The organism is Sphingobium cyanobacteriorum, assembly GCF_030580935.1.
In the GTDB taxonomy this organism is placed as follows: Bacteria; Pseudomonadota; Alphaproteobacteria; order Sphingomonadales; family Sphingomonadaceae; genus Sphingobium; species Sphingobium cyanobacteriorum.
This window is the reverse complement of the sequence record NZ_JAUQOM010000001.1, coordinates 904,239-960,152: the sequence shown is the minus strand read 5'-3', so window position 1 is coordinate 960,152 and position 55,914 is coordinate 904,239. Positions and strand designations below refer to the sequence as shown.

The window sequence follows — 55,914 nt, the reverse complement described above, 5'->3', positions numbered from 1 at the left end:
GAGAAGAACCTCGCCGAGGGGGCATTGCTCGTGATTGTGGTCCTGTTCCTGCTGCTCGGCAATTTCCGGGCGGCTCTGATCACGGCTGCGGTGATCCCGATCGCCATGCTCATGACGCTGACCGGCATGCTGGCGACCCGAACCTCTGCGAACCTGATGAGCCTGGGTGCGCTCGATTTCGGCCTGATCGTCGACGGAGCGGTCATCATCGTCGAGAACTGCCTGCGACGATTGGGCGAAGCCCAGCATCGAATGGGCCGCTTGCTCGATCGCGACGAGCGGTTTGGCCTCGTGGCCAAGGCGAGCGCCGAAGTCATCCGCCCCTCGATCTTCGGCATCGTCATCATTACCGCGGTGTATCTGCCGATTTTCGCGCTTGAAGGCATTGAGGGCAAAACCTTCCATCCCATGGCGACCACCGTCGTGCTGGCCTTGACGGCGGCGCTGATCCTCTCGCTGACGCTTGTGCCCGCTGCCGTTGCCCTCTTCGTCACCGGCAAGGTGGAGGAAAAGGAAAACCGCGTCATGCGCTGGATGAGCGAGCGGTACGCGCCGCTCCTCGACAAGGCCTTGGCTCGGCCGAAGCTCGCTGTTGCCTTTGCCGTCCTGCTTGTCACCCTCAGCGCTGCGGGAGCAACACGGTTAGGGTCGGAGTTCATCCCCAACCTCGATGAAGGCGACATCGCGATGCACGCGCTGCGTATTCCGGGCACCAGTCTTGGCCAGGCAGTGCAGATGCAGGAGTCACTGGAGAAACGTATCCGGCAGTTCCCGGAGGTGGAGCGCGTCTTTGCGAAGATCGGTACGGCCGATGTCGCGACCGACCCCATGCCACCATCGGTCGCGGACAATTTCATCATGCTCAAGGACAGGAGCGAATGGCCCGACCCGCGCAAGCCGCGTGACCAGCTTGTGGCCGAACTGAACAAGGCGGTGTCGGAGATTCCCGGGAACAACTACGAGTTCACCCAGCCGGTGCAGATGCGCATGAACGAGTTGATCGCGGGCGTGCGCGCCGATGTGGCGATCAAGCTGTTCGGCGACGACCTCGAGCAGCTGCTAAAGAGCGGCGATGCCATCAACGACGTGGCGGCGTCTATCCCCGGGGCTGAGGATGTGAAGCTCGAGCAGGTCACGGGCCTGCCGATGCTCTCGGTCACACCGCGCCGTGACATGCTCGCACGCTATGGCATCAGCATGGCCGAGGTTCAGGATGCCGTGGCCACGGCAACTGGCGGCCGCAAGGCGGGCGAGGTGTTCGAGGGCGACCGGCGCTTTGCCGTCGTCGTGCGCCTGCCCGAAGCGCTGCGGACGGACTTACCGGCACTCGGCAATCTGCCCGTTCGGCTTGCAGCCGGCGGGACACTACCGCTGTCACAACTGGCTGACATCTCACTCTCGGCCGGACCCAATCAGATCAGCCGTGAGAACGGCAAGCGCCGCGCCGTGATCACCGCCAACGTGCGCGGCCGGGATCTGGGATCCTTCATCACCGAACTGCGGGAGAAGGTCGGCGCCGAAGTCGAACTGCCGACCGGCTACTACGTTGAATACGGCGGCACGTTCGAACAGCTCCAGTCGGCCAAGACCCGGCTGCAGGTGGTCGTGCCGCTTGTGCTGCTGTTGATCTTCGGGCTGCTGTTCACGCTGTTCGGATCGACGAAGGATGCGGCTATCGTCTTCTCGGGCGTGCCGCTCGCATTGACTGGCGGGGTGGCGGCCCTGGCATTGCGCGGGATCCCGATGTCGATCTCCGCCGGGATCGGGTTCATCGCCTTGTCGGGTGTTGCGGTGCTCAACGGTGTCGTCATGCTGTCCTTCATACGCGACCTGCGCGAACGCGGCCTGGGAGCACTAGAGGCGGTGCGCGAGGGCGCGCTGACACGCCTGCGCCCGGTGATGATGACGGCTCTCGTGGCATCGCTCGGCTTCGTACCGATGGCGCTGAACGTCGGTGCCGGTTCCGAAGTGCAGCGGCCGCTCGCGACTGTCGTGATCGGCGGGATCATTTCCTCGACGATACTCACATTGCTCGTTCTTCCAGCGCTCTATGCTCTGGTTCATCGGAAAAAGGACGAAGAAAATCTCACGGACGTGGGACCAATGGAGCCTCAACCGGCCAGCGGGGGATGACGCACGGCATCAAGGTGCTGACGATGAACAACGCAGACGACTGCATTCGGGTGCAGTTTGACAGCAGTTCTTGTTGGCACCTTGAAGCTGTGAAGCGCACACTCGATGGAACGCCAATCAGTCACTGCGCGTGCGGTGGTTTGATTGCCGCAAACAGCTGGCGAGTCGGCGTGATAGGCTGATTTGGCCGAACTGCTGAATTTGAGAGGATCAAAGATGACGTACTATATGGCCGCCAAGCTTCAGGGTCCGTTCGATGATGCCATTGCGCGCACCGAAGCTGCCCTTAAAACCGAAGGGTTTGGTGTCATCAGCCGGATCGATATCCAGCAGACACTCAAGTCGAAGATCGACGTCGATTTCCGGCCTTACACAATTCTTGGGGCGTGCAATCCAGGCCTGGCCCATGAGGCGTTGCAGGTGGAAGACAAGGTCGGGCTGATGCTGCCCTGTAATGTCATTGTCCAACAGTACGGCTCCGGCGAGGTCGAAGTTGCCGCGATTGATCCGGTGGCCTCAATGCAGGCAATCGATAATCCAGAATTGACGAAGGCTGCGCAGGTAGTTCGTGACAAGCTCTCGCGGGTTATCGAACTTTTGCGTCAAGGCGCATCTGAATAATGTCTCGGTCCCATGCCAGAGACGGTGCCGCTGGCAGCGCCAGCTTCTCGCATACGGACGCCGCATTTAGCACCATATTCTATGCAGGAAGGGCCTGCCGCACCCAGGTGACAATGGCAGTAGCTGACATCGCGCCAGATTGGCGGGCAACCTCACGCCCCTTTGAAAATAGGATCAGGGTCGGGATCGAGCGGATTCCATAGCGGGCAGCAACGGCCTGATCGGCTTCCGTGTCCAGCATTCCTAGACGCACTCTGGGTTCGAGTTGGCCGGCGGCCGCAGTGAAGGCGGGAGCCATCTGCTGGCAAGGACCGCACCAGGTTGCCCAGAAATCAACGAGCAGCGGAATGTCGCTTTTGGTAGCGTGTGCACCAAAGTTGGCTGCGGTGAGAACCAAGGGCTGCTTTAGGAATAGCAGCGATCCGCATCGGCCGCACTTGCCTCCCGCGAGAAGCTTATCCTTCGGCACCCGATTTGCAGTCGAGCACGACGGGCAGATCACGATCATCGCACCCGAATTTGTCATTTGGTCACCTCGTACCGCAGGGATGGGATCGCGGAACTCAAATATAAGCCGCAGGCCTGACGACTTTGAGAATGCCGATTCGTGCCAGCCTTGGAAAGCGAGCTTGATCTGGGCCGGAAAACAACCAGCGTTACGGCTCTCTTGCACTTTCGCTCAGAAAATCTGTTTCCAGGAGCGCGCTACCTAGAGAGCTACCTAGCCACTCAAGAGGATGGAATTCCCAATCCCGGAGATAGTCTAACTATCTGTAAGTATTTGGAAATTTGGTGGACGCACTAGGGCTCGAACCTAGGACCCGCTGATTAAGAGTCAGCTGCTCTACCAACTGAGCTATGCGTCCACACTGGCCTGTTTCCGATCCGTAAAGGATCGTCTGCATCGGCCCGATGCAGTGGTGGACAGGGCTGGATTCGAACCAGCGTACGGGAAACCCGGGCAGATTTACAGTCTGCTGCCTTTAACCACTCGGCCACCTGTCCAGTGCCCTGACACGGCAGAAAATCATCTCTTGCCGCGCTGGAGGCGGCTCAATGGCGAAAGGAGGCTTGCCTGTCAATGGGTGGATGTGAAAAGAGCGCAAACATGAAAAAAGGTCATCGCTCCGCCAAGCCCAAGGGCGCATTCCCCCGCTTCTACGGTCGTCACGCCGTCATAGCGGCGCTCGCCAATCCCAACCGCATCGTGCGCAAGATCTGGGGCACGCGCGAAGCGCTGGGCCAGTTGGAACTGCCGCCGGTATTGCCCATCGTCTATGCCGACGTGGCCGACATGGGCCGGATGGTGCCATCCGACGCGCCGCACCAGGGCATCGTCGCCGAGGTCGAGCCGCTGGACGATGTCTGGCTGGGCGACGTGCTGGAAGAAGGCCAGGATGACCGGCGGCCAATCCTGGTGCTGGATCAGGTGACGGACCCGCACAATGTCGGCGCGATCCTGCGTTCCGCTGCCGCATTCGACGCGCTGTGCATTGTGACGCAGGACCGGCACGCCCCGCCCGAATCGGGCGTGCTGGCGCGCGCGGCGTCGGGCGCGCTGGAGATCGTGCCCTGGGTGCGGGTAGTGAACCTGTCCCGCGCGCTGGATGAGATCGCCGAAGCGGGCTATTGGCGCATCGGCCTGGACGGTGACGCCAGCACCACGCTGGGCGAGGCGATCGGCGAATCGCGCGTCGCGCTGGTGCTGGGGGCCGAGGGTGAAGGGCTGCGTCACAATAGCATGGCGCATTGCGACATTATCGCTAAACTGCCTATCAGCCCGCGGATGGAGAGTCTGAACGTCTCCAATGCGGCAGCCATCGCCCTGTATGCGGCGGCGGCGCGATAGCGACCGGCGGGGCGGTCGCCTTGATGGGGGAAACGCCGATGACACGCCTGTTTCGCAGCCTGGCCGCATTGGCGTGTCTCATGGCGCTCTCCGCCTGTCTGGTGACGCCGGGCACATTTGAATCGCATCTGGACATTCGCGCCGATCGCAGCTTCGCCTTCGCCTATAAGGGCGAGATATTGGCGTCGGACATGGGCAAGGATGCCCTGTCCGGTACGACCCCCTCCGCCGGCAGCGACGACGCGCAGGAGGGGGAGGCCGAAGCCGGACCGACGATGATGCAGATCGCGGCGAAGGATGAGGATTTTAGCACGCCCGACAACAGGGGCGATGCGGCGCAGATGCAGGCGATTGCTGCCGCGCTGAGCAAGGAAAAGGGATTCCGCGCCGCCCGCTATGTCGGCAACCACAGGTTCGAGATCGACTATGCGATCAGCGGCACGCTGACCCACGCCTTTCTCTTTCCCTTCAACATCGATGCGCAGATTGTGCTGCCGTTCGTCGCGGTGGAATTGCGGGGGGCGGACCGGCTGCGGGTGAAGGCGCCGGGCTTTGCGAACGGGTTCGGCAAGAATCCGTCGACAGCGGGCATGGGCGGCAGCAATGACGAGGCGGCCAAGGCGCTGAAGGGCACCTTCACATTGACCACCGATGCGGAAATCGTCAGCCAGAATCAGGAAGATGGCGCGCAAGGCACGCCGCAGGGCAAGCGGATCGTCTGGACCATATCGTCAATGACGGCCGAAGCCCCGGTGGCCACGCTGCGCGTTCGGCCATGACAGCATAGCGCCATGGTCCCGCCTGCACGGAACCATGGCCACTTATGCGGCGGATCGTTCGATCAGTCTTCCGGCGCGATGGTGACGCGCAGGCCGTCGAGCGCGTCGGACATCACCAACTGGCACGACAGGCGGCTGGTTTCGGTGCGATGCTCGCTGCTATCGAGCAGGTCGTTTTCATCTTCGCTCAACGTCGGCAGGATATCGGCAAAGGCCGGATCGACATAGACATGGCAGGTGGCGCAGGAGCAGCAGCCCCCGCACAGCGCCAGCAGTTCGTCAAAACCGCTGTCGCGAATGACTTCCATCACCGACAGGCCATTGTCGCCATCGACAGCCTGTTCCTCACCCGCACGGTTGACCACGATCAGTTTCGGCATCTATCCCATTCCCTTGAAATTTTCCCCGCCGCTCTGGCTGACAGGCGCCGGGAAATCAAGGGCCGAACGGAAAGACGATGGTAACGACCGCCGATCAGATACGGGCCGGGCTGGACGCCATCGCCGCGCTGGAGCCGGCTTTCCAGGCCGCGATCGGCCGGGTCGGCTATCCGCCGCCGCGCGTGCGGGAACCTGGCTATGAAACTTTGCTGCGCACCATCGTGGGCCAGCAGGTCAGCGTGGCCGCCGCTGCCGCGGTGTGGCGCAAGCTGGAGGCGGCGCTGGGCGCGGGCTGCACGCCGCAGGCGTTGCTGGCACGCGACTTCGATTCGTTGCGGGCCTGTGGCCTGTCCCGCCAGAAGCAGGGCTATGCCCGTAGTCTTGCCGAACTGGTGCTGTCGGGCGCGCTCGATCTGCATGCGTTGCCGCAGGACGATGAGGATGCGATCGCCCAACTGGTGCGGATCAAGGGGATCGGCCGCTGGTCGGCGGAAATCTACCTGCTGTTCGCCGAAGGACGCCCCGACATCTGGCCCGCTGGCGACCTGGCCGTGCAGATCGAGATTGGCCGCATCCTGGGCCTGCCTGAACGGCCGGACGAAAAACAGACCCGTGCGCTCGCGCAAGCCTGGCGTCCCCATCGCGGCGCTGCCGCGATCATGGCCTGGCATCATTATAATAGTGGCACAGACATGCTAAAGACTTGATATATCATGATTGCATATCAATCAGCCAATCCGTCTCCCCCTGCATTCCCTGCCGCAGCACGGCTGCGTTGCACGGCCTGACAGGGCGATGCTTTCCAAAATCCTCCCTGTTCCACGCCCCGTCATGATGCCGCCGGCTCTCTCCTGCCGTCCGTTCATCTTGCCACGCGCGGCCTTTTAAAACGCCGCCAAGCCGCCTTTGCGCCCCCGCGCACCCATGCTAAGGGCGCGCCCATGCTGAATCTCAATGCTATCACCGTGCGCCTTGGCGGCCGCACCATTCTCGATCGTGCCACCGCCGCCCTGCCGCCGCGCAGCCGCGTGGGCCTCATCGGCCGCAATGGCGCGGGCAAGTCCACGCTGATGAAGGTGATGATCGGCCAGCTCGATCCCGACGAAGGATCGTGCGACATGCCCCGCGACACCCGGCTGGGCTATATCGCGCAGGAAGCCCCGTCGGGCACCGCGACCCCGTTCGATACCGTGCTCGAAGCCGACAAGGAACGCGCCGCCCTGATGGCGGAGGCGGAGCATACCCAAGACCCCGATCGCCTGGGTCATATCTATGAGCGGCTGACCGCGATCGACGCCTATACCGCGCCCGCCCGCGCCGCCCGCATCCTGGTGGGCCTGGGCTTCGACGAGGAAATGCAGGGGCGCCCGCTCGACAGCTATTCGGGCGGATGGAAGATGCGCGTGGCGCTCGCCTCCCTGCTCTTTTCCAACCCCGACCTTTTGCTGCTCGATGAACCGTCGAACCATCTCGACCTCGAAGCGACGCTGTGGCTGGAAAATTTCCTGAAGGCCTATCGCGGCACCGTGGTGGTCATCAGCCACGAACGCGACCTGCTCAACAATGTGGTCGATTATATCCTGCATCTGGAAGGCGGGAAGGTCACGCTCTATCCCGGCGGTTATGATGCGTTCGAGCGGCAGCGCGCCGAACGGCTGGCCCAGCTCGAATCCGCCCGCGCCAAGCAGCAGGCGGAGCGCGACAAGTTGCAGGATTATGTCGCCCGCAACTCGGCCCGCGCCTCGACCGCCAAACAGGCCCAGTCCCGTGCCAAGGCGCTGGCGCGGATGCAACCGATCGCCGCCGCGATCGAGGACCCGACCCTGCATTTCGGCTTCCCCAGTCCGGCCGAACTCAGGCCCCCGCTCATCACCATGGACATGGCCTCGGTCGGCTATACCGACATACCGATCTTGAAGCGCATCAACCTGCGCATCGACCCGGACGACCGGCTGGCGCTGCTGGGCCGCAACGGCAATGGCAAGACGACGCTGGCCCGCCTGATCGCCGCGCAACTGGCCCCGATGGAGGGGACGATGCAAAGCTCGGCCAAGATGAATGTCGGCTATTTCACCCAATATCAGGTGGAGGAACTCGACGTTACCGACACGCCGCTGGAACATATGACCCGCGTGATGAAGGGCGCGACGCCGGGCGCGGTGCGTGCCCAGCTTGGCCGCTTCGGCTTTTCCGGCGAGCGCGCGACGCAGAAGGTCGGCTCCATGTCCGGCGGCGAACGGGCGCGCTTGGCGCTCGCCCTCATCACCCGCGACGCGCCGCACCTGCTGATCCTCGACGAACCGACCAACCATCTGGATGTCGACAGTCGCGAGGCGCTGGTGCAGGCCCTGAACGATTATAGCGGCGCGGTGGTGATCGTCAGCCATGACCGCCACATGATCGAACTGGTGGCCGACCGGCTGGTGCTGGTCGACAATGGCACCGCCCAGCCGTTCGACGGCAGCCTTGACGATTATACCGACATCATCCTGCGCAAGGCGGACGGCAATGGCGGCGGCGGCGATGCGCCGAAGATTGATCGCAAGGCCGACAAGAAGGCTGCGGCCGAATGGCGCGAAAAGCAGAAGCTGCTCAAGAACGCGGTCAACAAGGCGGAGCGCGAAATGGCGACCCTCATCGCCGAGCGCAAGCGCATCGACGCGGTGCTGTTCGACCCCAAGAGCGCGAGCGGGCCGGAAGCGAAGCTGACCACCAGCGAACTGATGGTGAAGCGTGCCGCGGTCGAAAAGAAGCTGGAAGCGGCCGAGGAAATCTGGATGGAGGCCGGTGCGGCTCTCGAAGCGGGCTAAAAGGCCCGCTCCAGCAGCACCACGCCCGGTTCATCCTCGATCGGGCGGGCGGTAAAGCCCATTTCCTGCTCCAGGCTGATGGCGGCGCGATTGTCCCGGCTCTCGATCGACTGGAGTTTGGTGACGCCCCATTGCCGCGCCTCCTGCGCGACATGATCCAGCAGCGTCCAGCCGATTCCCTTGCCCTTATGGTCGGGCAGGATGGAAATGGCGACTTCGCCGGTCGCGCCCGCCTCATCCACCGCCAGCGTGGCCGCGGCGATGATGGCTTGCCCGCCCGGCGTGAAGGCCAGGAATGTTTCATGCCGGTGATAGGCGAAGTCGGTCATGGCGTGGAGATGTCCCGGACTGACCTGACGCACCGCCGACAGGAAGCGGAAGCGGCGGTCCTCATCCGTGACCTGGGCGAAAAAATCCGCCAGTGCCGGTTCATCCTCATGTGTCGCCAGGCGCATGGCAAACCGAAAGCCGTGGCGGGTTTCAAGCGCGATCATCGGAAAATTCCTCTGGTGGACAATGTCGCAGCGACCTATCCGCCTTCCGCATCGGGGAACCTATAGGGACTTGTCCCTATCAATGCCCCATCAGGATGAAGGGCGCCCAGATATAGGGCTGGGCCGCGCCATCCTGCCGCGACCGGATCAGCTTGAGCATCGCCCGCTGCAACGCGACCGCGCGCGGCAGGCCCCGGTTCGCGCCCTTGACCGTCTCCAGCGTCACGAACGCGCTGGCGTCGTCCCGCACCGGCCAGTGCGACACCAGCAGCGACCCCGCGCCAGCATAGCGGAACGCCTGCGCCAGCCCGGAATAGGCCGCCGCCTGCCCATTTTCGCCCGCCGCTGTGTTGCAGGCGGACAGGATCACCCAGTCCGCCGCGATCCGCATCGCGGCGACCTCCGACGCGGTCAGCAGCCCGTCCTCGCCGGGGGTCGCGGCGGCGGGCGGAGACAGCACCAGCGCCGGTTCGGTCACGCCCTCCATCTCGCCGCTGACCAGCCCGTGGGTGGCGAACAGGATCACGCCATAGGGCGACAGGTCACGGCTGCGCAGGGCGCCCTCATTGGCCGCCGCGCCGACCAGCAGGGTGGCATGATCCGGGCCGAAGCGCTGTGCCACCGCTTCCAGCTCGGTCAGCGATCCGGGCAGCGGCGGCAGTTCGGACAGGGCATGAATGTCCGCGCCGCCATTGCGGAAATAGTGATTGGCCGCCAGCATCGCGCCGCCCCGCTGGCCTGACCCGGACCCGCTGGCGAAACTCTGGGGCGCGCCGATGCCCAGGAAGCGCTGGTCCCGCGCGGCGATCCGGCTGCGTGCGCTGGCCCCGGTCGCAAAGCCCGGCTGCACCTCGATCGCGAAGCGGCGGATCAGCCAGGGCGTGTCGCGATCGACCCGCGCCACTGGCCGCTGCGGCAGCATGGCGAAGGGCAGGGAGGCGAACGCCCCTGTCGGCACGATCCGCAGCGTGCGCGCCTTGCCCAGCGTCGCCAGAATGCCCGGCGTGAAGATCTGAGCGTAGATGTCCTGCGCCGCGGCCCGGTCGAACCCCGCCGGCGTCAGCGATCCGCGCAGCCGGTTGACCAGCGCCACCAGGGCGGCGCGCCCCATTGTCGCCCGTTCCACCCGCGCCCCGTCCGCACCGACTGCCAGCAGATAGACGCCATCGAAGGCCGGCATCACCGCCAGCATTGCCTCGTCCCTGGCCAATCCCGTGCGCAGCGCGCCGAGATCGGGCCGTTCGCCGCCGCGTGCCTCGACCCAGCGGGGATAGTCACGGGCAAGCGCGCTGCGCGCCGCCTCGACATCGGCGGCCACGATCGCGCGCGCCGCGCGCGCCGCCGCCACGTCCCGGTCGGTGGCCAGCGCCCTGAGCAACCGGCTGTCCGCCGCCTCCAGCGCCTTGATCCGGTCCTGCACCTCCCGCACCCGCGCGGCCAGCGCCGGATCGGCCACCAGCCGCTGGGCCACCAGCCGATTGGCCTGCGCGATGCGCGATCCCGCCAGCACCGCCATCGCGTCGAGCGCCAGCGCGCCATCCTGCGTCTGCGCCGCGACCGCCAGCAGGGTGTCGAGGCCCGCGCGCTGATCCTCGGTCAGTTCGCCATTGTCGTTCAGTGTCGCGCCATCGCGCAGAACGCCCGCCAGCCGCCGTGCGCTCTCGCGCAACCCGGCGCGATCCGGGGCGGTCCAGGCCGCCAGCATCGCCGCCTGCGCCAGCGGGAAGGCGGGGGCATTGTCCAGTTGCCGGGTTTCGGCGGCGAAGGTGGCGGCGGCGGCGTGCGCTTCCTCGGCGCGGCCGGCGGCGATCAGCGCGGGGATCAGATAGGGATAGACGCGCTGGCCGATGTCACGGTCCTTGTCCGACCCCGCGCGCACTCGCGCCAGGGCAGCCTTCAATTGCTCGATCGCTTCGTCGCGCCGCCCTTCGGCGATGCCGGCCGACGCGCCGAAGGCCAGGGCGCGCGCCGATTGCGGGCTGTTCTCGCCCTCGATCCTGCGAAAGCCGCTTTCCGCCTCCATGAACAATGGTGCGGCGTCGGCATAGCGTTCCAGCGGCAGCAGCACCGTGCCCAGATTTTGCAACCCGAACTGGAAATACAGGCTGTCGGTCCCCACCGTCTCGCGCTTGATCGCGATCGCGCGTTGCAGATAGTCCAGACTCTCGGCCCGCCGCCCCGTACGCGACAGCAGCAGCCCCAGCGCCTCCAGCGCGCGGGCGTAGCTGGGATGCTTGCGGTCGACATGGTCGGTCGCCTTGTCGACGGCCAGCCGGGCATAGCTTTCCGCCTCCGCGTCGCGGTCGGCGCGGGCCAGCATCTGGGCATAGGTGTAGTAGGAACCGATCGTGTCGGCGCTGTCCGGGCCGGCGGCGGCGATCCGCGCCTCCATGCTGGCCTTCTGCGCCTCGACGGCTTCGGCGTTGCGGCCCAGCCGGGTCAGCGCCTGCGCATGGGAAAAGGCGATGTTGGAGCGCAGCATATGCGCGTCCTTGTCCAGCTTGTCCGCTGGCGTGCGGGCGATATAGCCGTCCATATAGTGGCTCGCCTGCGCCAGGATATCCGCCCCGCCGGCGACATCGCCCAGCGCGACCTGGACAAAGCCCCTGATCGACAGGCCCTGCATCCAGGCGATCGGATAAGCGTCGGCAAAGGGGGCGAGCAGCGCGAGCCCTTCGGTCGACCGGGCGAGCGCATCGGGATTCCTGCCGTCGATCTGGTCCATGGATGACAGGTTGATGAGCGCGACGCCGGCCAGCGGATGCGGCTTGCCGCCGACTTTCGTTTTCATCGCCGCAGCGTGCAGTCGCTTCCAGGCGTCGCGGGTCTTTTGCGACATGGACAGTGCATAATCGTCGCTGTTGAACAGGGCGAATGCCCGACTTTCAAGCTGGCGCAGACGGCTATGATGGGGGTCGGTAACAGAAAAGCTGGGTGGCGTCAGGGCCAGAGCGGACGGCGCGGGCAGGACCAGTCCCAACAGAATAACCGAACAGCGCGTGGAAAAACGCATTTTGCCCCCGCAAGTTTCGATCCAACCATCTCATGGGTCGAGTCGGGGCGGAGGTCAAGGCGCGCGACGGTCAGCCCAGCGTCAGCCGCCAGTCCCAACGCAACGGATCGCCATCCATCACCTCCACCCCGCGCGCGATCAGCGCGTCGCGAATCTCGTCCGACAGGGCGAAATTCTTCTCCGCCCGCGCGGCGGTGCGGCGTTCCAGTTCGGCCTCGATCTCCTCCGGCGTGATCTGCGCGTCCTTCGGCTGCACCCGCAGGTCGGCGCGGGTCAGCGTCATCAGGTTGAGGCCCAGCGCCTGGTCGAAGGCGGCGATCAGGCAGAGTTTTTCGTCCACCGGCACCTTCTTCATGGCCGTCGCCTCTTCCAGCAGGGGCAGGGCGCGCGGGGTCATCAGGTCGTCGGCGATCGCGGCGTCGAACTGTTCCAGCAGCGGCGCCAGTTTAGGGTGCATGTTGGCGCGCAGATAGTCGATTCGCGGCGATTGCCAGGTGACGCCCTCGGCCCGTGCCTTCAGCCCCTCGACGCTCATGACCAGCCGCTTCAGCCGGGTCAGCGCGGCCGCCAGATTGTCCGCGCTGAACTCCAGCTCGCTGCGGTAATGGGCGCCCAGGCACAGCAGGCGGTAGGCGAGGGGATGCACGCCCGCATCGACCAGCGAGAAGAGGGTGGTGAAACCGCCCCTGGACTTGCTCATCTTGCCCTGGCGATCGACCAGGAAATTATTGTGCATCCACCAGCGCGCGCCGGTGAAGCCCGCCGTCGCCGCTCCCACGCCCTGACCGCAGCAGGCATGGAACGCCTGATTTTGGGCGATTTCATTGGGATGATGAATCTCGCGATGGTCGATGCCGCCGGTATGAATGTCGAACGGCTGGCCGAGGCGGGCCTGGCTCATGACCGAACATTCCAGATGCCAGCCCGGCGCGCCCTTGCCCCAGGGGCTGTCCCATTCCATCTGGCGCTGCTCGCCCGGCGGCGATTTGCGCCAGATCGCGAAGTCGGACGGGTTGCGCTTGCCCGCCACCGGATCAATACGCGCCATTTCTGTTTTGTGGGGTGCCGCGTCGTCCCGGCCGCCCGCCAGCGCGCCATAATCGGGCACGCTGCTGCTGTCGAAATAAAGGCCGCTGTCCAGTTCATAACAATGATCCGGCGCGATTTTTTCCGCAAAGGCGATCATCTGCGGCACATAGTCGGTGGCGACCGTCCATTCGCTGGGCGACAGGATGTTGAGCGCGGCGATGTTCGATTTGAACGCCTGGGTATAGTGCGCGGCGATATCCCAGATGCTTTTCGCGCTGGCCCGCGCCGCCGCCTCCATCTTGTCGTCGCCCGCGTCGGCGTCGCTGGTCAGATGGCCGACATCGGTGATGTTGATGATGTGGGTGACATTCAGCCCCTTCCACAACAAGGTCCGGCGCAGCGTGTCGGTAAAGACATAGGCGCGCAGGTTTCCGATATGGGCGTAATTATAGACGGTCGGGCCGCAGCTATAGACGCGCGCATGGTTCGGTTCGATCGGGGCGAAAGGCTCGATCGTGCGGGTCAGGCTGTTGAACAGGCGCAGCGGCGCGGGAATATGCTGGTCGTCGGACATGGTGGCAAGCCATGTCGCGAGACGGCGCGGGGGTCAATCCTTCCCGGACAGCGCGCTATTTGTAATAAAATATTGCCCATGCGCCCCGCCCTTGCACGGGGGCGTTTCCCTCCCAATATAGTCGATGCGGGCCGGGCCCCTCTGGCGACATGGATTTCCCCCCTGATCCTGTCGCGATGTCGGACCGCATCGGGTGTGCCCGGTGCAGGTTTTGCGGCGATTTGCCCCCTCTCGTCGTCGCAGGAGACCGCACCGGGCCACTCGAACCACATTAGGATGGAGTGCGTGTTTCCCATGAATAATCCCGTTCGCACACCGGGCTTTGGCGCCAGCCGGTCGGTCGACACCGATGCCGGTCTGCGCGCGCACATGCTCGGCGTTTTCCGCAATATGGGGCTGGGCCTGGTCATCACCGGCCTCGTCGCCTTCGCGATCGCCAGCACCCCGCCGCTGGCGGCCGCGATCTTTGGTACGCCCTTGAAATGGGTCGCGATCTTCGCGCCGCTGGCGTTCATCTTCTTCTTCAGCTTCCGCATCGACAAGATGACGACTGCCGGCGCGCGCATGGCCTTCTGGGCCTTTTCCGCCGTGATGGGCGTGTCGATGGCCAGCATCTTCCTGGTCTTTACCGGCGGCAGCATCGCGCAGGCCTTCTTCTCGGCCGCTGTCATGTTCCTCGCCATGGCGCTGTGGGGCTATACCACGCAGCGCGACCTGACGAAGATGGGCAGCTTCCTGATCATGGGCCTGATCGGCATCCTGGTCGCCAGCCTGATCAACATCTTCATCGGATCGTCGATGATGGCGATGGTGGTGTCGATCCTGGCGGTGGTGATCTTTACCGGCCTGACCGCCTGGGACGTGCAGCGCATCAAGTCGGACTATTTCGCCTTCGCCGGGCATGAGGTCGCGGAAAAGATGCAGGTCATGGGCGCGCTTTCGCTCTACCTGAACTTCGTCAACCTGTTCCAGGCGCTGCTGAACCTGACCGGAGAGCGTGAATAATGCGGGATCAGGCGGCCGTGTCGGCCATGCTCTGCCCGGTCTGTCATGTCGGCCTCGCCATGACGGACCGGCAGGGGGTAGAGATCGACTATTGCCCGCAATGCCGGGGCGTGTGGCTGGACCGGGGCGAACTGGACAAGATCATCGAGCGATCCGGGCAGGCAAGCGCGACGCCGCCCCAGCCCGCGCCCTTCGCCCAACCCAGCTACCGCCCGGACCGCGACTATCGCAACGACGGGCAGGGCTATCCCAGGAAGCGCAAGAAGAGCTTTCTGGAGGAGCTGTTCGATTGATGGAAGGCCGGTCCGGTTTGGGCCGGCCTTTTTTCTGTTGCTGGCAGCTTGGAAGAGAAAGCGCGATGCCAGCTTTCGCTGGCATGACGAACAAAATTGCTCCTTTCCGTCCGCCATCCCGGCGAACGCCGGCATCTCACATATTCTTCGATTTCAGGCCATCAATGCGCCGCGCCCCAACTCGGCCCCGTGCCGATTTCCACGCCCAAGGGCACGCTCAGTTTCACGATCGGCTCCGCCGCCGTTTCCATGACGCGGCGGATCACGGCGCTGGCCGCCTCCACGTCGCCCTCCGGCAACTCGAACACCAGTTCGTCATGCACCTGCAACAGCATCTTCACGCCCGGCAGCCCCGCCGCTTCCAGTGCCGGGCCCATGCGCGCCATCGCCCGTTTGATGATGTCAGCGCTGGTGCCCTGGATCGGGGCGTTTATCGCGGCGCGCTCCGCGCCCTGCCGTTCATGCTGGACCGCCGCCCTGATGCGGGGGAACCATGTTTTCCGCCCGAACAGCGTCTCGGTATAGCCGCGCTCTCGCGCCTTTTCGATCGTCTCGTTGATATAGATGCTGATGCCCGGAAAGCGCTCATAATAGCGGCTGATCATGTCCTGCGCCTCGTCCGCGCTGATTTCCAGCCGGCCCGCCAGCCCCCAGCGTGAAATGCCGTAGAGGATGGCGAAGTTGATCGTCTTGGCCCGCCCGCGCGTGTCGCGATTGACCTCCCCGAACAATTGCATCGCGGTCGCGGCATGAATGTCCTCCCCGGCCGCGAACGCCTCTTTCAGCGCCGGCACGTCGGCCATATGCGCCGCCAGCCGCAGTTCGATCTGGCTATAGTCCGCCGCCAGGATGACATTGCCGGGTTCCGCGATGAAGGCATGGCGGATCTGCCGGCCGACTTCGGTGCGGATCGGGATATTCTGGAGATTGGGATCGGTCGAGGACAGCCGCCCGGTCTGCGCCCCGGTCAGCGAATAGCTGGTATGGACGCGGCCCGTATCCTTGTTGATCTGCGCCTGGAGCGCGTCGGTATAGGTTGATTTCAGTTTCGATAATTGCCGCCATTCCAGCACCTTGCTGGCGATCGGCGCGCCCTGCGCCGCCAGTTGCTCCAGGATGGTGACGTCGGTGGAATAGGCGCCCGACTTGCCCTTCTTGCCGCCCTTGTAGCCCAGCTTGTCGAACAGGATCGCGCCCAGTTGCTGGGTCGATCCGATCGCGAAAGGCTGGCCGGCGATGGCGTGGATTTCGGTTTCCAGCGCGGCGATGCCAGCGGTGAATTCGGCCGACAGGCGCGACAGATGCTCGCGGTCGACCTTGATCCCGCGATGCTCCATCTGCGCGATCACGCCGACCAGCGGCCTGTCCACCAGTTCATAGACGCGGTTCGCGCCTTCATTGGCGATGCGCGTCTTGAACCGCTTCCACAGGCGCAGCGTCACATCGGCATCCTCGGCCGCATATTCGGTCGCGCGGGGCAGCGGCACTTCGGCAAAGCTGATCTGGCTCTTGCCGGTGCCGACCACTTCCTTGAAGCTGATGCACTGATGATCGAGATGGACCCGCGCCGCTTCGTCCATGCCATGGCCCGCCAGCGATTGCCCTGCGTCCAGGTCGAAGCTCATGACGATCGTGTCGTCATAGGGCGCGATTTCGATGCCGTGCCGGCGCAGCACGGTCATGTCATATTTCAGATTCTGGCCGATCTTGAGGATGGCGTCATCCTCCAGCAGGGGTTTGAGCTTCGCCAGAACCAGGGCCTTGTCCAGTTGCTCCGGCCGTTCGGCGAACATGTCGGTGCCGCCATGACCGACCGGGATGTAGCAAGCCTTGTTCGGCCCCACCGCCAGGCTGATGCCGACCAGGCCGCAGGACACGCAGTCGAGCATGTCCGTCTCGGTGTCGACGGCGACCAGACCTTCGGCATGGGCGGCGGCGATCCAGCGGTCGAGGGCGTCCTGCGTTACCACCGTTTCATACAGGCTGCGGTCGATCGCGGGTTCGGCCGCATGGGGCGGCGGCGGGGGGGGCGCATTGTCGCTCGCCACTGCCGCGGTTGCCGCCATCGCGACCGCCGCGGCCGGCGCGCCCAGCCGATTGAGCAGCGTCTTGAAGCCATGATGCGACAGGAAAGCCTGCAAGGGTTCGGGCGGAATGCCCTTCAAGGCCAGATCGTCCAGCGGTTCGGGCAGGTCCATCGTGTCGTGCAAAGCCACCAGGCGCCGCGACAGCCGCGCCATTTCAGCGTTCGCGATCAGATTTTCCTGCATCTTCGATTTCTTCATGTCCGGCGCAGCGGCCAGCACCGATTCCAGGTCGCCATATTCGGTAATCAGTTTCGACGCGGTTTTCGGCCCGATTCCCGGCACGCCTGGCACATTGTCGACGCTGTCGCCCATCAGCGCCAGCACGTCGCCCAGTTGATCGGGCCGGACGCCGAACTTGGTCATCACATAATCGGCGCCGCGCCGCTCATTCTTCATCGTGTCGTACATGTCGACGCCCGGCTGGATCAGCTGCATCAGATCCTTGTCCGAACTGACGATGGTGACATGCCATCCCGCCGCGACCGCCGCCCTGGTATAAGTGGCGATGATGTCGTCCGCCTCATACCCGGCTTCCTCGATACAGGGCAGGGAGAAAGCGCGGGTCGCGTCGCGGATCATGGGGAATTGCGGGACCAGGTCTTCGGGCGCGGGCGGGCGGTGCGCCTTATACTGGTCGTACATGTCGTTGCGGAAGGTGTGCGATCCCTTGTCCAGGATCACCGCCATATGGGTCGGGCCTTCGGCCTTGCCCAGTTCCTCTGCCAGTTTCCAGAGCATCGTCGTATAGCCATAGACCGCGCCGACCGGCTGGCCATGCTGGTTGGTGAGCGGCGGAAGCTGATGATAGGCGCGGAAGATATAGCCGCTGCCATCGACGAGATAGAGGTGATTCTGGGTCATGGGGAAGGGGGATAGAGCATCGCGCAGAAAAGTGGGAAACGGTTTTCTGCGTCAGCGATGCGACCACAAAATTGCGGGTAAGGCGCGCCCCCTCCAGCCCCTCTATCGCGCCTGATGATTGGCCGCGACCGCCTTTGCCACCGCCTGCATCAGCGCCCAGCGTTCGGGGATGCCCACGGTGGTCGATCCGATCATCACCGCCACGGCATAGCTGGTCCCGTCCGGCGCGGTCATGATGCCGATGTCGTTGAATCCGGTGGAGCGTGGCGGCAAATCCTGGCCCGTCCCGGTCTTGTGCAGATAGGACCAGCCCGGCGGCACCCCGCCCTTGATCCGCTGCGGCCCGGTCTTGGCCTCCGACATGATCGTCAGCAGCAGGCGGGACGAGGCGCTAGACAGCATCTCGTTCTGTTTCAGCTTCGCCAGCGCCTGGACAATCGCGGCGGGGGCGGCGCCGTCCGGCGGATTGGCCAGATATTTGTCGAGCGCTTTCACGCGCACCGCCATCGGCAGCTTCGCGCGGGCGGCGTAGAAATTGCGGCCGATCGCATAATCCTGCCGCCAGTCCAGCCCCGCCGTCGCCGATTGCAGCAGCCGCTCGCCCGGCCCGAAGCGGATGTCCCGGATCATCCGCCGTGCCAGAAAGGCGCGCACGGCTTCCGGCCCGCCAACCGCGCGCAGCAGCGTGTCGTTGGCGGTATTGTCGCTCTGGGTCATCGCCCGGCGCATCAGGTCGGAATAGCTGGTGGTCCACATCCCGTCCTTGAGCATCGCGGCGGTCGGCTGGTGGAACAGGGTCAGGTCGTTGCGCGTGATCGTTGCCGTGTCGGTGATGCGCAGCTTGCCGCGATCCACCGCGTCGAGGAAGGTCATGGCCACCCACAGTTTCGACACGCTCTGTTGCGGGAACAGGGCGTTGCCGTTCCAGGCGACGGTCCAGTCGGCCCCGATCCGCCGCACCGCGATGCCGACCCGGCCGTTGAAGCTCTGCCCCAGATTGCGCACGACATTGACCAGTGCCGGTGGTGGCGTCTGCTGCTGGTCGATATCCTGATAGGGGAGTGGCGGGTTGGCGACGGCACGGATCGGCCATGTATTGGTGGTGGGCTGAGGACCGCCGGGAACAGGCTTTTGCGGGGCAGGCGCGGCGGCCTGCGCACGCGGCGGTTCAGGTGCACTCACACAGGCGGACAGCGCCGCCAGCAACAGGACCAGGCGCGCAGACCCGCCCCGGCGTTCATTCGATGTCATCGGCGTCCCCGCACTCTCTTGGATAGCATAAGGGGCGGGCCGAGCCATGGGCGGCAAGGCCCGTGCGACGAATGAGTCCACAAATGCGATGTAAGGAGGCTGAACGCGGGAACGTGCCCGGACATTGCGGCGCGCGCTCAGTTGCGGTTCAGCGGCAACCGGGCAATAGCGGCGGCATGACGATGCAGATGGACAGGCGGACGTTGCTGCTGGGCGGACTGGCGGCGGGGATGGTGGCGACCGGCGGGATGGCGCAGGCCGCGCCCTTCACATCGCGCCGCATCCTGGTGACGGTGCGCGGGGCGGGCCGCGACGTGCTGCTGATCCCCGGCCTGGCCAGTGGCCCCGCCATCTGGAACGGGGTGGTCGGCGCCCTGCCGGGTTGTCGTTATCATCTGGTCCAGGTGCGCGGCTTTGCCGGCCTGCCCGCCGACGCCAATGGCAGCGGTCCGCTGCTCCAGCCGATCGCCGACGAGATCGCCCGCTATGTCGCTGCCGCCGGGCTGAAGCGCCCCGCGCTCGTCGGCCATTCGATGGGTGGCACGCTGGCGATGCTGGTCGGCCTGAAAGGGCTGGCGGGCCGGGTCATGGTGGTCGATATGCTGCCCGCCGGCGCGGCGATGGTGGGCGGCACGGCCAGCGGGATGGGTTTCCTGGCCGATCAACTCAGCGGCTATTTCACCGGCACGGCGGCGGGGCGGCGTTATCTGGCGCAGATTGTGGCGCGGGCGCCCGGCGCGAAGGGCAGCGATCCCGATGTCATCGCCAATGCGCTGCGCGACCTGGCCAATACCGATCTTGGCCCGCAGCTGTCGCGCTTTGCGGCACCGCTGGCGGTCGTCTATGCGGTCGGATCGGACCCGCAGCAGGCCGCCGCCATCACCCGCCGCTTCCGTGCCGACTATGCGGTAAAGAAAGATGCGATGCTCAAGGCGATCGGTCCCAGCGGCCATATGGTGATGGCCGATCAGCCGGCCCGTTTCAACGCGGCGTTCAAGGATTTTCTGGCGGTTTGACACGCATCAAATCATGGCGTGCGAAACGGTCATAAGGAAAGTTCACGATGCGCTTTCAGCGTGTCCCTCCCCCATCCCTATGGCGCGGCGTCCCGATACCGGATGGCCGCGCCGCTTTTTCAAGGCGAGAATTTCGCGCGCAATGACGGCATTTGGTAAAGGATGCCGGGTTTGCTTTAAGGCGCCAGCACCGTGTCCACCGCCTGCGGCAGCGTTTCGGGATAGTCGAGCGTATAGTGCAGCCCCCGGCTTTCCTTGCGGTGGAGCGCCGATCGCACGATCAGTCGCGCGACCTCCAGCAGGTTGCGCAGTTCGATCAGGTCCGGCGTAACCCGGAAATTGCCGTAATATTCGTCCACCTCCTGCGCCAGCAGGGTGACGCGGTGCTGGGCGCGCTCCAGCCGCTTGGTGGTGCGGACGATGCCGACATAGTCCCACATGAAGCGGCGGATTTCCTTCCAGTTATGCTGGACGATCACTTCCTCGTCGCTGTTGGTGACGCGGCTTTCGTCCCAGGGCCGGATCGGCGGGGGCGGGGGCAGGCTGTCCCAGTTGGCGCGGATATGCCGCGCTGCCGCCTCGCCGAACACGAAACATTCCAGCAGCGAATTGGACGCCAGCCGGTTTGCGCCGTGCAGGCCGCTTTCGCTGACTTCGCCCGCGGCATAGAGGCCGGGCAGGTCGGTGCAGCCATCCAGATCGATGACCACCCCGCCGCAGGTATAATGTTGCGCAGGCACGACCGGGATCGGCTCCTTGGTGATGTCGATGTCCAGGCCCAGCAACCGGGCGTAGATGGTCGGGAAGTGATGCTTCACAAACTCCGGCGGCTTGTGGCTGATGTCGAGATGGACATAGTCGAGGCCGAGGCGCTTGATTTCATGGTCGATCGCGCGGGCCACCACGTCGCGCGGGGCCAGTTCCTCGCGCGGGTCGAAGCGGGGCATGAAACGCTCGCCGCCGCCCGGCACGCCGGGGGGGAGTTTCAGGTGGCCGCCTTCGCCGCGCACGGCTTCGGTGATCAGGAAATTCTTGATCTCCAGATTATAGAGGCAGGTCGGGTGGAACTGGTTCATTTCCATGTTCGACACGCGACAGCCCGCGCGCCAGGCCATGGCGATGCCGTCGCCGGTCGCGCCGCGCGGGGCGGTGGAGAAGAGATAGGTGCGGCCTGCGCCGCCGGTGCACAGGATCGTCGCCTTGCCCAGCAGCGCTTCGACCCGGCGGGTCTTTTTATTGAAGGCATAGACACCCCAGACATGGCCGTCGCCCGAATAGCGTTCGCCATGGCGGGATGTGATCAGGTCGATGGCGACCATATCGTCCATCAGGGTGATGTTGGGATTGGCGCGGGCGGCCTTCAAAAGCGCGATCTGCACCGCATGGCCGGTGGCGTCATCGACATGGACGATACGGCGATGGCTGTGTCCGCCCTCGCGCGTCAGGTCCCAGCGCTTGCCGAACGCCTCGCCGCCGTTGAAGGGGACGCCCAGGTCAGCCAGCCGCTCGATCGCGGCGGGGGCTTCGGACACGACGAACTCGACCGTGGCCCGATCGTTGAGGCCCGCGCCCGCGACCATCGTATCCTCGACATGCGCCTCGAAACTGTCACCGGCGTCGAGTACGGCGGCAATGCCACCCTGCGCCCAGTTGGTGGACCCGCCATCCAGTGCGCCCTTGGCCAGCACCAGCACCTTGCGGTCCTGCGCCAGGTTGATGGCGGCTGTCAGGCCGGCTGCGCCGGAACCGATGATGACGACGTCATGCGTGGTGGTGGTCATTATTCTTCCTGCTCCCCTCCCACTTGCGGGACGGGTCGGGGGTGGGCTTGCGAAAGGGCCGCTTGGGTATGCGACACCACGCCTTCGATATTTGTCATCACATCGTCATTGGTAATAGGCAAGATGTCGCGCGCGGTTTGAAAGGCCGTGCTGGCCCACCCCCCGATCGCGCCTCCCGCTTGTGGGAGGGGGAACTAGAGGCGCTTCATCCGTCACTCGGCCGCCGCCGTCAAATTCAGGAACACATCCTCCAGGTCCGGGTCGCGCGTGACCACGTCGACGATGGCGAGGCCGCCCGCCTGCACGGCGCTCAGCACCTGGCCGGCATTGGCGCGGTCCTTGAGATAGGTGATGGTGAGCGTGCGGTCGCCCGACAGTTCGACCTTCTCGAAACAGGGCGCGACCGGGGCGACGGCCACGTCGCGGTCCACCGTCACCTGCACCACCTTTTCCTGCGCCATCGCCAGCAATTCGCGGGTCGGCTTGTCGGTGATGAGCTGGCCATGGTTGATGATGCCGATGCGGTCGCACAATTGTTCGGCTTCCTCCAGATAATGGGTCGTCAGCACGATCGTCACGCCCAGCGCGTTCAATGCGCGGACATATTCCCACAATTGCTGGCGCAATTGCACGTCCACGCCTGCGGTCGGCTCGTCCAGCACCAGGATCGGGGGGGAGTGGACCATCGCCTTGGCTACCAGCAGCCGGCGCTTCATGCCGCCCGACAGGGTGCGGGCATAGGCGTTCGCCTTGTCCTCCAGATGCACCGCGCGCAGCAACTCCATCGACCGCCGCCTGCCCTTGGGCACGCCGTAGAAGCCGGCCTGGTTCTCCAGCGTCTCGAACGGGGTGAAGAAGGGGTCGAAGACGATTTCCTGCGGCACGATGCCGATCGAATTCTTCGCGTTGCGGGGGTGCGCGTCGATGTCGAAGCCCCAGATGCGGACATCGCCGCCGGTCTTGTTCACCATGCCGGCCAGGATATTGATCGTGGTCGACTTGCCCGCGCCATTGGGACCGAGCAGCCCGTAAATCTGGCCGCGCGGGATGGACAGGTTGATACCCTGAAGCGCACGCTTGCCGCCCTTATAGACTTTGGTGAGATTTCGGATCTCGATTGCGGCATCTGGTGCGGCGGGGGCGGGGCTGTCGGTCATGGGTCAACTCTATGGGGATCGTAAGCGGCGAAGGGAAGGGGGCTGATTGCCCCTTCTTCGTCATGCGCAAACAGGCGCGGCATGACGATCCCTGCGTTACGGCACGACCCTGCCCATCGCGCTCACATCACATTTTTGCCGTTTCCCTGCACGCAATGCCGGGACTGAACATCTAGCGGCAATAGCCCTCCTTCCCGGCCACCACGATCAGACACTCCTGCTTGCCGGCCAGATATTTGAACCCTGTCTCCTCGCCCTTGCCGGGCCGGATCGCCAGATCCTTGCCATCGCGCACGAAGCGGATCGTCGTGCCGTCCGCGACGCCCGTATAATCGCCTTGCCGGTCGAGATTGTCCTTGTTGGTCAGCGCATAATGTCCCGGCTTGCCATCGGGGGAAGGCTGAATGTCGAGGAACAGCCCCTCCGGCCCTGTCCAGCGACCGACCCAGTCGTCGGTGGCCCGGCGCGCGTCGGCCTGCGCGATGTTGGTCGCCACCGCGTCCGCGTCATCGATATTGTCCGCCATCGGGGCGCTCGATGCATTATTGGCAGCCATATCTCTGTCCGGTCCCTTGGCGCAGCCCATCAGCAACAGGGGCGTCAATAGCGGGATCAGGATCGCGCGCATCGTCATATTTCTGTCTCCCATAGGGTGGTTTGACGTGAAAACCCCTGAAACGCCGGGTTCGATCCCTTGCCACCCGCGCGTGCTGCGCCCAAAGGAAGGCGGGGGGAATGATGATGGACGCAAAGAAGGAGAGTCGCGTGACCAGAGCGCGCGAACGGGCGCGGTTCGTAAGGGAAACGCCGGACGTGCGACGGCAGGCGCTGATCGATGCGACGGCCCGCTGTCTGGCGGAAAAAGGTGTCGGCGGAACATCCGTGCGGGCAATCTGCGCGCAGGCCGGCGTGTCATCGGGCCTGCTCACCCATTATTTCGAGGGTGTCAATGCACTGGTCCTGGCCACCTATGCCGATGTCGGGGCCAAGGTGTCGGCTGCGCTCGACGCAGCGATCGATGCGGCGGGGGACGATCCCCGCGACCGACTGCGCGCCTGCCTGCAGGCCAATTTCATGGCGCCGGTGCTCGATCCCGATCTGCTGGCGACATGGATCGCCTTCTGGAGCCTGGTCAAGTCTGATCCCGCGATCGCGGCGATCCATGCCGATGTCTATGGCGGCTCCCGTGCGCAACTCGAATCCTTGCTGCGCGCTGCGGCGCCTGCCATGACCGACGCGCAGGCCCGGATCGCGGCGATCAGTCTGACCGCGCTGGTGGATGGCCTCTGGCTCGAACTGTGCCTCGACCGCTCGGCCTTTTCACCCGACGAAGCGCAGGCAATGGTTGAAAAGGCGATGCATCAGGCGCTCGACATATAGGGTGAAGCGATCGATTAATATGGCGATCTGTAATCGCTTTTCTCACTCACTACATCTCATAAAACCAATTTCCCCCGAATCGCGCCTGTCCCTAAAGAGGGCTTCGCAACCGCAACATTCAATGTGAGGAACAGGAAGCCCATGGCTCTCATCAACACCCCCCTTAAGCCCTTCAAGGCCACTGCGTACAAGGAAGGCAAGTTCGTCGACGTGACCGACGCCGACGTGAAGGGCAAGTGGGCCGTATTCTTCTTCTACCCCGCCGACTTCACCTTCGTCTGCCCGACCGAACTGGAAGATCTGGCCGACATCTACCCGACCCTTCAGGGCATGGGCGTGGAAGTCTATTCCGTGTCGACCGACACCCATTTCTGCCACAAGGCCTGGCACGACACGTCGCCCGCGATCGGCAAGATCAACTATTATATGCTGGGCGACCAGAATCACGACATTTCGAACCAGTTCGGCGTGCTGCGTGAAGGCGTTGGCCTGGCCGATCGTGGCACCTTCGTGCTTGATCCCGAAGGCGTGATCCAGCTTGTGGAAATCACCCCGGAGGGCGTGGGTCGCAACGCAGCCGAACTGCTGCGCAAGATCAAGGCGCTCCAATATTGGGTCAGCCATCCGGGCGAAGTCTGCCCCGCCAAGTGGGAAGAAGGCGAAGCCACCCTGGCCCCGTCGCTCGACCTGGTCGGCAAGATCTAAAAAAGACCTGAAAAGGCCCCTGCCGGACCGGGTCGAGACTGCTCCCCGGCCCGGCAGGGTTTTTATACAGACATTCATCGCTATCTTCGTTCGCAAACGCCGGGCCTTCGGGTCGCACCGCCCGGCGAGCGGATCGTCGCGCGCGCTGAAGCAGTCCCGGCCCGAATGCATCGGCTTGGCTGCTCCAGCTTTTGAGTTTGCCGCGTTTTCCAAGCCAGCAGGCGGTTTCGCCTGCTTTGAAAACGCTCTATCCATGGAGACGCACAAGATGTTGGACGCAAATCTCAAGGGTCAGTTGAAGACCTATATGGCGAACATCACCCAGCCGATCGAGCTGGTGGCGTCGCTGGATGAAGGCGGAAAGTCCCGCGAAATGCAGGAATTGCTGACCGAGATCGCCGAACTGTCGGACAAGGTTTCGGTCGCGACCGGCAATGACAAGCGCAAGCCCAGCTTCATGATCCGCCGTGTCGGCACCGACATTGGCGTGACCTTCGCCGGGCTGCCGATGGGGCATGAATTCACCTCGCTGGTGCTCGCCCTGCTCCAGGTCGGCGGGCATCCCTCGAAAGCCGCGCAGGATCTGATCCAGCAGGTAAAAGATCTGGACGGCGATTTCGCGTTCGAAACCTATTTCTCGCTGTCGTGCCAGAATTGCCCTGACGTGGTGCAGGCGCTCAACCTGATGAGCGTGCTCAACCCCCGGATCAGCCATGTCGCGATCGATGGCGGCCTGTTCAAGGATGAGGTCGATGCGCGCAAGGTGATGGCGGTGCCCACCATCTTCCTGAACGGCGAACCTTTCGGCCAGGGCCGGATGGAGCTGGAACAGATCGTCGCCAAGATCGATAGTGGCGCTGAAGCCCGCGCGGCGGAAAAGATCAAGGCCCAGGACCCGTTCGAAGTGCTGGTGATCGGCGGCGGTCCGGCCGGCGCGGCGGCGGCCATCTATGCCGCGCGCAAGGGCATCCGCACCGGCGTTGCGGCGGAGCGCTTCGGCGGCCAGGTGCTCGACACGATGGATATCGAGAATTTCATTTCGGTATCGCGCACCGAAGGGCCGAAGCTGGCCTCCGCCCTGGAAGCCCATGTCCGGGATTATGATGTCGAGATCATGAACCTGCAAAAGGCCGCGAAGCTGATCCCTGCCAAGACCGAGGGCGACTATCATGAGGTCGTGCTGGACAATGGCGCGTCATTGAAGGGCCGCACTCTCATCCTGTCCACCGGCGCACGCTGGCGCCAGATGGGCGTGCCGGGCGAAGAGGAGTATCGCAACAAGGGCGTCGCCTATTGCCCGCATTGCGATGGTCCGCTGTTCAAGGGCAAGCGCGTGGCGGTGATCGGCGGCGGCAACAGCGGGGTCGAAGCCGCGATCGACCTGGCCGGCATCGTTGCCCATGTGACGCTGATCGAGTTCGACAGCCAGCTCCGCGCGGACGCCGTGTTGCAGCGCAAGCTCGCCAGCCTGCCCAATGTGAAGATCATCACATCGGCGCTGACCACCAAGGTGGACGGCAATGGTGAGCGGGTGACGGGCCTGTCCTACAAGGATCGCAACAGCGGCACCGAGCATGACGTGGAACTGGAAGGCATCTTCGTCCAGATCGGCCTTGTCCCCAACACGGAATGGCTCAAGGATGCGATCGCCCTGTCGCCCCGTGGCGAGATAGAGATCGACGCGCGCGGCGAAACCAGCCAGCCGGGCATCTTTGCGGCGGGTGACTGCACCACCGTGCCATACAAGCAGATCGTGATCGCCATGGGCGCGGGATCGACGGCGGCGCTGTCTGCCTTCGATTATCTCATCCGCCTGCCTGCCAGTGAGGACGCGGCCCAGGCGGCCTGATCCCCCTGACAGGCGTGACAAACAGCAGCGGCCGATCCGGCTGATCGGGTCGGCCGCTGCATTTCAGTCATTTCGGGCGCGCTGCCCCCGTGCTGCGTTCAGTTGGCGGTCGCGGTTGGCGCGGTGGCTTCATCCCCCTTGGGCGCAAAGACGCGCAGGCTGCCCAGCACCCTGTCGGCCATGGCCTGATATTGTTCGCTCAGCAATTCGGGATAGACGAAGGTTGCGGTCACGATCGCCCCGTCAGCCTGTTTCAGGAGGCGGATCGAGACATTATTGCCTTCGCCGTCATTGGCGGTGCCGCGATATTCATTGTCGCCGACAAAATCGCCATCTACCCCTTCGGCGCTGTCGTTGAGCGCCTCGACAATCTGTTGCAGCGTCTGGTCGCCGTCATTCTTCTGCCAGAATACGCGCACGTCCGCGCCGGCGCCGGGATCTTCATAGACGGCGCCATCTGCCGTGCTGGCGCCCTTGTCGATGGTCCATCCTTCGGGGAAAGTGATGGAAAAGCCGCGCGCGACATTCACATAATTGCGGTTCTGTCCCTGTTCTTCGGCCTGCTGGGTGGCGACCGCGTTGGCGGCTGCCGCATTGGCGGCCGCGGCCAGTTCCTCCTGGCTTGGCATGTCCCCCACAGGCTCGGTGCGGCCGCAGGCGGCGAGCAGCAGGATGGGCAGGCAGGCGGCGATCAGGGGCGCATGTTTCATGCTTCGTGCCAAAGCATAGCCGCCGCCTGATTTCAACGTCGCAGGCGGCCGGGATGCGTTTGTCCGATCAGCGTATCCGATCAAGCGGCCCCATCACGCCGCGCTGTCGATGCCCAGTTCGGCGAGCTTGCGATACAGGGTGGACCGGCCGATGCCCAGCCGCCGGGCCACTTCGGTCATGCGACCACGATAATGGCCAATGGCGAGACGGATGACATCGGCTTCGATATCGGCAAGCTGGCGGACATGGCCGTCGCTTTCGAACAGGGTGATGCCCGCGCCGTCGCGATGCGGCTGCGTTGCTGCGCGAGGGCGGAGATGATGCACCTCGCCCGATCCCTGCGTCTGGATCTGCGCCGCGATCTGCGGGAAATCCTGCGGCGTCAGCGCGTCGCCCTCACATAATACGGCGGCGCGGAAGAGGGCGTTCTGCAACTGGCGGACATTGCCGGGCCAGCCATGCTGCATCAACAGCGCCAATGCATCATCGGTCAGGCCAAGGCCGCGCAGTCCCGGCTGGGCGGCGATGCGGGTCAGGAGATGGCGGCAGAGCGCGGGAATGTCTCCCATCCGTTCGCGCAGCGGCGGCACGGTCAACTGGACGACGTTCAGGCGATAATAGAGATCCTCGCGGAAGCGGCCGGCCTCGATCTCGTCGGACAATCGCTTGTTGGTGGCGGCGATGACGCGCACGTCGACATGAACGGGGCGTCGCGCACCGATCGGCTGCACTTCGCCATCCTGCAATACGCGCAGCAGCTTCACCTGCGCATCCAGCGGCATTTCGCTGACTTCGTCCAGGAAGATGGTGCCTGTATCGGCGCTGGCGAATTTGCCGACATGACGATCGAACGCGCCGGTGAAGGCGCCGCGTTCATGGCCGAACAGTTCCGATTCGACCAGGTTGGCGGGGATCGCGCCGCAATTGACCGTCACCATCGCCTGTTTGTGGCGGGGCGATGCGGCATGGATCGCCCTTGCGATAACATCCTTGCCGACGCCGCTTTCGCCTTCGATCAGCACGGGCACGCGGGCGCGCGCGGCCTTGGCCGCAATGGCCAGCGCGGCGCGGAATTGTGGTGCGGAGCCGACCACATCCTCGAAGGAGAGGGGTGCTGTGATCTTTTCGGTGAGCGGCCGCAGCTCGCCTGCGTTCGCGCCTTCCGCGATGGTGGCATTGAGCGCGGCCAGCAGGCGTTCGGGTGCGATCGGCTTGGACAGATAATCCGTGGCGCCCGCGCGCATCGCTTCGACGGCGATGGCGACATTGTTGTGCGCGGTCAGGATCAGGATCGGCAAGGCCGGCCGCCGCGCGCGGATTTCCCGGATCAGGCCCGATGGCTCATAATCGGGGCTCCACTGGTCCAGCACGATCGCGTCGAGCTGCATCCCGTCCTGCGTGCCCAGCGTGGCGATTGCGGTTTCGCCGTCCGACGCGAAGATGGTGCGCCATCCCGCACGCGAAGCCAGCGCCGACACCAGTCGCCTCTGCGCCGGTTCGTCGTCGATCAGCATCAGCATCGGTATGCCGTCGCGCGTCATTCATCCCCCTCATCTGGAACAGGCGGTTCATCCTAGAGCGAGGGGGTAAAGGCGTACTTAACCGCGAAAGATTTTCTTGTGCCCTGCGGGTTGAGGATCATGGTGTTTTGCGGATAAGGGATGCACCGCAAGACAACCGCAGCAGGGGACCGGATATGGCGTCTGACAATATCAAGAGCGCGATGCAGACCTACGGATCATTTGTCGGCTTCGTGAAATGGGGCACAATCGTCAGCGTGGCGCTGGCCGCTCTGGTTGTGTTGCTGATCTCGACCTAAGCCGGACGAAACGACAGGAGGGGTGCAACGATAATGAAAATAGCAGTGGTGAAGGAACAGGCCGCAGGCGAGCGCCGCGTTGCCGCGACGCCGGAAACGGTGAAGAAGTTCAAGGCGCTGGGCGCCGATGTCGCGGTTGAGGCCGGGGCAGGATTGACCGCGTCGATTGCCGACGCGGATTATGCAGCGGCTGGCGCGACGGTCGGGGATCGCGCCGCCACCGTGGCGGGCGCCGATATCATTCTGGGCGTGCAGGGGCCGGCGGCCGACAGCCTGGCCGGGGCGAAGCCGGGGGCGTGGATCGCTGCGGGCCTCAATCCCTTTGGCGAGCGTGCCCGTGTCGATGCCTATGCCGCTGCCGGGTTCGAAGCGCTGGCGATGGAGTTCATGCCGCGTATCACCCGCGCGCAGTCGATGGACATCCTTTCCTCGCAATCCAACCTGTCGGGTTACAAGGCGGTGCTCGACGCCGCTGCCGAATATGGCAAGGCCTTTCCAATGATGATGACAGCGGCCGGCACAGTGTCGGCTGCTAAGGCGTTCATCATGGGCGTGGGCGTCGCGGGCCTCCAGGCCATCGCCACCGCGCGCCGGCTGGGCGCGCAGGTCAGCGCCACCGACGTGCGCGCCGCGACCAAGGAGCAGATCGAATCACTCGGCGCCAAGGCGATCTTCGTGGAGAAGGTCGCGGGCATCGAGGGCGAAGGCACCGGCGGCTACGCCACCGAAATGTCTGACGAATACAAGGCTGCGCAGGCCGAACTCGTCTCCGCCCATATCGCCAAGCAGGATATCGTCATCACCACCGCGCTCATTCCGGGCCGTCCCGCGCCGCGCCTCATCACCGACGCGCAGATCGCGACGATGAAGCCGGGCAGCGTGATCGTCGACCTGGCGGTCGAGCAGGGCGGCAATGTCGAGGGCGCGGTGGCGGGCGAAGTGGTCGAGCGTCACGGCGTCAAGATCGTCGGCCATCGCAACGTGCCTTCGCGTCTGGCGACGGACGCTTCGGCGCTGTTCTCGCGCAACCTCTACAATTTCCTGTCCGCCTTCTGGGACAAGGACAAGAACGCGCCAGTGCTGGACGAGGAAATCGGCAACGCCATCCGCCTGACGCAGGGCGGCAAGGTGGTCAACGAACGGTTGCTGGCCTGACGCACATCATAAGGCGCGTGCCCGCCAAGGGGGTGGGGGCGCGCGACACGGTTCCGTGCCGACGTGCCGGAACGAACGGGGAGTAGGAACGATGGACTTCATCTCCATCCTGTCGATTTTCGTGCTGGCGTGTTTCGTCGGCTATTATGTGGTGTGGTCGGTGACGCCGGCGCTCCATACGCCGCTGATGGCCGTCACCAACGCCATTTCTTCGGTCATCATCGTCGGCGCGCTGGTCGCGTCGGCCGAAGCCGGTAGCATCGCGGCCAAGATATTGGGCCTGCTGGCCGTGGTGTTCGCGTCGGTCAACATCTTCGGCGGCTTTGCGGTCACTGAACGAATGCTGGCGATGTACAAGAAGAAGGAGCGCAAGTGATGCACGAACTCGCTCCTGTTTCGCCCTTCATCGCGCTGGCCTATCTGGTCGCGGGCGTTCTCTTCATCCTCGCCCTGCGCGGCCTGTCCAGTCCGGCGACCAGCCGGCGCGGCAACCGTATGGGCATGGCCGGCATGGCGATCGCCGTCGCCACCACGCTCTATACCCATGACGTGGTGAGCCTGCCGGAAATCCTCGGCGCCATCGTGGTCGGTGGCGGCATCGGCTTCATCATCGCCCGCCGCATCGCCATGACGGACATGCCGCAACTCGTCGCGGCCTTCCACAGCCTCGTCGGCCTTGCGGCCGTATTCGTGGGCGCGGCCGCCTATCTCAATCCCGGCGCGTTCGGCATCCTCGATCCGTTGACGGACGAGATCCACAATGCCAGCCGGGTCGAAATGGGGCTGGGCGTGGCGATCGGCGCGATCACCTTCTCCGGCTCGATCATCGCCTTCCTCAAACTGAACGGCAACATGTCGGGCAAGCCGATCATGCTGCCGGGCCGCCACCTCATCAACCTGGGCACGCTGGCCGCGATCCTGGGGCTGATCGCCTATTTCGTGACCGACCAGTCGCCCTGGATCTTCTGGACCGTGACGGCCTTGAGCTTCGTCATCGGCTTCCTGCTGATCATCCCGATCGGCGGCGCGGACATGCCGGTCGTGGTGTCGATGCTGAACAGCTATTCGGGCTGGGCGGCGGCGGCCATGGGCTTCACCCTGGGCAACAGCGCGATGATCATCACCGGCGCGCTGGTGGGGTCGTCGGGCGCGATCCTGTCCTACATCATGTGCAAGGCGATGAACCGCAGCTTCATCAGCGTGATCGCGGGTGGCTTCGGCGCGGAAAGCGGCCCTTCGGGCGGTGGCGCGGCGGCGGTCGACCGCCCCTACAAGCGCGGCAGCGCGGAGGACGCGGCGTTCCTGATGAAACAGGCGGACAGCGTCATCATCGTGCCGGGCTATGGCATGGCGGTCAGCCAGGCGCAGCACGCGCTGCGCGAAATGGGCGACCTGCTCAAGAAGGAAGGGGTGTCCGTCAAATACGCCATCCACCCGGTCGCGGGCCGCATGCCCGGCCATATGAACGTGCTGCTGGCCGAAGCCAATGTCCCCTATGACGAGGTGTTCGAACTGGAGGATATCAACAGCGAGTTCGGCCAGGCCGATGTCGCCTTCGTCATCGGCGCGAACGACGTGACCAATCCGGCGGCCAAGACCGACAAGACATCGCCTATCTACGGCATGCCGATCCTGGATGTCGCCAACGCCAAGTCGGTGCTGTTCGTAAAGCGCTCCATGGGCGGGGCGGGTTATGCCGGCGTGGATAATGAGGTGTTCTACATGGACAACACCATGATGCTGCTGGCCGACGCCAAGAAGATGGTCGAGGAAATCGTCAAGGGGCTTGCCCATTAAGCGGGGCTTCCCCTAACCATGGCAGGGACGGCCGGGCATTGCGCCTTGCCGTCCCTTTTCATGTCGGGATTCAGGGAATTTATGCACAAATTAGGTCTGATCGGCGGTCTTAGCTGGACGTCCACCGCCCGCTATTATGCGATCATCAATCAGGCGGTGCATCGGGCGCGGGGTGGACAGCATAGCGCGCCGCTGCTGATCGAGAGTCTCGACTTCGCCTCCGTGGCCGGCTGCGCGACCGAGGAGGAATGGGACCGCGCCGCCACCGCGCTGATCGACTCCGCCCGGCGGCTGGAAACGGCGGGTGCGGGCGCGCTGCTGATCTGCGCCAACTCCATGCACCGCGTCTATGACCGGGTACAGGGCGCGGTCGGCGTGCCGATCTTCCACATCGCTGAGCGGGTGGGCAAGAAGATGCAGGCCGACGGGATCGAGAAAGCCGCGCTGATCGGCACGCGCAATGTCATGACCGAGAAATTCTATCGCCAGCGACTGGTGGCGCATGGCGTGTCGCTGCTGCCCGCCGACATGGAACTGGCCGAGCGGATCGACCGCATCGTCTATGACGAACTGACCGTGGGCAAGGTGAGCCGCGAATCCGAACGCTACATGAAGTCGGAACTGACCGACATCGCCAAGCAGGATGTACAGGCGGTAGTGCTGGCCTGCACCGAACTGGAACTGATCGTCGATGTGAAGGCCAATGTGCTGCCGATCTACGACTGCACCAGCATTCATGCCAAAGCGGGGGTAGAGTTTATCCTGGGGTGAGTGCCGTCCCACGGAACTGCGATGCTCCCGCCTGCGGGGGAGCACCGTGATGCATTTACCCGCCCGGTTCGTTGATCGCAATGTCCATGTCGGCCAGCGCCAGACGCAGCAGTTCCGCCATGCTGGCGCGGGCGGCGGCGGTGTCGCGGGCGGCGATCGCCTGATAGACGGCACGATGATCGGGCAGGGGATCGCGGGGCAGCAGCTTCTTGCGATGCTTGAACTTGGTGGTCCAGCCCACCGCCGCGCCGACCGAACTGGCCAGGGCGGACAGCGCATCGTTGCGCGTCGCGGCCAGTATCGCGCGATGGAAACGCTGGTCGGCGTCGCGTCCTTCCGGCGTCGAAAGACCATAGCGACCCATATCGTCCAGGGCCTGCTCCATGGCTGTCAACTGATCGTCCGTGCGCCGCCGGGCCGCGAATTCGGCCGCCGCCGGTTCGATCACCCCGCGCAGTTCGAACAGATCACGGATGAAATCAGGGTCCGGCTCGCCCGCGAACATCCAGGCGAGCATTTCGGGGTCCAGCACATTCCAGCGGCTGCGCGGCAGGACGCGGGTGCCGGCCTTGGGGCGGCTTTCGATCATGCCCCGCGCAATCAGGATGCGCACCGCCTCGCGATAGGCGGTGCGCGATACGCCCAGCCGTTCGGACGCCTCGATTTCCCCCTCGAACAGATCGCCGGGCTTATATTGGCCGGTCAGGATGGCGGTGCCCAGGTCGCGGGCGATCGTCTGGTGGATGCGCAGCACGCCCTCGTCCGATCCGACCTTGCGCCCGTTGCCCACGTCCGTTTCCCCTATATCAGTCCTCAAATGCTGCCGTAGGACAATGCCGCCCGCAAAGAAAGGCGTCCGCCACCAGTCGCAAGGGGGCGGTGTCGGCATCGATCGCCTTGTCCGCGACCAGATCGACAAAGCGGCGATACATGGCCGGATATTCCGCGTCCGGCGCCTTCACCTGCACCGCGCCATCCAGGTACAGCATATTGCCGCCATCGGACAGGCGCAGGCTGCCCTGATCCGTCTCGACCGCGATGTCCCAGGTCTGTGGCCCGGTCTGGCGCCAGTCGAACACGGCATCGATCGCCGCGCCCGAAGCCGTGGCCATCTGGAGCATCGCGCCGATCGGGGCCTGCTTGTTGGCTGGGACTTCCAGTTCGGCGGACAGCAGGGTAATGGGTTCCTGCACGATTTCGGTCAGGATCGACAGGGCGTTGATGCCCGGATCGAACACGCCGAAACCACCCGCTTCCCAGATCCAGGGCTGGCCTGGATGCCAGTGGCGCACATCCTCGCGCCACTGAATGTCGATCCGTGCGACCTTGCGCTCGGCGATCCAGGCTTTCGCCGCCGCCACGGCGGCGGCATGGCGGCTGTGCCAACTGGCATAGAGCGTGACACCCTGGCGCCGGGCCAGCGCGACCAGCGCCTCCACTTCGGACACGGTCGCCCCCGGCGGCTTTTCCAGGAACACATGCTTCCCCGCCAGCAACGCCTGCCGCGCCGCATGATAGCGAACCTGCGGCGGCTGGCAGAGGATGACGGCATCCAGACCGGCTTCCCCTGCCAGCATCGCGCCGAGATCGGGGTAATTATGCACTCCTTCGCCCTGCGCGTTGCGGCTGGCGATGGCGACCAGTTCGATGCCGTCGATCTTCAGAATTGCGGGCAGGTGCTGGTCGCGTGCGATCTTGCCCAGCCCCACCAGACCGGCCCTGATCGTCATGCGACGACCGCCAGCCGGCCTTCCATGCGGCGTGTCAGGCCCCAGGGATTGGCGTCCTGCAATGCGGCGGGCAACAGTGCATCGGGCACGTCCTGATAGCAGACGGGACGCAGGAATCGCATCATCGCCAGCGTGCCGACCGAGGTGGAACGACCATCGGAGGTGGACGGGAAGGGGCCGCCATGAACCATGGCATGGGTCACTTCCACGCCGGTGGGCCAGCCATTGGTCAGGATGCGCCCGACCTTGCGCGACAGGGTGGGCAACAGCGCGGCGGCATGGGCGTCGTCGCCTTCCCCGATCTGGAGCGTTGCCGTGAGCTGGCCTTCCAGGTCGGCGATGGTGGCGATCACCTCCTCGATCGTGGCGCATTTCACCAGGATGGATGATGCGCCGAACACTTCATGCGCCAGCGCCGGGTTGGCGCGGAACTGGTCGGCGGCGGTGGCGAAAAAGGCCGACTGGCCGCGATTGACACCGTCCGCCTGCGTGCCGCGGGCGATGGTGGTGACGCCATCGGCGCCTGCCAGCGCCTCGACACCCTTTTCATAGGCGACATGGATGCCCGGCGTCAGCATGACCTGCGCCGCGTTGGCCGACAGCGCATCGGCCGCCGCCGCCACGAACCTGTCCAGATCGGGGCTGTCGAGCGCGATCACCAGGCCGGGGTTGGTACAGAACTGGCCGGCGAACAGCGACATCGAACCGACGAACGCGGTGCCCAGCGCGTCAGCGCGCGCAGCGAGCGCGCCGGGCAGCAGGACGACCGGGTTGATCGACGACATTTCCGCATAGACCGGGATCGGCTCGGCGCGCCGGGCCGCGATCTGCATCAGGGCGATGCCGCCGCCGCGCGATCCGGTGAAGCCCACCGCCTTGATGCGCGGATCGGCGACCAGCGCACCACCCAGTTCATGGGTGGTGCCGGGCAGATAGGAAAACACGCCTTCGGGCAGACCGCAGGCCGCGACCGCCGCGATGATCGCACGAGCAACCAGTTCGCCCGTGCCGGGATGGGCCGGATGGCCCTTCACCACCACCGGGCAGCCAGCGGCAAAGGCCGACGCGGTATCACCGCCCGCGACCGAGAAGGCGAGCGGGAAGTTGGATGCGCCGAACACGGCGACCGGGCCGACACCCATATTGACACGGCGCAGGTCGCTGCGCGGCAGTGGCGTGCGATCCGGCAGCGCCTTGTCGATGGTGGCGTCGAGCCAGTCGCCCTGGCGGACATAGCTGGCGAACAGGCGCAACTGGCCGACGGTGCGGCCCCGTTCTCCCTCCAGCCGGCCGCGCGGCAGGCCGGATTCGCGCATGGCGGTGGTGATCAGCAGGTCGCCTGTGGCCATGATCTGGTCAGCGACGGTTTCCAGGAAGGTAGCGCGGGCATCAGGCGTCAGGCTGGAAAAGCGTGCAAATGCCGCATCAGCCAGGGCCGTGGCGTCGGCGACATCGGCAACCGATGCGTTGGAGAAGGCGATATCGCCTTTTTCGCCGGTGGCCGGGTCGATGGCGTGGAATGGCACGCCGCCGGTGCGCGTGCTTGCGCCGATAAGGATGGCTCCGTTGAACATGGCGTTCTCCTGAACAGGGGATGGAACAGATCGATCATGGCGCCGGGATGTGATCCATTGGCGACGCATGGCTTGTTGAGAGGACGGGGATGGGGGCGGCCACCGGATGGTAAGGCCACCCCCATCCTCTAAAGGATCAGTGATTGTCGCGCGGCAGGCCCATGGTCTGGGCGATGCGCTGATATTTTTCCGCGCCTTCCAGGATCGCGCCCGTATTCAACTGGCCGACGACCGCGCGCTGGATTTCCTGCCATGGCGTTTGCGAGGCGGGATATTGGAAACCGCCCGCAGCCTCCAGCCGCGCGCGGCGATCCGCCAGTTCCTCGTCGGAAATCAGCACATTCACGGTCCCGGCCTTCAGGTCCATGCGAACCCGGTCACCGGTTTCCAGCAGCGCAAGGCCGCCCATCGCCGCTGCTTCGGGCGATGCATTGAGGATCGACGGGCTGCCGCTCGTGCCCGACTGGCGCCCATCGCCGATGCACGGCAGGGCGGATACGCCCTCGGTGATCAGGTAGGCGGGCGGGCGCATGTTCACGACTTCGGCTGCGCCGGGATAGCCGATCGGCCCCGCGCCGCGCATGAACAGCAACGTGTCGGCGGTGATGCCGGTTGCCGGATCGTCGATGCGGTGGTGATAATCCTCCGGCCCGTCGAACACGACCGCCGGCCCTTCGAACGCTTCGGGGTCATCGGGGTTGGACAGGTATCGGTCGCGGAATTCGGCGCTGATGACGCTGGTTTTCATGATGGCCGCGTCGAACAGATTGCCCGACAGGACCAGGAAGCCGGCATCCTTGACCAGCGGCTGCCCGAACGGACGGATCACCTTTTCATCCTCGATCGCCACGCCCCGGCAATTGTCGCCCATGGTCTTGCCATTGACGGTCATCGCGCCTTCGCGGATCAGGCCCTGGTCGATCAACTGGCTGACGACGGCGGGGACGCCGCCGGCGCGATAATAATCCTCGGCCAGATACTCGCCCGCAGGCTGGAGGTTGACGAGCAGCGGCACCTTGTGCCCGATCGTCTCCCAATCCTTGAGCGGCAGGTCCACGCCCATATGGCGGGCGATGGCGGCCAGGTGGATCGGCGCGTTGGTCGATCCGCCGATCGCCGAATTGACCGTGATGGCGTTGTGGAACGCATCCAGCGTCATGATGTCGGATGGCTTGAGATCCTCCGCGACCATCTCCACGATGCGCTTGCCGGTGAGATAGGCGACCTCCTGCCGGTCGCGATAGGGGGCGGGGATCGCCGCCGATCCCGGCAGCATCATGCCCAGCGCCTCGGCCAGCGAATTCATGGTCGATGCCGTGCCCATGGTGTTGCAATAGCCGGTCGAGGGCGCCGACGACGCGACGAGCTTGATGAAGCCTTCATCGTCGATCTTGCCGGCGGCCAGCAACTGGCGCCCTTTCCAGACGATCGTGCCGGACCCGGTGCGTTCCCCCTTGAACCAGCCATTGAGCATCGGGCCGACCGACAGGGCGATGGCCGGGATATTGACGGTGGCGGCCGCCATCAGCAACGCCGGCGTCGTCTTGTCGCAGCCGGTGGTCAGGATCACGCCGTCGAGCGGATAGCCATACATGGCTTCGACCAGGCCCAGATAGGCCAGGTTGCGGTCAAGGCCGGCGGTCGGGCGCTTGCCGGTTTCCTGAATCGGGTGGACCGGAAATTCCAGCGCGATGCCGCCCATTTCGCGAATGCCGTCGCGCATCCGTTCGGCCAGCACGATATGATGGCGGTTGCATGGGCTGAGGTCGCTGCCGGTCTGGGCGATGCCGATGATCGGTTTGCCGCTGCGCAGTTCGTCCAGGCTCAGGCCGAAGTTCAGATAGCGCTCCAGATAGAGCGATGTCATGTCGATATTGTCGGGGTTGTCGAACCAGGCGCGGCTGCGCAGTTTCGGGAAGGTTTTGGGCGAATCGCTCATCGGGCATCCTGACGCAGAAATAGGGCGTGGCGCATTGACGCGCTCACCATTGCGATATACTCATACAAATTAAATTTCAAGTATCCGATCGGGCAAATGTGAGCGTTATCATCGATCAGGACCGCGAAGGACTGCCACGCGATGGCTATGCCGTCATCGGTGACTGGGGGACCAGTCGCCTGCGCCTGTTCCGGGTCGAGCAGGGCGTGGTCACGGCCCGGCGGGACGGGCCGGGGATCGGTGCGGTGGGCGGCGCGGCGGCGCTGGCCCTTGCCGAAATCATCGCGCCCTGGCTGACGGATGGCCCCCCCCGGTGCATCACGCTCTGCGGCATGGTTGGCGCCCGCGATGGCTGGGTGGAGGTTCCCTATGCCGATTGTCCCGCCGATGCGCCGACATGGCGACAGGTGGCCGCGACCTTCGACTGGCGCGGCGTGCCGGTCCGCATCATGGCAGGGCTGGCGTGTGAGGGCGCAGATGGCGTCCCCGACGTGATGCGGGGTGAGGAAACCCAGATTTTCGGGGCTTGCCTCCATGATCCCGCGCTGGGGCAGGGACGGCATATGATCGTGCTGCCGGGCACCCACAATAAATGGTCGCTGCTGGAGGACGGCCGCGTCACGGCTTTCCATACTGTGCCGACCGGCGAACTGTTCGCGCTGCTGCGTGACCGATCGACCCTGGCGGCGAAGGTCGAGGCGCCCGATCCCGCCGAAGAAGCCCTTGGTTTTGCCGAAGGGCTGGATAAAGCGGGTGTCGTACAGCTGTTCCACTCGTTGTTCGCGACGCGATCGATGCGCCTGCGCGCCGGCCGTTCTCCCGACTGGGCGCTGGGCTATCTGTCGGGGCTGTTGATCGGTTGCGAGGTGGCGGAGATGCGCGCAACTTTGGGGGAGGCCGCGCATGTGGTGCTGATCGGCGACAAGGCGCTGTCCATGCGCTATGCGCGGGCTTTTGGCGCGCAAGGGATCGCCACGCGCCTGCTGGACGGGGACGCCTGCGCGCGGGCGGGCCTTGGATATGGTGGAGGCGATGGGGCATGACGCTGGATGACCTGCTGGCAAACGGTGCCCCGCCCGTTTGCGCCATCCTGCGCGGCATCAGGCCGCAGGAGGCGGTGGATGTGGGCGCGGCGCTGGTCGATGCGGGCATTCGCATCCTCGAAGTGCCGTTCAACTCGCCTGAACCGCTGACAAGCATCGCGGCGATGCAACAGGCGTTCGGCGATGTCGCCCTGATCGGCGGAGGCACGGTTTTGAGCGTCGAGGTGGTGGAGGCGTTGCACCGGGCCGGTGGCCGCATCATGGTGACGCCCAACACCGACGCGGCCGTCATCGCCCGCGGCGCGGCGCTGGGGCTGGACCTGCTACCGGGTTTCATGACACCGGGTGAAGCCTTTGCCGCCATCGCGGCGGGCGCGAAGCGGATCAAGCTGTTCCCGGCAGGCCGGCTGGGATCAGCCTATGTGAAGGCGATCAGGGACGTGTTGCCGGGCGATGTGGGCGTGTGGGCGGTCGGTGGCGCCGGCGCTGACACGATCGGTGAATGGCTGGCGGCGGGCTGTGAAGGCATAGGTGTCGGCGGCGCGCTGTACCGGCCCGGCGACGATGCGGCGATCGTGGCCCAGCGTGGACGGCAACTGGTCGCGGCATGGCTGGCGGCGCGGGGGTGACGCGCCTGGCATCTTGATCCCTGCCGTGCCGCCAGACATGATGCTGTCCACCATGGCGCGGACCATGGGGTCATATGTCCATGTGTGCCGGGTTGAAATGGACAGGGCTTGGGCGCATGGACCGGGACATGACAGCGTCCGCCTCTTCGCGCGTTCCGCGCCCCGCCGCCATCGCCCGCTGGCTCCTGGTCGTCGCCTTTCTGGTTTTCTGCATGGTGGTGGTCGGCGGCATCACCCGCCTGACGGAATCCGGTCTGTCGATCACCCAATGGAAACCGATTACGGGTGCCATCCCGCCCCTGACCCACGACCAGTGGATGGAGGCGTTCCGCCTTTACCAGCAAATCCCGGAATATCAGCAGTTGCGGCAAGGCATGACCCTGCCGGATTTCCAGTTCATCTTCTTCTGGGAATGGGTGCATCGGTTGTTGGGACGACTGATCGGCGTCGCCTTCGCCTTGCCCCTGCTGTGGTTCGCATGGCGGCGTGCGATTCCGCAGGGTTACGGGCTTCGGCTGGTCGCGCTGCTGGCGCTGGGCGGATTGCAGGGGGCGATCGGCTGGTGGATGGTCAAGTCCGGCCTGTCGGTGCGCACGGATGTCAGTCATTATCGGCTGGCGGTGCATCTGTTGACGGCGCTGTTCATCATCGGCGGCCTCATCTGGACGGCGCTCGACCTGTTTGCGCTGGCGCGCTTCCCCCGCGCGAAACCGGCCATGTTGCGGCCCTTCGCGCTGGTCGTGCTGCTGCTTTTGATGGTGCAACTGATGCTGGGCGCCTTCACCGCCGGGCTGGATGCGGGCTATGTCTCCAGCACTTGGCCGCTGATGAACGATCATCTCGTGCCGGAAGGGATCAGTTGGATGGGATCGCTCTGGGCGACCATCTCGTCCGATCCCTATCTCGTTCATTTTCTCCATCGCTGGTGGGCCTGGGTTGCGGCGGCCGCGCTGTTCGTGCTGGCGCGCCGGGCGAAACGCGCCGGGCAGCGCGGCGCGTCGATCGCGATTCAGGCGACGCTGGGCACGCAGATCCTGCTCGGCATCGCCACCGTTGTCAGCGGCATCGCCTTGCCGCTCGCCGTGCTGCATCAGGCCGTGGGGGCACTGGTGGTGGCCGCCACCGCGTGGGGCGCGCATGCCATCGGTGCCCGCAGCCGATGAAGCGCCGCGGCCTTGCCCTCCTGCTGCTCGCGCTCGCCCAGCCTGCGCTGGCGGAGCGCATTTCCATCCCGTTCGCGCCGCCGATCAATCGGGATTTCGTCTATCGCATCGAACAATATCGGCCGGTAGCAGGCAAGGTCAGCCTGTTCAGCGCGACCCGCGCGCTCCGCTTCGAAAGAACGGGTGACGGCTATATCCTGGTCGCCACGTTGCGGGCGATCGACAGCGACGCACCGGCGGCCGGTGTGGAACCCTATCGCGCGGCGCTGGGTCCGCTGGTCGGGATCGAGATGCGCTTCCGGCTGGACGGACGCGGGCGGATCGTCGCGCTCGACGATCTGGATGCGGTGTGGGTCAGGGTGCGGGCCGGAGTGGACGCGATGCTGGCCAGCTTCGCCCCCGACAGCGATCGTTATCGCGCCGCGCAGAAAGTGCAGACGCTTTTCGCCGGCCTCTCGCCGAACGGGCGGCTGGCATTGCTGGCGGGCGAACTTCAGCCGCTGTTCCTGTTCGCGGGCAGCCAGGTCGAGGATGGCGCGGGGCGCGGCCTGCGCACCATGGCGGGATCGCCGCTTGGCCGCCCGATGCCGGTGGAAGGCGCGCTGACGGTTGCGGGGAAGGGCGCCGACGCGCTGGACATGGAAGAAAAACTGGCGGGTGAGGGCGTGCAGGTGGCGATCCGTTATCATCTTTCCCGCGCCACCGGGCTGGTCGAAAGCCAGCAGCGCAGCCTGGCGGTCGGCGCGCAAGCGTTGACGGAAAAGCGCAGCCTGACACTGGCACCTTGAGGTGCGGTATTATTTTACCTGTCGGCAAACGCGCCGAATCTCTTGACTTCACCGACTATAGTGGCCATTAGCGCCCCACTTCCGGGCGTCGGTAACGGCGCCCGGTTTCATTTTTCATTCTGGAGTATTGGCACCATGAAGGCGCTGATGAAGACCACCAAGCCGGCAACCCCGGCAACGGTCGAAAAGAAGTGGATCCTGATCGACGCCGAAGGCGCCGTCGTGGGCCGTCTTGCATCGACTGTCGCGAATATCCTGCGCGGCAAGCACAAGACCAGCTTCACCCCCCATGTCGATTGCGGTGACAATGTCATCATCATCAACGCGGGCAAGGTCAAGTTCACCGGCCGCAAGCTGACCGACAAGGTCTATTACAAGCACACCGGCTATGCCGGCGGCATCAAGGAAACCACCCCCCAGAAGATTCTGGAAGGCCGTTTCCCTGAGCGCGTTCTGGAAAAGGCCGTCGAGCGCATGATCCCCCGTGGTCCGCTGGGCCGCCAGCAGATGCGCAACCTGCGCATCTTCGCCGGCGCCGAACACGCCCATGAAGCCCAGAACCCGCAAGTGCTCGACTTCGCGTCGCGCAACCGCAAGAACAAGGTGGGTGCATAATGACCGATAACCGCCAGTCCCTGTCCGACCTCGCGACGATCGCCGCTGAAGCTGCTGCCGCTCCGGCCGCTGCCCCGGTTTCGGACGTTGCCGATGCGCCCGTCGCCCCGGTTCAGCCTTCCGCGCCGCTGCGCCAGCAGGAAATCGACGGCCTTGGCCGTGCCTACGCCACCGGCCGCCGCAAGGACGCCGTCGCCCGCGTGTGGGTGAAGCCCGGCACCGGCAAGATCACGGTCAATGGCCGCGACCAAGAAGTCTATTTCGCCCGTCCCACCCTGCGTCTGGTCATCAACCAGCCGTTCGGCGTGACCGAGCGTGAAGGCCAGTATGACGTCATTGCCACCGTCAAGGGCGGCGGTCTGTCGGGCCAGGCCGGTGCGGTCAAGCATGGCATCGCCCAGGCGCTGACCAAATATGAACCGGCGCTGCGCAGCGCGGTCAAGGCCGAAGGCTTCCTGACCCGCGACAGCCGCGTTGTCGAGCGTAAGAAGTACGGCAAGGCGAAGGCCCGCCGCAGCTTCCAGTTCTCGAAGCGCTAAGCGCAAACAGTTCGGATATGATGGAAAAGGGGCCAGCAATGGCCCCTTTTTCTGTTGCGGGGCTTTCGCTTCATCCGTTCATCCTGCGCCGCCCAGGATGGCGGCATAGGCGGCGGCGTCAACATTCGCGCCGGACAGCACGATCGCAACCGGCGTGTCGCTATGGGGCGCCTTGTCGTGCAGGAGCGCTGCCAACGCCACCGCGCCGCCCGGTTCGACCACCAGTTTCAAGGTTTCGAAGGCGAAGCGCATCGCCGCGCCGACCTCATCGTCGGTGACGGACAGGCCACCCGCCAGCAGCGCCTGATTGATCGGAAATGTCAGCGCGCCGGGGCTGGGCGCCATCAGGGCGTCGCAGATCGACAGTGCGCCCGCGCGCACCGTTTCGCGCCGCCCGCTCGCCAGTGACCGGGCGGTATCGTCAAATTCTGCCGGTTCGACCGCATAAATGGCGACGGATGGCGCGATATCCCTGATCGCCGTTGCAATCCCGGCAACCAGCCCCCCACCGCCGCAACAGACCAGTACCTGTCCGATCTGCGCATCGGCGGCTGCGGCCTGTTCCATGATCTCCAGCCCGGTCGTTCCCTGGCCTGCTATGACATGCGGATCGTCGTAGGACGGCACCACTATCGCCCCGCGTTCCCGTGCCAGCCCGGTCGCAATCTCTTCGCGTGATTGCGTCATGCGGTCATAGGGCACCACTTGTCCGCCCAGCGCCCTGGTGTTGGCGATCTTGATCGCGGGTGCGTCCGCCGGCATGACTATCGCGGCGGGGATATCCAAAAGGCGCGCGGCTGCCGCCACACCCTGAGCGTGATTGCCCGATGACCAGGCGACGACGCCGGCGGCGCGGTCCTTGGGCGCGATCCGGCTTAGCCGGTTATAGGCACCCCTGAATTTGAACGACCCGCTATGCTGCGCGCCTTCGAACTTGATGAGAACCCGGCGTCCGGCGATCGCATTCAGCACCGCATTTTCGATCAGCGGTGTCCTGACCGCCACGCCGGCAATCTGCGCGGCGGCGTTGCGAACATCATCGGCGTCGATGGCCAGGGCAGTCATCCGCGCATTCTCCCTATTCCCGCTCAGCCCAGCCTATCCGTCCGGCTTACAGGCTGGCAAGGATGGACTGATAGGCCGCCTGCTCCAGCGCGCGTCCCGCACCCAGCGCAACGCAGATAAGTGGGTTGTCGGCAATCCTGACCGGCAGGCCGGTCGCCTCCGCCAGCGCTTCGTCCAGCCGGCCCAGCAACGCCCCGCCGCCTGACAGGGTGATCCCTTCATCGATGATGTCCGCCGACAATTCGGGCGGGGTCTGCTCCAGCGCGGCGCGGACGGCGGCGATGATCTGCGCGACCGGATCGGCCAGTGCGCGGGCGATCTCGGCCTCGCTGATCTGCACTTCGGCGGGGCGTCCGTTGACCAGGTCGCGCCCCTTGACCCGCAGCCTGATGCCGTCGCCTTCCGGCAGGGTTGCCGCCCCGATCTGGCATTTTACCCGTTCGGCGGTGGCTTCGCCGATCAGCAGATTATGGGCGCGGCGGATGTGCGATGCGATGGCGTCGTCCATCCGGTCGCCCCCGATCCGGGCCGACCCGCTATAGGCGATGCCGCTCAGCGACAGCACCGCCACTTCGGTCGTGCCCCCACCGATATCGACCACCATCGCCCCCCTTGGCTCTGTTACCGGCAGGCCGGCGCCGATTGCGGCGGCCAGCGGCTCCTCGATCAGGCGGACGCTCGCCGCACCCGCATTGGACGCCGCATCGCGCAGGGCGCGCCGTTCCACCATGGTCGATCCCGACGGCACGCAAATGACGATGGCGTGCCCGCGCCTGTAGCGACCGCCATCCAGCGCCTTGTCCACGAAATGCCTGATCATCTGTTCGGCAATGTCGAGATCGGCGATCACCCCGTCGCGCAGCGGCCGGATCGCCTCGATCCCCGCAGGGGTCTTGCCCATCATCAGCTTGGCTTGATTGCCCACCACCTTCACCCGGCGCACACCCTGCCGTGTCTCCAGCGCGACGACGGACGGTTCGTTGAGCACGATCCCCCGGTCGCGGACATAGATGACCGTATTGACCGTTCCCAGGTCGATGGCCATGTCGCAGGCGGCGGAAGAGAAGAAACGCGGCAATCTCATGCGGTGGCGAACTCATGCAAGGCGGTTCGCGCGCAGTGCATGTCCGGCCCCCGGTACAGAAGGCGGCTGCGACAGGCGGGCCGCAATGCGGGACCGGGCGAACGATCCGCACATTATCCAGGGCGGGGCATGGGCGGGATGGAGGAACGCGGTGAACAGCGTCAGCCTTCGGAAAAGGAGGTGGCGTTACGCCAGTGGCGATGGCTTCAGTGCACAGACCGCTCCCGCTTTTTGATTTTACGCGATGTCCGTTTCGCCGCCCCGTGTGGACGGGGGGCGCTTGACCTTCTTGATCTGCCGCAGGCCCAGAAATACCGCGCCGATGATTGCAGGGATCAGCGCAAGATCGACCCAGCCGGGCAGATGGGCGCCCTGATGCTCGATCGCTTCCTTCAGGTGATGCCACAGGCCCAGCGCATAATAGCTGATCGCGACCACCGACAGTCCTTCGACCGTATGTTGCAAGCGCAATTGCAACCCGGTGCGCCGGTCCATCGACGCCAGCAGATCGCGGTTGCGGCGCGCCAAAGCGGTATCGACCCGCGTGCGCAGCATCGCGCTGGTCCAGGCGATGCGCTGCGACAGATCCTCCAGTCGTCGGCTGAACGCATCGCAGGTCCGCATTGCCGGCAGCAGGCGCCGTTCGGTGAAATCGTCAAGCGAGCGGTAGCCGCGCACCGCCGCCACCTCCAGCCGGCGAATGCGGTCGAAACACAGTTCGGCATAAGCATGGGTCGCGCTCATGCGATAGCGGGTGCGCGCGATGATCTGCGCCAGTTCGGCGCTGAGCATCGACAGTTGTTCCAGCACGGCGTCGGCATCGGCATCCGGTGCGGCGACCTGTGCCGTCACTTCGGTCAGTCGCCGTTCCAGTGCGGCCAGCACCGGGGTCGCTTGCTGCGCTTCGGGCAGGCCGAGCAGCGCGATCTTGCGATAATTGCCCAGCTCCTGCATCCGTTGCACCAGCAATGCAGGTTCCGCCCCTTCCAGCCCGCGATCCTCGATCAGCAAGCGGCCAAAGCCATTGTCATGCAGCCGGAAATCGCTCCAGATGCGCGCGCGGCCTTGCGCAATGTCGGAACTGATAAGGTCGTCGGGTGCGAAATGGGTGGCGATCATGGCGCTGGTCGGCTCCTGCCGCACCAGCGCGATCTGGGTCGACCGGATGACCTGTCCCGGCAACTGGTCGATCCAGTGCGACACGGCGCGAAAGGGCGACAGGTCGAACGGATCACCATAGCCGTCCGCGATGAAGCTGTAGGTGATGAATTCGCTATGCCGTTCCCAGGAGAAACCGAGCGAACCGACACGGCAGGCGAAGAAGCGGTCGGCCGCATCCGGGGCGGGGCCGTCAGGCGCGAGCAGGGTGCGCAGCGCCGCAATGCTGGACCGCGCCTCTTCCTCGTCCACGATCATCATGAACTGCACCGTGCGCGAGGGCGTGTCGAGTCGCGGCATCTTGCGAATGTGCATCTCGCGCGACAGGGACGCGCGCAAGGCATGACTGCGCGCCAGCAAATGCGGGAAAGGATGCGCGTCCGCCTGGCTGTCCTGACTCATGAATCCCCCCGATCCGGTTTGCTTCTGTTTAGTCGGACAAAAGGGGGTAGGGCAATTCTTCTGTACCAAAGGATGATGATGCCGGTCGATCAGAGCCGGCGTGCGATCGCGCCGGCTGCCCAGCCCATGCCCACCGCCAGCGCGATCGCCACCAGGCCGTAGGCGAAGGACCAGTTTTCCGCCGCGCTGGCCATGAACTGTTCAAAGCCCGATTTGCGCACGGTGATGTCCCGCACCGCCGCCGCGACGACGCGGCCATCCTGCACCAGAAAGGTTTCGGCGGTATAATCACCCACGATCACCCGCGCCGAGAGCGGCAGCCGGGCGCGATAGAGCACCCCGTCGGTGATCTCGACCGTGCCGGGCCGCTCCACGAACAGGCCCGACCGGGCGCGCAGGTCGACCAGCCCCGCCTGAAAGCGCGACAGTTCCGCACTGTCGTTGAGCGAGGAAGGGGAGAGTTGCAGTTTGTCGACGCCCAGTTCGTAGATGGCCGCGCTGCGTTCATCCACGATCCTGTCGATCGGGCGGGAGGACGCCATGGCGTAGAAACTGGGCGCGGAACGGAAACGTGCGGTGTCCGCATTGACCCAGATGCCCGCCACCTTCTGCTTTTCACGCATGATGATCGACTGTTCCGGGCCTTTCAGGACCACGACAATGTCCGCCGGCTTGTCCGGCCGCCGCCCGTCGGCATAGACGATTGCCCCGAACAGCAGCAAATCCGCGCCGGTGAAGCTGTACTGGATCACCACTTCGCGCTGCGACACGTCGGGCACCAGTTGCGGTTCATCGGCCGCGCCCAGCATCAGCGCGACAGGCGCCAGGCAGAGCAGGGCGCGCCGGCGCATCAGCGCAGCTCGATCGTGTAGATTTCGTCCGGCCGCCACCCCAGCCCCAGCGCCATCCGCGCCGCCACCAGCAGCACGATGAAGGCCAGCAGGATGCGCAGATATTCGGGCCGGATCGACATGGAAATGCGGGTGCCGATCTGCGCGCCGGTCACGCTGCCGATCAGCAGCAGCAACGCCAGCACCAGGTCGACCGCCTTGGTCGTCATGGCGTGCATCATCGTCGTCGCCATGGTCACGAACAATATCTGGAACAAGGATGTGCCGACCACCGACTGGGTCGTCATGCCCAGCAGATAGAGCATCGCCGGCACCAGGATGAAGCCGCCGCCCACGCCCAGCAACATGGTCAGGATGCCGGTCGCCATGCCCAGCAGCAGCGGTGCGAGCGGTGAGATGTAGAGGCCGGACCGATAGAAGCGCCAGCGCAGCGGCAGCGCGGCGACCAGCGGATGGTGCCGCCGCTTGCGCGCCTGGATACGCTTGCCGGTCTTGAGCGCCACCAGCGTCTGGATCGATTCCTTGGCCATCAGCCCGCCGATGCCACCCAGCATCAGCACATAGAGGATGCCGATGACGGTATCGATCTGCCCCACCTTCTGGAGCAGGCGGAAGATCAGCACGCCCAGCCCCGCACCGACCACGCCCCCGGCGATCAGCACGCCGCCCATGCGAAAATCGACCGTGCCGCGGGACATATGGGTGACGACGCCGGACACGCTGGCGCCCGTCACCTGACTGGCGGCGGACGCGGCGGCGACGGTGGGCGGGATGCCGTAGAAGATCAGCAGCGGCGTCGTGAGAAATCCGCCGCCCACGCCGAACATGCCCGACAGCAGGCCAACCACGCCGCCCAGGCCGATGATGACAAGCGCGTTCACCGAAAGATTGGCGATGGGCAGGTAAAGATCCATGCCCGATCCGAGGTAACGCCAAATGGACAGGATAGAAAGCGTTGGCGATCAAAAATCCGTGGCAAGGGTGATGGCAATGCCTGATCCCGGCCGGGCGTTGCCGGCAATGCGCTGCCGCCATTCGACGGAGACACGCGCCGACGCCTGCGGCAGGGGCAGGCGGAGCTGCAATTCCGGGCCGATGTCGAGTCGGCTGACATAGGGCTGCGCCCCGCCTGACAGCGCGGCGCCGACACGGACGGGCGACTGGCCGATGGGGGACAGCAGCGAGACTTTGCCGTCGATGAACCTGTCGCCGCGCCGGAAGCCGACGATGCCGGCCTGCGCATAGCCTTCCGCTTCGATCGAATGCCCGATCGCGCTCGGTCCGAACCCGCCCACGGCCATGACCGCATTGGCGTTGCGCGCGCCCCGGCCCAGCGCGATCCGTCGTTCCGCCGCCAGACTGACAGGGATGGTGCGGATCGGCTGAATGGCCAGCCCCACCGCTGTTTCGGGTGCGGCCGGATGCTGGAGCGCGCTGGTGATGCGGCCATAGGCGACCGTGCGGCTCTTGGCGCGCGGGGTCAGCTCATAGTCCACCCGCAGCCCGGCCTGCGATCCACCCAGCCGGCCCGGCGTGACCGCATCGCCACTCGTCACGCCGCCCGGCCGCCACAGCAGCCAGCTTCCGACCCGCCAGCGATCGGGCTTCGCGCGCATGGGGGCGAGTATCGGCACCGGGGCGGCGGTGGGCTGGAAACCGCTCATATAGTCATCGTCGCTCGCATAATGGCGGTTGGCGAAACCCATGGCGAAATGGATGAAGGCCATCATGTCGACAATGGTGTCGACCTCTTGGCGGGTGGTTGCCGTTTGCAGGCGGGGTGGGGCCGCAGCCGCCCGAACATGGGCAGGGAATGCCCATCGGCCCGGCCCGCGCTTCGCCAGTTTCAAGGGCATGGGTGCGGCGCTTGCCGCCAGGGCGACGGGCGGGTTGAGCAAGCGCGTCAGGCTGGGTCGGGCGGGCAGCGCCAGCATGGGAGGGGGGAGCGGCGGCGCTCCATCCTGTCCGGCGAGGCGGATGGCGATCCAGCCCAGCATCAGCAGGGCGAAAAAGCGCAAGGGCCTGCTATGTGCCGCGCCGGTCATGCCGGGGTCTGGATGTCCGGGAAACGATGCTGGGTCTTGTCCCAGCGCAGCGGCTTGCCCAGCAGCGACCTGCCATAGAGACAGATCGCGCGTCGCGCCGCCAATATGGCGATATAATTGGCAATGACCGTGCGCGGGATCGCCCCCAATCCGTAGCGCCAGCCATAGGCGCGGCCGACGAACAGGGCGCGCATCGCCGTCCGCCAGGCCATCAACCCCAGATTGAGCAGGAGCAGCCCGCTTAGCAGGGGTGATAGCGATGGCCGGGGCAAAGGCATCACCAGGCCCAGCAACTGGATCGCGCTCCACAGGATCAGCGCCAGATAGGCAGCCAGCAGCACCAGCGCCGCGATGGTCGCGCGGCGATCCCGAACGCGCATCCACCATTCGGCGGGACCGCCGCGCCAGCCCATGCGGTCCCATCCGGCCAGCGAGATGCCGACCATCCAGCGGGCCTTCTGCCGGACCGCCGAGTCGATCGTATCGGGGAAATATTCGCGTGTCGCCACCAGCGCGCCCTGGGCGTCGCGCATCCGCACGAAAATGCCGCGTCCGCCCATGTCGCTGAATTTCAGTCCGGCTTCATAATCTTCGGTCAGGGAGGACGGGTCGAACGGGCCGCCATGGAGCGGATCGGCCAGTCGCCCCAGCATCTGACGCTCAAAGGCGCAGGCGACGCCCGCCGACGGGATCGATGCGCCCAGCGCTTCGCGCACGGTCATCAGGCGTCCGTGGCTTTCCGCAAATTCGTCGCAATAATGATTGGCGATGGCGCGGGCCAGCCAGCCGCCGCGACCGGGCAGCGGCAGGACGGGCAACTGGACCAGGTGGAAACGGTCGATCAGAAAATCGAACAGGCGGATTTCGTCGGGATGGACAACATCTTCGGCGTCGTGCAGCACCACCGCCTTGAACGGGATGCCATCACGCGCTTCGCAATCCTGCATCGCCGCCCACAGGACATTCAGGCAATCCGCCTTGGTGCTGGGGCCGGCGCGGGGATTGATACCGACGATGATGCGATCATTGCCCTCTACGATCGGCGTGATGGCGTCGATCGTGTCGGGATCATTGGGATAGACGCCGACGAACAGCCGATAGTCCGCGTCGCGCCAGCAGGCCAGCGCATGGCGCAGCATCGGGGCGATCACCTCCGCCTCGCGCCAGGCGGGGATGAAGATGGCGATCCGGCCGGGTGAAGCGGATGCGGGCAGGGTGGCCGTCGTCATGCGCGGGTGGCGGGCATAGATGATGAGGTCGCGCCAATATTTGCGGCACAGGAACAGCCAGTCGACGATCAGGTCGTCCAGCCCGCCGATCGCCAGGCCGACCGCCGCGAACAGAAGGGTTTCCCGGTACAGCGCCTGCAGAACGACGCCCAGCATGTCCAACAAGGCGCCGTTCCCCCAAGTTTCGACACAGCCAAGGATGCCAGTTGTGCCAGCGGCTTCCAAGCCTTTTACGCAATATATGCAAAGTCATGCAGTCCATCTTTGCGCCGGATCATAAGCGGGATGCGCCCTGTTGCCGCATCCGGGCGGCAGGGCGGCTCGCCAAGCGCGGAAATTAATGATAAATCGGTCGGGTTGACGCCGACTGTCGGAATGCGGCGTCAGCCAATCGACCAATCTCTTGCACGATACGGGAGGAGGGCGACCATGGAGAAGGACGTGAATTATCTGCTGCATCGTCAGCAGATGTCTTTGATCAACGCGCAGAGCAGCCGTTCATCCAAGGGGCGGGCGGCTTATGAAAGTCTGGCGCAAAGCTATACTGAACAGATTGACGCCTATCGTCGTGAAAATGAAAGGCGGCTTGCGCACGCCCATTGACGAGCGTGCGTCTCAGCGTCGCTGGAGCAGCCGTTCGATGGCGCGGTGATGCATGGCGTCGTCGCCGCATTCCCGTTCCAGCACGGCCTTGATGCGTTCCAGTTCCGCTTCGGTCAGATGTTCGATGCCGATGAAATCATTACGCGCGGTTTCCAAAGCGCGGATCAGCTCGTCCAGCTTGGCCTGGATGGCTGATCCGTCGCGATTCTGTGCATTCTGGATCAGGAACACCATCAGGAAAGTGATGATGGTCGTGCCGGTGTTGATGACCAGTTGCCAGGTATCGGAATAGTCGAACAGTGGCCCGGTCAGGAGCCAGACCAGAACGATGGTCAATGCCAGCACGAAGGCAGGCGGTTGCCCCGCCATGTTGGCGACGCGATGCGACAGGGCGGCGAAGAAGCGATCGAACATGGATTTTCCTTTGCGAAGCAGGCATGTTTATCCTCCGTTCAGGCCGATCGGGCCATGGAAATTTCCATGCTCAGGACAATCATGCTCAGGACAATATCGTCGCGCGTCACGCTGTTCGCCGCCTTCGCCCTTCTGCTACCGTCCTGCACGTCGCTGTCGCCCGAATCACGGCTGCGCGCCGGGTTGGTGGAGGCTGGCCTGGCGCCAGAAATGGCCGGCTGCATGGCGCCGCGTATGACCGGCAGGCTCAGCATCATGCAGTTGCGCAAGCTCCAGTCGCTGGCATCGCTCCGCAAGTCGCACAGCCCGGACATGACCGTCGATCGCCTGCTCCACAAGGTCCGCGCGCTTGGAGATCCTGAGATTCTGGCGGTGACGAGCGCCGCCGCGCTGCGGTGCGCCTTCTGACATTCTTGCGGCGGGCCGGCCGATATCGGTGCGGCCGCCGAATCAGGTTTTGCAATTTTGCAAAGTGATTTTGCAAAATCTTCTGGCGCGCCGAATCGCCCTGTGCTTAGCCGCTGACCATCAGGTTCAACGCAACAAGGACGGGCCAGCCCATGAACATTCACGAATATCAGGCCAAGGAATTGCTGGCCAAATATGGCGCGCCGATCGCCGCTGGCTATCCCGCCTTCTCGGTCGAGGAAGCGGTCGAAGCCGCCAAGAAGCTGCCTGGGCCGCTCTATGTCGTGAAGTCGCAGATCCATGCCGGCGGCCGTGGCAAGGGCAAGTTCAAGGAACTGGCCCCCGAAGCGAAGGGCGGCGTCCGCCTCGCCTTCAACCTGGATGAGGTCAAGGCCCATGCCACCGACATGCTGGGCAACACGCTGGTGACGATCCAGACCGGCGACGCCGGCAAGCAGGTCAACCGCCTCTACATCACCGACGGCGCCGATATCGCCAAGGAATTCTACCTCGCGCTGCTGGTCGATCGCGGCAGCAGCCGGATCGCCTTCGTCGTGTCGACCGAAGGCGGCATGGACATCGAGGAAGTCGCCCACTCGACCCCTGAGAAAATCCACAGCTTCTCGGTCGATCCGGCCGCCGGCTTCCAGCCGCATCATGGCCGTTCGATCGCGGCGGCGCTGGGCCTGACCGGCGACCTCGCCAAGCAGGCAGCCAAGGTTGCCTCGTCGCTCTATGCCGCATTCCTGGATACCGACGCCGAGCAGATCGAAATCAATCCGCTGGCGCTGACCGAGCAGGGCAACCTGCTGGTGCTGGACGCAAAGGTCGGCTTCGACGGCAACGCCATGTTCCGTCACAAGGACATCGCCGAACTGCGCGACCTGACCGAGGAAGATGCGGCCGAAGTCGAAGCGTCCAAATATGACCTCGCCTACATCAAGCTGGACGGCAATATCGGTTGCATGGTGAACGGCGCGGGCCTGGCCATGGCGACCATGGACATCATCAAGCTGAACGGCGAATTCCCCGCCAACTTCCTGGACGTGGGCGGCGGCGCCACCACGGAGAAGGTGACGGCGGCGTTCAAGATCATCCTGAAGGATCCGGCGGTCAAGGGCATCCTGGTCAACATTTTCGGCGGCATCATGAAGTGCGACATCATCGCCGACGGCATCGTCGCCGCCGCCAAGGAAGTGAACCTGTCGGTCCCGCTGGTGGTGCGCCTGGAAGGCACCAACGTCCAGAAGGGCAAGGACATTCTGGCCTCGTCCGGCCTGGCGATCGTCCCGGCGGACGACCTGGGCGACGCGGCCAAGAAGATCGTGGCGGAAGTGAGGAAGGCAGCCTGAGGCACCTTCCAGCCTGAACGAACAACGCAGGGTGCGGGTGGTCCGGTAACGGGCTGCCCGCGCCCGTGCTGGCATTGAAAACGGAGGATGTTGAAGATGAAGATCCTTGTGCCCGTAAAGCGGGTCATCGACTATAATGTGAAGCCGCGGGTGAAGGCGGACGGGTCGGGCGTCGACCTGGCCAACGTCAAGATGAGCATGAACCCGTTCGACGAGATCGCGGTCGAGGAAGCCATCCGCCTGAAGGAAAAGGGCGTGGCGACCGAAGTGATCGCGGTATCCATCGGTGTAGCGAAGGCGCAGGAAACCTTGCGCACGGCGCTGGCCATGGGCGCGGATCGGGCCATCCTGATCCAGACCGACGATGAGGTCGAGCCGCTGGGCGTGGCCAAGCTGCTGGCCAAGGTGCAGGAAGAGGAAGGCGCTGGCCTGATCATCCTGGGCAAGCAGGCGATCGACGACGACAGCAACCAGACCGGCCAGATGCTGGCCGCGCTGCTGGGCCTGCCGCAGGGCACCTTCGCCAGCAAGGTCGAGGTTGCCGATGGCAACGTCAATGTGACGCGCGAAGTCGATGGCGGGCTGGAGACGGTGAAGCTCACTCTTCCGGCGATCGTCACCACCGACCTGCGCCTCAACGAACCGCGTTACGCCTCGTTGCCCAACATCATGAAGGCCAAGTCCAAGCCTTTGGCGCAAAAGACCCCCGCCGATTACGGCGTGGACACAAGCGCCCGTCTGGAGACGCTCAAGGTCGTGGAGCCGGCCAAGCGCTCGGCCGGCGTCAAGGTCGCCGATGTGGATGAACTGGTTGCAAAGCTGAAAGCTCTGGGAGTAGCCGCATGAGCAAGACACTTGTTTGGGTTGAACATGAAGGTGGCGTCGTCAAGGACGCGACCCTTTCCGCCGTCACCGCCGCCGGCAAGCTGGGCGAAGTCCATCTGCTGGTCGCCGGCCAGGGCGTCGATGGCGTCGCCGCCGAAGCCGCCAGGATTGCTGGCGTGGGCAAGGTCCATGTCGCCGATGACGCCGCTTTCGGCCATGCCCTGGCGGAAAATGTCGCGCCGCTGATCGTCGCGCTGATGGAGCATCATGACGCCTTCGTCGCGCCGGCCACCAGCAACGGCAAGAATATCGCCCCGCGCGTCGCCGCCCTGCTCGACGTGATGCAGATCAGCGATATCCTGTCGGTCGAGAGCGAAGACACGTTCACGCGCCCCATCTATGCCGGCAACGCGATCGCGACCGTCAAGAGCAAGGATGCCAAGAAGGTCATCACCGTGCGCGGCACCGCCTTTGAAAAGGCGGCCAAGGAAGGCGGAAACGGGGTCGTGGAAGCCGTGGCGTCGACCGGCGACAAGGGGCTTTCGTCCTTCGTCGGCGCCGAGATCGCCAAGCTGGAGCGTCCCGAACTGACCAGCGCCAAGATCATCGTGTCGGGCGGCCGGGCGCTCAAGGATGGCGAGACGTTCGAGCAGGTCATCTTCCCGCTGGCCGACAAGCTGGGCGCGGCGGTCGGCGCGTCGCGCGCGGCGGTCGATGCGGGCTATGTCCCCAACGACTATCAGGTCGGGCAGACCGGCAAGATCGTCGCGCCCGAAGTCTATGTCGCGGTCGGTATTTCCGGCGCGATCCAGCATCTGGCGGGCATGAAGGACAGCAAGACCATCATCGCCATCAACAAGGATGAGGACGCGCCGATCTTCCAGGTGGCGGACTATGGCCTGGTCGGTGATCTGTTCAAGGTGGTGCCGGAGCTTACCGGCAAGCTGTAATCCAGCGTCACGATGTAGGAAAGGGCGCGGCATGACTGCCGCGCCCTTTTTCATGTCATTCGCAGTTGATGTCGTTCTTGTCGATGGCCCGGCCTGCCAGGGCGCCGCCAGCGCCGCCCAGGATGGTGCCCAGCGTCTTGGAACCGCCCGGTGCGATGACGTTGCCGAGCACGCCGCCGGCAATGGCG

At 64.9% G+C, this 55,914-nt stretch carries 53 protein-coding genes and 2 tRNA genes (2 of these 55 running past the window's edge); 28 read left to right on the top strand and 27 right to left on the bottom strand.

The features are described from left to right. Together Q4610_RS04670 and Q4610_RS04665 are read left to right on the top strand one after the other, a co-directional pair. Window positions 1-2,133, top strand: the 3' portion of a protein-coding gene (locus Q4610_RS04670; RefSeq protein WP_144901086.1) for an efflux RND transporter permease subunit. 1,029 nt of this gene lie to the left of the window's left edge; 2,133 of the gene's 3,162 nt are visible here — the last part of the coding sequence; its start codon lies off the left edge, out of view; its stop codon occupies window positions 2,131-2,133. A gap of 228 nt (window positions 2,134-2,361) precedes the next feature. Then, window positions 2,362-2,754: a DUF302 domain-containing protein gene (locus Q4610_RS04665; protein WP_258536916.1), complete on the top strand. Its 393-nt coding sequence runs from the start codon at window positions 2,362-2,364 to the stop codon at window positions 2,752-2,754. 79 nt (window positions 2,755-2,833) lie between these two features. Here the strand turns inward: Q4610_RS04665 and trxC are convergent, their stop codons facing one another. From trxC to Q4610_RS04650, 3 genes are all read right to left on the bottom strand, one after another. Then, window positions 2,834-3,280, bottom strand: coding sequence for a thioredoxin TrxC (gene trxC / locus Q4610_RS04660; RefSeq protein ID WP_066557096.1), 447 nt, complete (start codon window positions 3,278-3,280; stop codon window positions 2,834-2,836). 264 nt (window positions 3,281-3,544) lie between these two features. Beyond that, window positions 3,545-3,620, bottom strand: a tRNA-Lys gene (locus Q4610_RS04655). Window positions 3,621-3,672: 52 nt separating this feature from the next. Next, window positions 3,673-3,759 (bottom strand) — tRNA-Tyr (locus Q4610_RS04650). A 103-nt stretch (window positions 3,760-3,862) separates the two neighbouring features. Here Q4610_RS04650 and rlmB point away from each other — a divergent pair. Both rlmB and Q4610_RS04640 read left to right on the top strand, forming a co-directional pair. Further along, a complete protein-coding gene (gene rlmB / locus Q4610_RS04645; protein WP_304534820.1) occupies window positions 3,863-4,603 on the top strand; it encodes a 23S rRNA (guanosine(2251)-2'-O)-methyltransferase RlmB in 741 nt (246 codons plus the stop codon). A gap of 38 nt (window positions 4,604-4,641) precedes the next feature. Continuing rightward, window positions 4,642-5,382, top strand: coding sequence for a hypothetical protein (locus Q4610_RS04640; protein ID WP_304534819.1), 741 nt, complete (start codon window positions 4,642-4,644; stop codon window positions 5,380-5,382). 62 nt (window positions 5,383-5,444) lie between these two features. Here Q4610_RS04640 and Q4610_RS04635 read toward each other — a convergent pair whose 3' ends face one another. Then, on the bottom strand, window positions 5,445-5,762 hold the full coding sequence (locus Q4610_RS04635; protein ID WP_304534818.1) for a 2Fe-2S iron-sulfur cluster-binding protein: 318 nt from the start codon (window positions 5,760-5,762) through the stop codon (window positions 5,445-5,447). 77 nt (window positions 5,763-5,839) lie between these two features. On the opposite strand from Q4610_RS04635, the gene Q4610_RS04630 reads away from it, so the two are divergent. Together Q4610_RS04630 and Q4610_RS04625 are read left to right on the top strand one after the other, a co-directional pair. Further along, complete coding sequence (locus Q4610_RS04630) at window positions 5,840-6,469, top strand: DNA-3-methyladenine glycosylase family protein (protein ID WP_304534817.1); 630 nt, start codon at window positions 5,840-5,842, stop codon at window positions 6,467-6,469. 234 nt (window positions 6,470-6,703) lie between these two features. Further along, the gene (locus Q4610_RS04625) at window positions 6,704-8,572 is read left to right on the top strand and encodes an ABC-F family ATP-binding cassette domain-containing protein (RefSeq protein WP_304534816.1); all 1,869 of its coding nucleotides are present in this window, start codon (window positions 6,704-6,706) and stop codon (window positions 8,570-8,572) included. Here Q4610_RS04625 and Q4610_RS04620 read toward each other — a convergent pair. The 3 genes from Q4610_RS04620 to cysS form a co-directional block, all read right to left on the bottom strand. Then, complete coding sequence (locus Q4610_RS04620; protein WP_304534815.1) at window positions 8,569-9,066, bottom strand: GNAT family N-acetyltransferase; 498 nt, start codon at window positions 9,064-9,066, stop codon at window positions 8,569-8,571. The genes Q4610_RS04625 and Q4610_RS04620 overlap by 4 nt on opposite strands. A 79-nt stretch (window positions 9,067-9,145) precedes the next feature. Beyond that, window positions 9,146-12,079, bottom strand: a complete 2,934-nt coding sequence (locus Q4610_RS04615) for a CHAT domain-containing tetratricopeptide repeat protein (RefSeq protein ID WP_304534814.1) — start codon at window positions 12,077-12,079, stop codon at window positions 9,146-9,148. Between the two features lie 70 nt (window positions 12,080-12,149). Then, window positions 12,150-13,682 carry a cysteine--tRNA ligase gene (gene cysS, locus Q4610_RS04610; protein WP_304534813.1) on the bottom strand — a complete coding sequence of 511 codons (1,533 nt, stop codon included), beginning with the start codon at window positions 13,680-13,682 and terminating at the stop codon, window positions 12,150-12,152. A 294-nt stretch (window positions 13,683-13,976) separates the two neighbouring features. Between cysS and Q4610_RS04605 the strand changes: the two genes are divergently transcribed. Further along, window positions 13,977-14,687, top strand: a complete 711-nt coding sequence (locus Q4610_RS04605) for a Bax inhibitor-1/YccA family protein (protein ID WP_304534812.1) — start codon at window positions 13,977-13,979, stop codon at window positions 14,685-14,687. Beyond that, complete coding sequence (locus Q4610_RS04600) at window positions 14,687-14,980, top strand: TFIIB-type zinc ribbon-containing protein (protein ID WP_304534811.1); 294 nt, start codon at window positions 14,687-14,689, stop codon at window positions 14,978-14,980. Before Q4610_RS04605 ends, Q4610_RS04600 begins: the two co-directional genes overlap by 1 nt. A gap of 161 nt (window positions 14,981-15,141) precedes the next feature. Here the strand turns inward: Q4610_RS04600 and polA are convergent, their stop codons facing one another. Then, window positions 15,142-17,928, bottom strand: coding sequence for a DNA polymerase I (gene polA, locus Q4610_RS04595; RefSeq protein WP_304534810.1), 2,787 nt, complete (start codon window positions 17,926-17,928; stop codon window positions 15,142-15,144). 102 nt (window positions 17,929-18,030) lie between these two features. Further along, complete coding sequence (locus tag Q4610_RS04590) at window positions 18,031-19,179, bottom strand: serine hydrolase (protein ID WP_304534809.1); 1,149 nt, start codon at window positions 19,177-19,179, stop codon at window positions 18,031-18,033. 176 nt (window positions 19,180-19,355) lie between these two features. Here Q4610_RS04590 and Q4610_RS04585 point away from each other — a divergent pair, with 176 nt between their 5' ends. Continuing rightward, window positions 19,356-20,195, top strand: coding sequence for an alpha/beta fold hydrolase (locus Q4610_RS04585; RefSeq protein ID WP_304534808.1), 840 nt, complete (start codon window positions 19,356-19,358; stop codon window positions 20,193-20,195). A 176-nt stretch (window positions 20,196-20,371) separates the two neighbouring features. Here the strand turns inward: Q4610_RS04585 and nadB are convergent, their stop codons facing one another. The 3 genes from nadB to Q4610_RS04570 form a co-directional block, all read right to left on the bottom strand. After that, the gene (gene nadB, locus Q4610_RS04580) at window positions 20,372-21,976 is read right to left on the bottom strand and encodes an L-aspartate oxidase (protein WP_304534807.1); all 1,605 of its coding nucleotides are present in this window, start codon (window positions 21,974-21,976) and stop codon (window positions 20,372-20,374) included. A 212-nt stretch (window positions 21,977-22,188) separates the two neighbouring features. Next, complete coding sequence (locus tag Q4610_RS04575) at window positions 22,189-23,133, bottom strand: ABC transporter ATP-binding protein (protein ID WP_304534806.1); 945 nt, start codon at window positions 23,131-23,133, stop codon at window positions 22,189-22,191. A 172-nt stretch (window positions 23,134-23,305) separates the two neighbouring features. Further along, window positions 23,306-23,767, bottom strand: coding sequence for a hypothetical protein (locus tag Q4610_RS04570; RefSeq protein WP_304534805.1), 462 nt, complete (start codon window positions 23,765-23,767; stop codon window positions 23,306-23,308). Between the two features lie 107 nt (window positions 23,768-23,874). On the opposite strand from Q4610_RS04570, the gene betI reads away from it, so the two are divergent. From betI to ahpF, 3 genes are all read left to right on the top strand, one after another. Next, entirely contained in the window at window positions 23,875-24,513 is a 639-nt protein-coding gene (gene betI / locus Q4610_RS04565) for a transcriptional regulator BetI (protein ID WP_425262528.1), read from the top strand. Window positions 24,514-24,654: 141 nt separating this feature from the next. Then, entirely contained in the window at window positions 24,655-25,218 is a 564-nt protein-coding gene (gene ahpC, locus Q4610_RS04560; RefSeq protein WP_304534803.1) for an alkyl hydroperoxide reductase subunit C, read from the top strand. 268 nt (window positions 25,219-25,486) lie between these two features. Continuing rightward, entirely contained in the window at window positions 25,487-27,067 is a 1,581-nt protein-coding gene (gene ahpF / locus Q4610_RS04555; RefSeq protein WP_304534802.1) for an alkyl hydroperoxide reductase subunit F, read from the top strand. 98 nt (window positions 27,068-27,165) lie between these two features. Here ahpF and Q4610_RS04550 read toward each other — a convergent pair whose 3' ends face one another. Together Q4610_RS04550 and Q4610_RS04545 are read right to left on the bottom strand one after the other, a co-directional pair. After that, a complete protein-coding gene (locus Q4610_RS04550) occupies window positions 27,166-27,777 on the bottom strand; it encodes a hypothetical protein (protein WP_304534801.1) in 612 nt (203 codons plus the stop codon). A 93-nt stretch (window positions 27,778-27,870) separates the two neighbouring features. Then, entirely contained in the window at window positions 27,871-29,319 is a 1,449-nt protein-coding gene (locus tag Q4610_RS04545; RefSeq protein WP_304534800.1) for a sigma-54-dependent transcriptional regulator, read from the bottom strand. 155 nt (window positions 29,320-29,474) lie between these two features. On the opposite strand from Q4610_RS04545, the gene Q4610_RS04540 reads away from it, so the two are divergent. From Q4610_RS04540 to Q4610_RS04520, 5 genes are all read left to right on the top strand, one after another. After that, a complete protein-coding gene (locus tag Q4610_RS04540) occupies window positions 29,475-29,597 on the top strand; it encodes an aa3-type cytochrome c oxidase subunit IV (protein ID WP_304534799.1) in 123 nt (40 codons plus the stop codon). Between the two features lie 33 nt (window positions 29,598-29,630). Then, the gene (locus Q4610_RS04535; protein WP_304534798.1) at window positions 29,631-30,752 is read left to right on the top strand and encodes an NAD(P) transhydrogenase subunit alpha; all 1,122 of its coding nucleotides are present in this window, start codon (window positions 29,631-29,633) and stop codon (window positions 30,750-30,752) included. Window positions 30,753-30,843: 91 nt separating this feature from the next. Further along, window positions 30,844-31,128, top strand: a complete 285-nt coding sequence (locus Q4610_RS04530; RefSeq protein WP_304534797.1) for an NAD(P) transhydrogenase subunit alpha part 2 — start codon at window positions 30,844-30,846, stop codon at window positions 31,126-31,128. Beyond that, window positions 31,128-32,549: an NAD(P)(+) transhydrogenase (Re/Si-specific) subunit beta gene (locus Q4610_RS04525; RefSeq protein ID WP_304534796.1), complete on the top strand. Its 1,422-nt coding sequence runs from the start codon at window positions 31,128-31,130 to the stop codon at window positions 32,547-32,549. Before Q4610_RS04530 ends, Q4610_RS04525 begins: the two co-directional genes overlap by 1 nt. An 81-nt stretch (window positions 32,550-32,630) precedes the next feature. Then, window positions 32,631-33,320: an aspartate/glutamate racemase family protein gene (locus tag Q4610_RS04520; RefSeq protein ID WP_304534795.1), complete on the top strand. Its 690-nt coding sequence runs from the start codon at window positions 32,631-32,633 to the stop codon at window positions 33,318-33,320. Window positions 33,321-33,375: 55 nt separating this feature from the next. Here the strand turns inward: Q4610_RS04520 and Q4610_RS04515 are convergent, their stop codons facing one another. From Q4610_RS04515 to Q4610_RS04500, 4 genes are all read right to left on the bottom strand, one after another. Continuing rightward, complete coding sequence (locus tag Q4610_RS04515; protein ID WP_304534794.1) at window positions 33,376-34,110, bottom strand: FadR/GntR family transcriptional regulator; 735 nt, start codon at window positions 34,108-34,110, stop codon at window positions 33,376-33,378. Between the two features lie 16 nt (window positions 34,111-34,126). Next, the gene (locus tag Q4610_RS04510) at window positions 34,127-35,050 is read right to left on the bottom strand and encodes a Gfo/Idh/MocA family protein (RefSeq protein WP_304534793.1); all 924 of its coding nucleotides are present in this window, start codon (window positions 35,048-35,050) and stop codon (window positions 34,127-34,129) included. Continuing rightward, window positions 35,047-36,624: an aldehyde dehydrogenase (NADP(+)) gene (locus Q4610_RS04505; protein ID WP_304534792.1), complete on the bottom strand. Its 1,578-nt coding sequence runs from the start codon at window positions 36,622-36,624 to the stop codon at window positions 35,047-35,049. The genes Q4610_RS04510 and Q4610_RS04505 overlap by 4 nt, the downstream gene beginning before the upstream one ends. Before the next feature lie 136 nt (window positions 36,625-36,760). Then, a complete protein-coding gene (locus Q4610_RS04500; RefSeq protein ID WP_304534791.1) occupies window positions 36,761-38,563 on the bottom strand; it encodes an IlvD/Edd family dehydratase in 1,803 nt (600 codons plus the stop codon). Between the two features lie 98 nt (window positions 38,564-38,661). On the opposite strand from Q4610_RS04500, the gene Q4610_RS04495 reads away from it, so the two are divergent. The 6 genes from Q4610_RS04495 (at window position 38,662) to rpsI (ending at window position 43,340) form a co-directional block, all read left to right on the top strand. Further along, on the top strand, window positions 38,662-39,606 hold the full coding sequence (locus Q4610_RS04495; RefSeq protein ID WP_304534790.1) for a 2-dehydro-3-deoxygalactonokinase: 945 nt from the start codon (window positions 38,662-38,664) through the stop codon (window positions 39,604-39,606). Continuing rightward, window positions 39,603-40,235 carry a 2-dehydro-3-deoxy-6-phosphogalactonate aldolase gene (locus tag Q4610_RS04490; RefSeq protein WP_304534789.1) on the top strand — a complete coding sequence of 211 codons (633 nt, stop codon included), beginning with the start codon at window positions 39,603-39,605 and terminating at the stop codon, window positions 40,233-40,235. Before Q4610_RS04495 ends, Q4610_RS04490 begins: the two co-directional genes overlap by 4 nt. A 128-nt stretch (window positions 40,236-40,363) precedes the next feature. Then, window positions 40,364-41,398 carry a COX15/CtaA family protein gene (locus Q4610_RS04485; RefSeq protein WP_304534788.1) on the top strand — a complete coding sequence of 345 codons (1,035 nt, stop codon included), beginning with the start codon at window positions 40,364-40,366 and terminating at the stop codon, window positions 41,396-41,398. After that, window positions 41,395-42,186 (top strand): hypothetical protein, encoded by a 792-nt coding sequence (locus tag Q4610_RS04480; protein WP_304534787.1) that lies wholly within the window; start codon window positions 41,395-41,397, stop codon window positions 42,184-42,186. Before Q4610_RS04485 ends, Q4610_RS04480 begins: the two co-directional genes overlap by 4 nt. A 135-nt stretch (window positions 42,187-42,321) precedes the next feature. After that, window positions 42,322-42,801, top strand: coding sequence for a 50S ribosomal protein L13 (gene rplM, locus Q4610_RS04475; RefSeq protein ID WP_304534786.1), 480 nt, complete (start codon window positions 42,322-42,324; stop codon window positions 42,799-42,801). Next, entirely contained in the window at window positions 42,801-43,340 is a 540-nt protein-coding gene (gene rpsI, locus Q4610_RS04470) for a 30S ribosomal protein S9 (RefSeq protein ID WP_304534785.1), read from the top strand. Before rplM ends, rpsI begins: the two co-directional genes overlap by 1 nt. A 78-nt stretch (window positions 43,341-43,418) precedes the next feature. Here rpsI and Q4610_RS04465 read toward each other — a convergent pair whose 3' ends face one another. The 7 genes from Q4610_RS04465 to Q4610_RS04435 form a co-directional block, all read right to left on the bottom strand. After that, window positions 43,419-44,405: a threonine/serine dehydratase family protein gene (locus Q4610_RS04465; RefSeq protein ID WP_304534784.1), complete on the bottom strand. Its 987-nt coding sequence runs from the start codon at window positions 44,403-44,405 to the stop codon at window positions 43,419-43,421. Window positions 44,406-44,451: 46 nt separating this feature from the next. Continuing rightward, a complete protein-coding gene (locus Q4610_RS04460) occupies window positions 44,452-45,489 on the bottom strand; it encodes a rod shape-determining protein (RefSeq protein ID WP_304534783.1) in 1,038 nt (345 codons plus the stop codon). A 237-nt stretch (window positions 45,490-45,726) separates the two neighbouring features. After that, window positions 45,727-47,049, bottom strand: a complete 1,323-nt coding sequence (locus tag Q4610_RS04455; protein ID WP_304534782.1) for a DUF3422 domain-containing protein — start codon at window positions 47,047-47,049, stop codon at window positions 45,727-45,729. Window positions 47,050-47,138: 89 nt separating this feature from the next. Further along, window positions 47,139-47,900, bottom strand: coding sequence for a TIGR02186 family protein (locus Q4610_RS04450; protein ID WP_304534781.1), 762 nt, complete (start codon window positions 47,898-47,900; stop codon window positions 47,139-47,141). Continuing rightward, a complete protein-coding gene (locus Q4610_RS04445; protein ID WP_304534780.1) occupies window positions 47,900-48,814 on the bottom strand; it encodes a sulfite exporter TauE/SafE family protein in 915 nt (304 codons plus the stop codon). The genes Q4610_RS04450 and Q4610_RS04445 overlap by 1 nt, the downstream gene beginning before the upstream one ends. A 48-nt stretch (window positions 48,815-48,862) precedes the next feature. Beyond that, complete coding sequence (locus Q4610_RS04440) at window positions 48,863-49,945, bottom strand: hypothetical protein (RefSeq protein ID WP_304534779.1); 1,083 nt, start codon at window positions 49,943-49,945, stop codon at window positions 48,863-48,865. Further along, complete coding sequence (locus Q4610_RS04435; RefSeq protein ID WP_304534875.1) at window positions 49,942-51,330, bottom strand: glycosyl transferase family protein; 1,389 nt, start codon at window positions 51,328-51,330, stop codon at window positions 49,942-49,944. Before Q4610_RS04435 ends, Q4610_RS04440 begins: the two co-directional genes overlap by 4 nt. A gap of 273 nt (window positions 51,331-51,603) precedes the next feature. Between Q4610_RS04435 and Q4610_RS04430 the strand changes: the two genes are divergently transcribed. Next, window positions 51,604-51,777, top strand: a complete 174-nt coding sequence (locus Q4610_RS04430) for a hypothetical protein (protein ID WP_304534778.1) — start codon at window positions 51,604-51,606, stop codon at window positions 51,775-51,777. Between the two features lie 12 nt (window positions 51,778-51,789). Here the strand turns inward: Q4610_RS04430 and Q4610_RS04425 are convergent, their stop codons facing one another. After that, window positions 51,790-52,191 (bottom strand): low affinity iron permease family protein, encoded by a 402-nt coding sequence (locus Q4610_RS04425; RefSeq protein ID WP_304534777.1) that lies wholly within the window; start codon window positions 52,189-52,191, stop codon window positions 51,790-51,792. Between the two features lie 66 nt (window positions 52,192-52,257). Between Q4610_RS04425 and Q4610_RS04420 the strand changes: the two genes are divergently transcribed. The 4 genes from Q4610_RS04420 to Q4610_RS04405 all read left to right on the top strand — a co-directional run bounded on the left by Q4610_RS04420 (window position 52,258) and on the right by Q4610_RS04405 (window position 55,726). Further along, window positions 52,258-52,599, top strand: a complete 342-nt coding sequence (locus Q4610_RS04420) for a hypothetical protein (protein ID WP_304534776.1) — start codon at window positions 52,258-52,260, stop codon at window positions 52,597-52,599. 152 nt (window positions 52,600-52,751) lie between these two features. Then, a complete protein-coding gene (gene sucC, locus Q4610_RS04415) occupies window positions 52,752-53,951 on the top strand; it encodes an ADP-forming succinate--CoA ligase subunit beta (protein WP_304534775.1) in 1,200 nt (399 codons plus the stop codon). 96 nt (window positions 53,952-54,047) lie between these two features. Then, complete coding sequence (locus tag Q4610_RS04410; RefSeq protein ID WP_304534774.1) at window positions 54,048-54,797, top strand: electron transfer flavoprotein subunit beta/FixA family protein; 750 nt, start codon at window positions 54,048-54,050, stop codon at window positions 54,795-54,797. Beyond that, the gene (locus Q4610_RS04405) at window positions 54,794-55,726 is read left to right on the top strand and encodes an electron transfer flavoprotein subunit alpha/FixB family protein (protein ID WP_304534773.1); all 933 of its coding nucleotides are present in this window, start codon (window positions 54,794-54,796) and stop codon (window positions 55,724-55,726) included. The genes Q4610_RS04410 and Q4610_RS04405 overlap by 4 nt, the downstream gene beginning before the upstream one ends. Before the next feature lie 55 nt (window positions 55,727-55,781). On the opposite strand, the gene Q4610_RS04400 is transcribed toward Q4610_RS04405, so the two are convergent. Continuing rightward, window positions 55,782-55,914: the 3' end of a glycine zipper 2TM domain-containing protein gene (locus Q4610_RS04400; RefSeq protein ID WP_304534772.1), read on the bottom strand. Its footprint extends 224 nt past the window's final position; the window shows 133 of its 357 coding nt (coding positions 225-357); its start codon lies beyond the right edge, outside the window — the gene reads right to left on this strand; its stop codon occupies window positions 55,782-55,784.

Bases quoted from the DNA above. Each gene is read 5' to 3' on its own strand.
- Q4610_RS04665 (WP_258536916.1), top strand. From the start codon at position 2,362: ATGGCCGCCAAGCTTCAGGGTCCGTTCGATGATGCCATTGCGCGCACC.
- trxC (WP_066557096.1), bottom strand. From the start codon at position 3,280: ATGACAAATTCGGGTGCGATGATCGTGATCTGCCCGTCGTGCTCGACT.
- rlmB (WP_304534820.1), top strand. From the start codon at position 3,863: ATGAAAAAAGGTCATCGCTCCGCCAAGCCCAAGGGCGCATTCCCCCGC.
- Q4610_RS04640 (WP_304534819.1), top strand. From the start codon at position 4,642: ATGACACGCCTGTTTCGCAGCCTGGCCGCATTGGCGTGTCTCATGGCG.
- Q4610_RS04635 (WP_304534818.1), bottom strand. From the start codon at position 5,762: ATGCCGAAACTGATCGTGGTCAACCGTGCGGGTGAGGAACAGGCTGTC.
- Q4610_RS04630 (WP_304534817.1), top strand. From the start codon at position 5,840: ATGGTAACGACCGCCGATCAGATACGGGCCGGGCTGGACGCCATCGCC.
- Q4610_RS04625 (WP_304534816.1), top strand. From the start codon at position 6,704: ATGCTGAATCTCAATGCTATCACCGTGCGCCTTGGCGGCCGCACCATT.
- Q4610_RS04620 (WP_304534815.1), bottom strand. From the start codon at position 9,066: ATGATCGCGCTTGAAACCCGCCACGGCTTTCGGTTTGCCATGCGCCTG.
- Q4610_RS04615 (WP_304534814.1), bottom strand. From the start codon at position 12,079: ATGCGTTTTTCCACGCGCTGTTCGGTTATTCTGTTGGGACTGGTCCTG.
- cysS (WP_304534813.1), bottom strand. From the start codon at position 13,682: ATGTCCGACGACCAGCATATTCCCGCGCCGCTGCGCCTGTTCAACAGC.
- Q4610_RS04605 (WP_304534812.1), top strand. From the start codon at position 13,977: ATGAATAATCCCGTTCGCACACCGGGCTTTGGCGCCAGCCGGTCGGTC.
- Q4610_RS04600 (WP_304534811.1), top strand. From the start codon at position 14,687: ATGCGGGATCAGGCGGCCGTGTCGGCCATGCTCTGCCCGGTCTGTCAT.
- polA (WP_304534810.1), bottom strand. From the start codon at position 17,928: ATGACCCAGAATCACCTCTATCTCGTCGATGGCAGCGGCTATATCTTC.
- Q4610_RS04590 (WP_304534809.1), bottom strand. From the start codon at position 19,179: ATGACATCGAATGAACGCCGGGGCGGGTCTGCGCGCCTGGTCCTGTTG.
- Q4610_RS04585 (WP_304534808.1), top strand. From the start codon at position 19,356: ATGACGATGCAGATGGACAGGCGGACGTTGCTGCTGGGCGGACTGGCG.
- nadB (WP_304534807.1), bottom strand. From the start codon at position 21,976: ATGACCACCACCACGCATGACGTCGTCATCATCGGTTCCGGCGCAGCC.
- Q4610_RS04575 (WP_304534806.1), bottom strand. From the start codon at position 23,133: ATGACCGACAGCCCCGCCCCCGCCGCACCAGATGCCGCAATCGAGATC.
- Q4610_RS04570 (WP_304534805.1), bottom strand. From the start codon at position 23,767: ATGACGATGCGCGCGATCCTGATCCCGCTATTGACGCCCCTGTTGCTG.
- betI (WP_425262528.1), top strand. From the start codon at position 23,875: ATGGACGCAAAGAAGGAGAGTCGCGTGACCAGAGCGCGCGAACGGGCG.
- ahpC (WP_304534803.1), top strand. From the start codon at position 24,655: ATGGCTCTCATCAACACCCCCCTTAAGCCCTTCAAGGCCACTGCGTAC.
- ahpF (WP_304534802.1), top strand. From the start codon at position 25,487: ATGTTGGACGCAAATCTCAAGGGTCAGTTGAAGACCTATATGGCGAAC.
- Q4610_RS04550 (WP_304534801.1), bottom strand. From the start codon at position 27,777: ATGAAACATGCGCCCCTGATCGCCGCCTGCCTGCCCATCCTGCTGCTC.
- Q4610_RS04545 (WP_304534800.1), bottom strand. From the start codon at position 29,319: ATGACGCGCGACGGCATACCGATGCTGATGCTGATCGACGACGAACCG.
- Q4610_RS04540 (WP_304534799.1), top strand. From the start codon at position 29,475: ATGGCGTCTGACAATATCAAGAGCGCGATGCAGACCTACGGATCATTT.
- Q4610_RS04535 (WP_304534798.1), top strand. From the start codon at position 29,631: ATGAAAATAGCAGTGGTGAAGGAACAGGCCGCAGGCGAGCGCCGCGTT.
- Q4610_RS04530 (WP_304534797.1), top strand. From the start codon at position 30,844: ATGGACTTCATCTCCATCCTGTCGATTTTCGTGCTGGCGTGTTTCGTC.
- Q4610_RS04525 (WP_304534796.1), top strand. From the start codon at position 31,128: ATGCACGAACTCGCTCCTGTTTCGCCCTTCATCGCGCTGGCCTATCTG.
- Q4610_RS04520 (WP_304534795.1), top strand. From the start codon at position 32,631: ATGCACAAATTAGGTCTGATCGGCGGTCTTAGCTGGACGTCCACCGCC.
- Q4610_RS04510 (WP_304534793.1), bottom strand. From the start codon at position 35,050: ATGACGATCAGGGCCGGTCTGGTGGGGCTGGGCAAGATCGCACGCGAC.
- Q4610_RS04505 (WP_304534792.1), bottom strand. From the start codon at position 36,624: ATGTTCAACGGAGCCATCCTTATCGGCGCAAGCACGCGCACCGGCGGC.
- Q4610_RS04500 (WP_304534791.1), bottom strand. From the start codon at position 38,563: ATGAGCGATTCGCCCAAAACCTTCCCGAAACTGCGCAGCCGCGCCTGG.
- Q4610_RS04490 (WP_304534789.1), top strand. From the start codon at position 39,603: ATGACGCTGGATGACCTGCTGGCAAACGGTGCCCCGCCCGTTTGCGCC.
- Q4610_RS04485 (WP_304534788.1), top strand. From the start codon at position 40,364: ATGACAGCGTCCGCCTCTTCGCGCGTTCCGCGCCCCGCCGCCATCGCC.
- Q4610_RS04480 (WP_304534787.1), top strand. From the start codon at position 41,395: ATGAAGCGCCGCGGCCTTGCCCTCCTGCTGCTCGCGCTCGCCCAGCCT.
- rplM (WP_304534786.1), top strand. From the start codon at position 42,322: ATGAAGGCGCTGATGAAGACCACCAAGCCGGCAACCCCGGCAACGGTC.
- rpsI (WP_304534785.1), top strand. From the start codon at position 42,801: ATGACCGATAACCGCCAGTCCCTGTCCGACCTCGCGACGATCGCCGCT.
- Q4610_RS04465 (WP_304534784.1), bottom strand. From the start codon at position 44,405: ATGACTGCCCTGGCCATCGACGCCGATGATGTTCGCAACGCCGCCGCG.
- Q4610_RS04460 (WP_304534783.1), bottom strand. From the start codon at position 45,489: ATGAGATTGCCGCGTTTCTTCTCTTCCGCCGCCTGCGACATGGCCATC.
- Q4610_RS04455 (WP_304534782.1), bottom strand. From the start codon at position 47,049: ATGAGTCAGGACAGCCAGGCGGACGCGCATCCTTTCCCGCATTTGCTG.
- Q4610_RS04450 (WP_304534781.1), bottom strand. From the start codon at position 47,900: ATGCGCCGGCGCGCCCTGCTCTGCCTGGCGCCTGTCGCGCTGATGCTG.
- Q4610_RS04445 (WP_304534780.1), bottom strand. From the start codon at position 48,814: ATGGATCTTTACCTGCCCATCGCCAATCTTTCGGTGAACGCGCTTGTC.
- Q4610_RS04440 (WP_304534779.1), bottom strand. From the start codon at position 49,945: ATGACCGGCGCGGCACATAGCAGGCCCTTGCGCTTTTTCGCCCTGCTG.
- Q4610_RS04435 (WP_304534875.1), bottom strand. From the start codon at position 51,330: ATGCTGGGCGTCGTTCTGCAGGCGCTGTACCGGGAAACCCTTCTGTTC.
- Q4610_RS04430 (WP_304534778.1), top strand. From the start codon at position 51,604: ATGGAGAAGGACGTGAATTATCTGCTGCATCGTCAGCAGATGTCTTTG.
- Q4610_RS04425 (WP_304534777.1), bottom strand. From the start codon at position 52,191: ATGTTCGATCGCTTCTTCGCCGCCCTGTCGCATCGCGTCGCCAACATG.
- Q4610_RS04420 (WP_304534776.1), top strand. From the start codon at position 52,258: ATGCTCAGGACAATCATGCTCAGGACAATATCGTCGCGCGTCACGCTG.
- sucC (WP_304534775.1), top strand. From the start codon at position 52,752: ATGAACATTCACGAATATCAGGCCAAGGAATTGCTGGCCAAATATGGC.
- Q4610_RS04410 (WP_304534774.1), top strand. From the start codon at position 54,048: ATGAAGATCCTTGTGCCCGTAAAGCGGGTCATCGACTATAATGTGAAG.
- Q4610_RS04405 (WP_304534773.1), top strand. From the start codon at position 54,794: ATGAGCAAGACACTTGTTTGGGTTGAACATGAAGGTGGCGTCGTCAAG.